The following is a 57,671-nucleotide window of genomic DNA, read 5'->3' as shown; positions in this document are numbered from 1 at the left end:
GGCCGCCCCGCGCACCAGGCTCGGGCCGGCCACAATGTCGGTGCGGACGCGCGGCCGGGCCGCGAGGAAGACGTCGGCGCTCACTCCGCGCCGTCCGGGGATGCGTCGCGCAGGGCGCGGCCGAGGACGTAGGAGAGGAACGCCTCGTCGCGGATGGTCATGCTCAGCCGGTTGTTGGTCATGTGCAGGTACGGCGAGAGCAGCATGGGCAGGGCGTGCGCGGGGTCGGTGGCGTGGATGTCCCGGGTGCCGTCCCAGGAGCGGAACGTCAGTTCACCGGCCCGCGCCAAAGCGGTGGCGCGGTCGCGGAGTTCGGCGCAGTGCGTGGCCCAGCCGCGCAGGAACACCGGAAGCCGGTGCGGCTCGCCCGCGGCCACCGCCTCGCGGATGTGCCGGAACCGCTCGGGCAGCCGGTCGCCCATCGCGTCGTAGGCCCGGTCGTAGCCCTGGTCGGCGGTGAACGTGGTGCCGCTGAACGCCTGGTTCCAGAAGGTGTGGTAGCCGTCCAGGAAGCCCAGCAGGGACTCGTCGTCGGCGAGGAAGGTGCCGGACATGACCATCATCAGCTGGGCGGACAGCCCGAGCAGGACGGTCCGCAGGTGCAGGTTCATCGTGCGGGCGGCCTCGATGACCAGGTCGCTGGAGTGCTGGAAGTGCCACTCGGCCAGGTCGATGCCGGCCGGGCCGCCGTACTTGCCGTACTCGGGTTCGTAGGGGCGCTCCTCGAAGGAGTTGTTGGGGCGCAGCTTCATCCGGCCGTCCTCGCCGAGGAATTGGGCGCGCTGCTCCTCGCTGTACTCCAGGGTGAAGAGGGTCTCGTAGAGGTCGGCGAGGAAACCGGCCTTGACCTCGTACAGGGCAGGGCGCCCGCGCAGGAACTCCTTCAGCGCGGCCGTGGTGCGCTCGCGCACGGGACCGGCGTCCGCGGCCCGCCGCGGCTTGAGCCGCAGCCGCAGGTGCGGTCCCTCCAGCCAGTAGTTGATGAAGAAGTACCCGTCGAGCAGGCCTTCCTCGGTGAGGGCGTCCACCAGCGGCCGCACGCAGGTCAGCAGCAGCGGACGGGGGCTGGCCGCGTAGAAGACGTGGACCGCCAGCCACTCGCCCGGAGCGTCGCTTGCCGTTCCGTGGGCGGGCGCGCCGGAGGCGGGGGAGGGGTGGGGTGCGGTCATCGGGTCGGTTCCTCTTCGGGCGGGCCGGCCGGGCCGGGCAGCATCTCGACGGCGAGTTCGGCGACGTGCCGGCCGTGCGGGGAGGTGACGTACAGCTCGTCCTCGCCGGGGAGCATCTCCTCGAAGACGCACCGGGCACGCCGGCCCGCGAGGAGCCCTTCGAGGGCGATGAGCGACAGCGGGCTGTCGAAGTCGACGTACTGGGGCTTGGAGCCGCCGAACCAGGCGCCGCCGCTCTCCTCGCCGTCCGCCGCCTCCTCGTGGACGGTCACGAAGACCCGGCCGGGCAGGCCGTGCCGGGTGCGCCAGCGGTGCCAGGCGAGGTACCAGTCGCTGTCCGCGGTGCCGGGTGCGCGCTGCGGCAGGCTGCCGTCGGCGGCCGTCCAGGAGCGCCGCTGGAGGACGAGCGCGTGGTGGCGGACCCGGGGCCGCCGGGTGACGCCGTCCTCGGCCGGACCGCCCGGCACCCCGCGCCACACGTCCAGCACGGAGCGGGCGGTCGGGGAGAACAGCAGCAGGGTGCGCGGGATCTCGGGAAGCACCATGGGCACGAGGTAGCCGAGGTAGAGCGGGACCACTTCGCGGTCGATGCGGTCCGAGCGCAGGATCAGCCGGTCGCTGTCGGCGTCGTGCACGGCGTACAGGTCGTCCAGGTGCAGCCGGGACTCCTCGGGCGCCGTGCTGTTCTCGCCGGGGCAGACGATCTCGTAATCGGTCAGGGCGCCGTGCAGGTTGAGGTTGGTGGTGGCCGCACCGGCGGTGATCTCGGCGAAGACCGCGTCGGGCGGGCACAGCCGCCGCAGCTCCTCGCGCAGCGCAGCCGTCAGACCGGGGCCGTCCGTGCCGTCGAAGCAGTGGGTGAACCGCGTGAAGGGGAAGCACAGACCGCCGAAGGAGTCGTTGAGGACGGCCCGCAACTCGCCGTCCCGACGGCCCGGTTGAAGGAAGTGGCTGTACGGCTGGAAGGCGGGCGCGGCCCCGCCGAGCGCCCCCGCGACCGCGTCCACGGTGGCGTCGTCGAGGACGAACTCCTCGGCCGAGGCGGGGAGTCCGGCCCAGCCGGTGCGCATCCGGGCGGTGAGTGCGGCCCTGGCCCGGTCCAGGGCGGTGATCTCCGGCATGCCGAGCCAGTTCTCCTCCGGAGCGTGGCTGCCGTCCGGGAGGAAGTCGTCCTTGGTGGCGGTGAACTGGAGGTACTGCCGGAAGATGTCCTCGTGGAAGTCGTGGACCAGGCGCAGCAGATCGTCGCAGCGTCCGCCGCGGCCGTACCGGGCGAGGAAGAAGCCCTTGAGGGTGAGCCGCTGCGGCAGGGCCACGTCGAAGGCGGGCAGCACGCGGCCGATCGACCGCAGCGGACCGGCCAGCGCGGTCCATTCGGTGAGGTCGGCGGTGGTGGTGCCGGCGGAGACGTCCTCGTAGAGCAGGGTCTGCGGCAACGTGGGCCGTTCGGCGCCCAGTTCGCTCTGGAGCGCCGCCAGGTCGGCGCGCAGCCCGGCGAGAAGGGTCCGGCGGGTGTCCAGGTCCGCGGCCGGGTAGCGGTCGACGACGTCGCCGGGGCCGTCGAGACGGGTGGCGAGCGCGTCGGCCCAGGGACGGTCCAGGGCGCGCAGCGCACGCTGGAAGGCGCGCAGCGGGTCGCCGCTGTGCACGCCCGTGTCGAGGCTGGGCAGCTGGAGCATGCCGAGGTCGCGCAGCGCGGTCAGGTAGTGCTCGGCCTCCTCCGGCCCGGCGCCGGTCGTGACGGTCAGCCAGTGCGCCAGATCGCCGTGGCGCAGGGTGCCTTCGTGGCCGCGCAGCAGGGCGAGCATCCCGTCGAGGGTGCCCTGCCTGCGGAGGAAGAAGAGCCGGTCCTGAGCGGCGTCGAAGCTGACCGTGGCGCTGTCGTCACCGGCGCTAACGGCCCGCTGCACGTAGCGGACGCGGTCCTCGTCCAGTTTCCAGCCGGAGGCCAGGGCCACCGGCAGGTCGGCGCGGCGCTCCGGGTCCGCGGCGACGAGTTCGGCCAGCCGGGTCAGGACGACGACGTTGAGCCTCGGGTGTCCCCGCCAGTCGGCGCCGACCGGCGTGACAGCCCGCGCGCCGGTCCGGTCCGCGCCCTCGAAGCCGCCGAGGGCGACGCCGGTGAGGGTGCTGAACGGGCTGGTCTTGCACGCGGTGCGGTACAGGTAGGACAGCAGCGAGCGCTCCATCTTGCGGGCCCGCTTGCCGGGGAGCGGCGCCGGGTCGGCGGCGAAGGCGTCCAGCCGCTCCTCCAGGGTCGGCGAGGCCAGCAGCAGGCCTCGCCGCAGCCGGTCGTCCCGGGCCAGGCCGCGCAGCTCGGCGCGGGTGCGGGCCAGCGCGTCCGCGAGGACGGGGCCGCCCTCGGCACGCAGCCGCTCCCAGCGGACCCGGGCGTCCAGCCAGGCCGTCAGGTCGGCCGCGGTGCCGGGCGCGAGTCCGGCGGCGAGGGCGCGGGCCGCGTCCGGGTCGCCGGGCAGCCGGTTGTTGAAGACCTGCCGGCGCAGCGCGAGCAGGCGGCGGCGCAGCGCGGCGTCCTCGGTGGCGCCGACCGCGTCGGCGAGCGGGTCGCTGAGGCGGGCGCCGAGCGCGGTGAGCCTGTCTTCCTCGGCGGCGGTGCGGACGGCCCAGTCCGCCGCCTCCGGGGCGCGCAGGGCGAGGACGGTGTCGGCCGGAAGACCCGCGACGCGCAGCATGAAGCGGCTGTGCAGTGCCGCGCGCCCGGTGGCCGGGGCAGGGGTGTCGTGGGCCGGGGTGGTGGCGGTCGGGCTCACGCCCTCCTCCTTTCGGGTGGGGTGTGCCGCCGCGCCCGGGGCCGTCGGATCGTCGTCCGGCGGTCCGGTGCGGGCGGCGGCACGCGGGTCACGGGGCGACGATGTCGTAGCGGTAGTCGGCGGGGCGCGGCCGTTCGTGGCCGATCAGCATGATCAGCAGCGGGATCTCGCCGCGGTCCGCGAGACCGAGTTCCTCCTCGTAGGAGACGCTGTCGAAGCCGAGGGCCACACCGCAGGCGGTGCCGGCCGCGGAGACGGCGGTGTAGACGGCCTGGGCGGTCGCGCCGACGGCCGCGTTGACCAGGCGGTAGCCGCGGTCGCCGACGGCGTCCAGCACCGCGTGGGTCCTGGCCACCGGCACCAGGACGGCGGCGGCCTGTTCCAGGTTGTAGTTGGCGAGGAAGTAGGTGTCCTGGAGGAAACCGGCGTGGTCGCCGGCCTTCATCAGCACCAGGTCGCCGGTGTCCCGGTCGTACTCGTAGAGGCCGGCGGGCACGTCGCGCACGTGGTTGACGAAGACGTACAGCCGGGTCAGCGGGGCGGCGCCGGGCGTCTCGGTGTCGGTGTCGAGGGTGCCTGCGGCGACCGCGGCGCGCAGCGCGACCGACAGCCGGTCGGCGTCCAGCGGGGTGACGGCGCTGAACCGGCCGAAGCTGCTGCGGCGTTCACGCAGCGCCCGGCGTACGGACGTGTCCAGCGGCGCTGGTTCGGGCAGCGGGCAGCGTTCGCCGTCGCCCGCCGCGGCGGCCAGCGCGGCGTCCAGGGCGCCGGGCGCGGGCCGTTCGGCGGCACCCTCCAGGGTGGCCTCGTGGATGCGGCGCAGGGTCGGGAAGGCCAGCACCCGGCGGGACTTCTCGTCGGGCACCCGGCGCACCCGCACCTCGGGCGTCTGCGGCGCGTCCCGCTCCGGGGCCTGCCCCTGCCAGCGCAGCGGGACGACGGCGAACACGCCGTCGTCCTCGGCGTCCAGGCCGAGCAGCCGGCCCAGCCGGGGCTCGTCGAACCACAGGGCGCCGCCCAGGTGCAGGCCGTGCGCGCGGGCCCACATCCTCCAGGTCTGCAGCAGGGCGCCGACGTCCATGGTGACGGCGTGGTAGCAGAAGCTGTTGTACTTGAACGAGTTCTGCCAGAACGTCACGCCGAGCACCAGGAACTGGTCGGTGCCCGCGGCCTCCGGCAGATCGCCCAGCGCGGCCCGCACCTCGCCGGTGACGTCGCCGGACAGCAGCCGGGTGACCCGGTGGCCCGGGGTGTCGTAGTAGTAGACGCCCGGTGCCAGCGGACCGCTCGCACCGCTGATCCAGTGGACGCCGACCGGGTAGAGGCCGCCGCCCGAGGCGGTGCCGCGCGACCAGTTGGCGTGCGCGTGGAACGGCAGGGACCCCAGGTCGGTGTTGGCCTGGACGGCGAGACGGCGGCCGGTCAGTCCGTAGGAGTCGCGCAGCATCGCGCCGAGCAGCGGCAGCGTGAACGCTCCGGTGCCGGGCTGCCCGAACAGGCCCCGGCCGAGGGTGGCGTCGTCCGCGCAGCCGCCGTCGGGCAGCGGGAAGGACGGCGCGCCCGGGAAGAACTTGCCCTTGCGGGGGCGGTCGGACCAGTCGGGGACGAAGTCGGCCGGTTCCATGGGGATCCTGCCCCGCCGCTTCACCGCGGTCGCGTACTCATGGGCGTATCCCATGGTCACTCCCTCTTCTGCTCGTCTTGGTGGGCGCCGACGGCCCGGGAGGCGGGTGCCGGTGTGGGAATGGAGGTCGTCAGGGGAAGGGATGCGGTGCGGGGTTGAGATCGTCGTCGGCCAGGTCGTGCGTCCGCAGCCCCGCCTCGCGCAGCGCGGTGCGGGCGCGGGGCAGGAGCGGGCCGCGCTGGCGGCTCCAGCCGAAGTCGATCGGCAGCAGGCCGGGCACCAGAACCTTGACCGTGCTCAGGCCGTGGGCCCGCTGTTCCGGCGCGGTCTGGTCGACCACCACCACGTCGAACCCGTGCGCCGCGACGGCGGCGACGCATGCCTCCACGTCGTCGCGCAGGTCGTCCGAGACACGCGGCGTACCCGGCCCTGAGGCCAGCGAGGCGAGCGGCACCCGCTGTGCGTCGTCCCGGCCGCGCAGCAGGAAGTCGGTGTAAGGGCCCATCTCGGGCAGCCCGTACAGCAGCGGGTGGTCGTGCAGGACCCGCACCTGGTGGAAGTCGGCGGCCATCCGGCGCAGCCTGCGCTCCTCGCGCGTGGTGCGGCGGCGCAGGTTCACGGAGTCGGTGGCGATCTCGCAGAGCCCGGAGGCGAGCGCGGCCTCCGGGTCGAGGGAGGCGCCCGCGCCGAAGCAGAGCAGCCCCGTTCCGCCGTCGACGCGTTCGGCGACGGCCGTGACCACCGGCACCGGGAACGTGATCCGGGTGTCGAAGAACCGGGCACGGTAGCCGTACATCGCCAGTCGGTCGACCATGGCGCGGGTCTCGGGCCGGGTGCTGCTCGCCGGGTCGATCTCCGGGAGCCGGGCCCGTCCGAACCAGGCCAGCAGGAAGGCGTCGCGTTCGACGGTCTCCATCAGCCCGTGGTAGACGGCCTCCGTCAGACTGCCGCCGGAGGCGCAGCCGTTGGAGCTCTCCTGCACGAAGCGCCGGCCGATGCCGCCGGGCGCGTGGTAGTACGCCACCACTTCGGGGACGAGGACGGGCCGGGCGTCGCGCAGCGACCAGCCCCACACCCACTCCAGCGGACGGTCCGGCGCGAACCGCGGCACATCGGGATCGGCGGCGTGGAAGGCCTGGGAGTACAGACCGGTGGTGCGCGGGTCGACCGCCCCGGCACCCCGTGCGCCGAGTTCGTCGAGCGAGGCGGTGACCGTGGTCCGCTTGGACCGGGCCCGCATCCCCGCGAAGCGTTCCAGGCCCTCCAGCAGTCCGACGCCGACGCTCGTGCCGTACGCGTCGGTGTGGCCGCCCCAGTAGCACTCCCGCAGGTAGCTGCCGGAGCGGGTGGTGAACGCGCCGATCGCCGACGACGTGGAGGCCGAGGTCAGGTCGGGTGCGACGGACGGGCCGAGGACCCCGGTGACCGGATTGGCGAACGCCGTGAGCGTCAAGCCGTAGGCGCCGGGCGGCCGTTGACGGAAGGCGTCCCGGGCGTGCTTGGGCGCGGCCGCCAGGTCGACGCGGGCGCCGTCGGCGGTGTCGTCCACGGGCGTCCCGCAGGAGGGGCACTCGCCGTCGGGCACCAGCGGGAACCGGGATACGCGCAGGGTCTCCAGGTCCAGCAGCCACACCCACGGGTGACGGCCGGCCGCCGGAACGGCGGCCGCCGCCGCGACGAGGGCGGCGAGGGCGTCCGCCACGAAAGCGGCGCGCCACGGCGGGGTTCCGGTGGCGACGGGCTCCCCGCCGACCTCCAGCGCCTCCCGCAGGAAGCCGGCGCGCACCGATTGCCAGCGGCGCGCCAGGCACTGCGGGCAGCCGCGGTCGCCGACGGCGCCGCGCGGACCCACCACGGCGTGGTGCCCGTACAGACCGACGGGCAGGGTGGTGGAGTCGAACTCCCGCGCGGGTTGCGCCAGTTCGTCACGGACGCCGAGCGGGGTCACGAGGGCCCGCGGCGCGTCCGGGTGTCGCGCGAGTACGGCGGTGACCGACGCGGTGAGGTCGGCGCACACCGCCGCCCACGGCCCGGCCGGATCGACGCCCGCGGGCCCGGTCCGGGCCGGCGGCGCCACGGTCTCAGTGGGCACCGTGCTCCTCGCCGGTCAGCAGGACTCGGACGGCGTGGACCCGGCCGGTCGCCAGGTCGGGCGCGGCCACCGGGACGACGAAGGCGTCCCGGCCCGCCGCCGCCAGCGCGTCCAGGACGGCGGCCCAGGTGGTCGCGTCCCGGAGGGCCGAAGTGCTGCCCTCGGTGACGAGGGCGGCGGCGTCCAGGTCGGCCCACAGCGGGTCCCCGGTGTCGGCGGGACCCGCGGCGCGGCGCAACTGCTCGGCGCCGAGCAGGTCGCGCAGCGCCTCCAGCACGGCGTCGTGGTGGCGCAGGCCGCTGCCGGCCGCCCAGCGCACCTCGCCGCTCTGCGGGTCGGTGAGGCGGGCCAGGGCCACCGGCAGCAGACCTCCGCCCGCCGTGGTCAGGTCCAGGACCTCGGTCGCCACGCCCAGGTTCTCCGCCGAGCGGAGCAGGAAGTGGAGTTCGGGGTCGTCCCCGAGGGGTGTCGGGTCCACGGTCGGCAGCGGCGCGGTACGGCGGGCGGCGCCGCGCAGGGCGTCGTGGGCGAGGGCGGTGCGCAGGGCGCGGGCGAGCGCGGCGCGCGGGGTGCCGGCGGCGCCGGTGCCCGCCGAGGTCCGCTCGAAGAGGCCCGAGTCGTTCCAGCCGCCCAGGGTGCGCACCGCGCCCGTGGGCACCAGGACCGTACGCCCGTCCAGCAGCGAGGTGGCCTCGCTCCAGTGCGCGACCCGCTCGGCGGGCACGTCGAGGCCGCTGGAGAGGGTCAGCGCGGCGGGTGCCGTGCGGTCCCACTTGCCGAGCGCGGCCTCCAGGGCGGCGGCCTCCAGCACCCGGGGCGGCACGACGTGTTCGGCGTAGACCTCGGCCGCCCGGAACAGCGCGGTGAGGCGGGCGCCCGCGACGTGGTGGACGTCGGTGGCGGATATCCGGCGCACCCGGCCCGGCGCGGTGCCCAGGCAGACCGTGCTCACCTTGAGCGGGGTCTGCTCCCAGTCGTCGTCCGCGTAGGCGGTGAAGACACCGGCCCGCTCGCGGACCAGGACGTCCCGCTCCTCCAGGGCGGACAGGGCGGCGCGGGCGGTGTCCTCGTCGGCGGCACCGCCGACCGGCAGGACGCCGGGCTCGTCGTCCGTGTGCGGCGCGCGCAGCACCTCGCCCGTGAGACCGGCGCCCTCGGAGGGGCCGGGGTCGGCGGCCGAGCAGAACGGGCAGCGGGGGTGCGGCAGCAGCGGCTCGGACAGCACGTCGAGGGAGTCGAGGTCCTGCACGATCACCTGGTTGCGGGTCTCGGCCGGCAGCGCCTCGGTGACGAGCCGGAAGACCTCGAAGGCCAGCAGGTTGCCGAGCATCCCGGCTAGCGGTCCGGCGAGGACACGCGGGGGAGTGCCGAGCGGCGCGCCGGGTCCGACGGAGGCCCAGAGGTCGGCGCTGTCGGCGGCGTCGGCGCCCGCGCCGAGCCGCAGGGCGGCGCAGCACCAGCAGCCGGGGACGCCCGCGGTCATCACGGGGCCGACGACGGCCCGGTCGCCGAACGTCCAGGCGCCCAGCAGCCGCCGGCCCGCGGGCACGCCCTCGCCGAGCAGCCGGAGCATCTGCCGGTGCCCGGCCGCACCGGTGACCAGTACGGTGTCCCAGCCGTCGAGGTCGTCCCAGCCGTAGGTGCCGTCAGCGGCCCCGGTCAGGCGGGTCAGCCCGGCAGCGCAGCCCGCATCGGTGAGGGACGCCGTCTCGGCCTCCAGCTCGGCCGGCCCCTCCACGCCGTGCAGTTCGCGGCTGAGGACGCCGGGCGCACCCTGGTCGGTGACGGCGACCGCGGCGCAGCCGTTGCGCAGCAGGCCGAGCGCGGCCCAGCGGGCGAGCGCGTCGTCGCCGAGGACCGCGACCGGGGTGGAACGGAAGCGCAGAAACCTTTCGGTAGCGTTGTCCGCGTAGTGGTCGAGATAGTCGATCTGGTGGGCGAAACGCTCGGCGACCTGCGGCGCGAGCACGTCGGCCGCGGGGCGGGGAGCGGCGTCCCGGGCGAAGCCACGCGCGTAGAGAGCGCGCACGAGTTGGACCACCATGTCGCGCTGCTTGTCCCCCAGGCCGGCGCACAGTTCCTCGACCCGCCGCTCACCGTCGAGGTGCGGGACCATCAGCGCGGCGAAGCGGTAGGCGGACTGCGTGACGACGTTGAACCCGCCGTGGGCGTTGTGGAACAGCACGCCGGACGGGGTCCGGGTGAAGAGCACGTCCCTGCGGATGCGCGGCCGTGACCGGGCGATCTCCTCGTAGGACGAGGGGGTGTGGGCCATGTGTGTCGAAACCTCCGGGAAGCGGCGGGGCGGTCAGCCGACGGCCGACGGACGCAGATCGGTCGGGTCGTGCGGGGCGGGGGCCGCCAGGTGGGTGCCGGCCGCTGTGACGAAGAGGCGCAGCAGGTCGTGGACGCGGTAGCGGTCGGGCGGCCCCTCCTGGAGCAGTCCGGCGTCGACGAGCGACCGCAGGACCAGCGCTCCCGAGGCGGTGCCCGGCGATCCGACGCGGTCGGGGGCGGGGGCGCCACCGGACGCGGGCGGCGTGCCCGCCGGGGGGAGCACCGGGGGTCCGCCGGACGGGTCGCCGCGCAGCACGGCGAGCTGCAGGCGTCGCAGCACCGCGCCGGGCTCCACGCCGAGTTCCCCGGCCAGATGGCTGTGGATCCTGCGGTACTCGGCGAGGGCCTCGCCGCGCCGCCCGGAGCGGTACATCGCCTCGATCAGCAGGGCGGAGAGCCCCTCGTGCCCGGGGTGGACCCGGACGGCCTCACGGGCCTCGGCGATCAGCTCGCGGTGCCGTCCCAGGCGCAGTTCGCCGTCGAAGACCCGCTCCACGGCGAGCAGTCGCTCCTCCGCGAGGCGTGGCACCTGGTCGCGGTGCAGCTCGTCGGAGTGGACGTTGCCGAGGAGCGGCTCCTTCCACAGGGCGAGGGCCGCCCGCGCCAGCCGGAGCGCGGCCTCGGGGTCGTCCTCGGCGTACGAGCGGGCGAGCAGCTCGCGGAAGTTCAGCAGGTCGAGCGTGTCGGCGTCGGCGTGCAGCCGGTATCCGCCGGGGACGGCCTCGATGGCGTGGTCGGCCACGCCGTACTTGGCGAACAGCCGCCGCAGCCGCAGTACGCAGGTGTGCAGGGCGGACTTGCCGCCGGCCGGGGGACTGCTGCCCCAGACGACACGCTGGAGGAATCCGGTGGAGACGACGGACCCGGGGTGCAGCAGGAGAGCGGCCAGCAGCGAGGCGGGCCGGGAGGGTGTCAGGACGACCGTCTCACTGCCGTCCGTGATGGCCAGCAGACCGAGCACCAGAAACCGCGGACGGCCGGGCGCCGGTTCGGTGGCGGGCTGCTCGGAAAACATACCGTCGGTTCGCATAACGCTTGTTTCTTCCACAGCCTCTCACATCACAGGGGTGATTGATGCACCAACTGGGTCGGAAAGGGACGCACTTGTCCGCACCCGGATCTCGGGTCGCGAACAAAAGCGTTGCCGGGACGGGAACTTAGAAGCGAATAGGCCGTGAGTCCAGAGGTAGAAGCGAAACGCCGGATGACTTATGGGAAAGCAAGTGGGTGTGGGCTGCAACGAGGTTGGTCCACCGGCACCGAGGGCATACTGTGTGCCTGGGCAGCCGCCGTGCTCCCTCGAAACCAGACTCAGCGGAGGAACACCCATGCCGTGGTGGGGCCTGATCCCGGTCGTCTCGATGATCACCGGGCCTGTCGCTCTTTATGTCATGACTCGGCGGAAACGGGGCGCGCGCGGCACGGACGAGCGTTACGAGGCACTCTCGCGCAAGTACACCGAGCTCCTGGAGGAGTCCACCTCCGGTGAACTGCCCAACGGGCGCGGGCGCTACCCGGACGGCCACTGAACTGCGAGGAGGCCGGCGCGGACCGGCGGGACGGCCGCCTGCACTGGTTTAGACCGTTGAGCGCTGCGGGTGTTCCCGTGTTCGCGCAGGTCGGCGGTGCCGTGGCGGCCGCCTGACCCGGGCGCCGCCGGAAAGGGTCGGCTTGTCCCGCTTGGTGATCTCCGCACGGCGCTGAACTCGCCCCCGCGTGCGGTTGCGTGAGGGTCTGTCCGAGATGCTGCTTTTTTCGCGAAGACGCCGCATGCCCGTCGAATGCCCCCGCTCGTGTGCCCGCGTCATTGCCGCCACGAATGGTGATCGGCGCGCCGATTCCACTGTCTCGCGCGAGACTTCTGTCGCGGCTTTCGAGGTCGGCGAGACGTGAGCGTTGTTCAAATTCCAAAAGCGGAACTCAAGCGTCGATCGTGAGCGGAGCGGAAATCTTCCGCAGGGTTACCGGGGCGGATATCCGTCGCGAGTGAAACGGATTCCTGTATTCCGGCGTCTCGTCGTCCACAGGGGGTGCGGCCGTCCGCCGGTGGCCCGAGCCGACGCCGCCCCGGACGGCCGGTCCGACGTCACCCCCCTCTGGCCCGCCGCCGTCCCCGTGGGATCCGGCGGCGCCGCCCTCCATGGGGTGGCCGTCTCTGCCCCCGCGCGCTTCAGCATTGGTGTAGACCGCTGGCGTCAAGCGAGTCCTGAGGGTCCCGGCGCGACGGCTGTGCACCTCGACCCAAATGCCTGATGTGCCCGGTTCGGTGGCTGCTCATAGGGTCGGAGAACCGACCTGATGCGCATCCGAGGGGCTGGTCGTGGCTCCTGTCAGTGACGCTTTCTACGGGATCCTCCGTCACCACGGCGTGAAGGCGGTGTTCGGCAACCCAGGGTCGAACGAGCTGTCCTTCCTCACAGGTCTCCCGGACGACATCCCGTACTACCTGGTGCTGCAAGAGGGCGCCGTGGCTGCTGGAGACGGACCTGAAGGAGAAGGTCGGAGTGGAGTTCAGCCGCGGCCCGGCCTGGCAGCCGTACATGGTCGAGGACCGCAACCTCGTCACGGGCCAGAACCCGCACTCGGCGGCGAGAGGTCGCTCCCGTGTGGCTGGTCGCCCACGGCGTACCCGTCCCCACTTCCTCGCGGAACGCCGCGCGGTGCTGCCGCAGTTCGTCGCACAGCGGGGCGCGACGGTCCCGAGGTGGCGCCCCGCGGACTCAACTCCGTTCAGGCAGAGTGCCCGTGACGGTGTTCACGCTGCAAGCGTCTCCCTGATAATTTCAGCGGTGGGCGGCGCCGCCATGGCGTCGGGCGTCAAGTCCGCGTCAGAATAGCGACGTTGACAGCCCCTCAGGAGAGCGCTGCCGCAGGGGCGTCGGCGCAGGTGCCGGACGGGTTCGCCACGTCCGGGGCCTGGGGCCGGAGAGATCCGGCCGATCACCTCCGCCGTCGGGTGAACCGGCGGCGGACGGAGGGGCTTGACCGTGGCCCAGCTTGTGGCCTGCGGGCCGTCAGACATACGCGTGAAGGGGAGAACATGAACACCAGGCAGGCCGGCCAGGACCTCGACACGAGCAGGGCGCACTCCGCCCGGATGTACGACTACTTCCTCGGCGGCAAGGACCACTTCGAGATCGACAAGGCAGCCGCCCTGGTGGCCGCCGAGGCCCACCCCGGCATCTACGTGACCGCGCGGGAGAACCGCGCGTTCATGCACCGGGCCACCCGGGTCCTGGCGCGGGAGCACGGAATCCGGCAGTGGCTCGACATCGGCACGGGCATTCCGACCGAGCCCAACCTGCATCAGGTCGCCCAGTCCGTCGCCGTCGACGCCCGCGTGGTGTACGCCGACAACGATCCCCTGGTCCTCAAGTACGCCCAGCGCCTCATGCGAAGCACGACGCAGGGGCGCACGGCATACGTTCAGGCCGACATCAGGGACCCCGAGACGCTGATGAACGCCGTGCAGGACTCCGAGGTCCTGGACTTCGACCAGCCCATCGCCCTGTCCCTGAACGCGCTCATGCACTTCATCACCGATCCGCACGACCCGTACGCCATCATCCAGCAGCTGCTCGCCCCGCTCCCGGCCGGCAGCGCCCTCGCCATGAACCACTGCACGCCCGACTTCGACCCCGTGACCTGGAACAAGGTTGCGGAGGTCTACACCAAGTCCGGTGCTCCCGTGCAGTTCCGCTCGCACGACGCCGTCCGCCGCTTCTTCGACGGACTCGACCTGATCGAGCCCGGCATCGTCTGCTGCCACCGCTGGCGGCCTGAGGCTCCGGCCGACGGGACCGAGCCGACCGACGCTCAGATCAGCCTCTGGGCGGGAGTGGGCATCAAACGCTGAGAACGTCACGAACGATCGCGCGGACGCCGGGACGCGGAGTCACCGCCGAGGGGACGTCCCGGCTTGGACGCCGACGCGTCATCGGTGCGCCCCGGCGGCGAGGTCGTGGAACGCCCGGCGTTCGGCGGTGATCGCGTCGCCGGTCCTGGTGGGGTGCACGCGGTTGGTCAGCAGTACGGCGTAGCGTCCCGCGGCCGGGTCGACCCACACGCTGGTGCCGGTGAACCCCGTGTGCCCGAAGGAGTCCGGGCCGAATTCCTCTCCGGCGGGGGAGCCGACCGGGTCGCGACCCTGCCAGGCGAGCGCGCGGCGCGGCCCCAGGCTGTCGGTGTGCGGTGCCGTCATCAGCGCGAAGGTGTCCGGGCGCAGCAGGCCGCGGCCGCCGGCGGCCAGCGCGGTACCGATGCGTTCCAGGTCCTCCAGAGTGGAGAAGAGACCGGCGTGCGCGGCGGGCGCGCCGAGCACGACCGCGTTCTCGTCGTGGACCTCGCCGACCACCGTCCGCCCGCGCCACGGGCAGTCCTCCGTGGCCACCGCCCGCGCCCGGCGCTCCGCATCCGGCGCGAAGCCGGTGTCCCGCAGGCCGAGCGGCCCGGACACCAGCCGCTCCACCAAGGCGTCCAGCGGTTCCCCGGACGCCGCTTCGGCGATCAGTCCGAGGACGATGAACCCCTGCGAGGAGTACTGCACCCGTGTGCCCGGCCGGGCGGTCAGGGGCAGCAGGCGCACCGCCTCCAGGAGCGCGGCCCGGGTGGGATGTTCGCGGTAGAGCGGGACCCGGCCCGGGATTCCCGAGGTGTGCGTGAGGAGGTGACGTACGGTCAGGTCCGCCTTGTCGCCGCCGCGGTACTCCGGGAGATGAGCGCCCACCGTGTCGTCGAGACCGAGTGTGCCGCGTTCCACGAGGGCCATCACCGCCAATCCGGCGAGCGGCTTCGTCACCGAGGCCAGGTCCCACAGGTCGTGGCCGTCCAGCGGCGGTCCGTCCCAGCTCCGGGTGCCGATCCAGCCCCGGTCCACCGGGCCCGAGGCGTCCCCGACGGACCAGGCGGCACCGGAGTGGACACCCAGCTCCCGTCCTCGTGCGAGCAGGTCGGCCGGCGCGCTCACGAACGCTCTTCCCGGGTTTCGGCCCGCACCAGGCCGAGCATCGGAGCGCGGGCGCCGAGCCCCGCGGACACCGTGCGCGCGGCGGCCCTGACCATCGGCCCGAACACCTCCACGCTGTCCGGGTCCAGGGTGAAGGTCACCCCGGCGACACCGATCGCCCCCACGACCCGGCCCGCGGCGTCCGTCACGGAAGCCGCCACCGATCGCACGTCCAGTTCGTCGTACTCGTCGTCCACGGCGTAGCCGCGCTCGGCCGCCTCGGCGAGCAGCCTGCGCAGGAGTGCCGGGTCGGCCGGGGTGTAGGGGGTGCGGGCCTCCAGGTCCAGCGTGTGGAGCACGCCGTCGCGCTCGTCGGCGGGCAGCGCCGAGAGCATCGCCAGCCCCACTCCGCTGGCGTACAGCGGGGCGCGGTGACCCGGCCGGATGCTGATCCGGTACTCGCGGGCCGGCTCCGACTGCTCCAGGCAGACCGCGTCCCGCGCGTCACGGGCCGCGCAGAACGCCACGTGTCCGGTGTGCCTGCGCAGGTCCGCCAGGGCGGGCCGGGCGAGTTCGAGGAAGCGGCTGTCGTTGAGCGCCGCCGCGGCCAGGCCCAGCAGGCGGGGACCGGGACGGTAGCTGCCGCCCTCGGTGGCCTCCGCGAAGCCGTGTTCCGCCATGGTGCGCAGATGCCGGTGGACGGTCGGCTTGGCCAGCCCCGTACGGCTCGCGATCTCCGCCAATCGATGCGGACTGCCGGGCTGGACGAGTGCTTCGAGCACCTCCATGGCCTTGTCGACCGGGCCCTTGACGAGTTCCTGGTCGACCGACCGGGTGTTGACCGCTTTCACCATGTCGCTTAGCTTAACCCAACCGCATTCCATCTGACGGAACGGAGGTGTTCTTCAATGGAACGATTTCTTCAGGGGTGCACGGCGGACCGCAGCGGTCCCGGCCGGCGCCAGGTCCTGCGGACCGGCGGTCTGCTGCTCGGAGCCCTCGGCGCCCCCGCGCTCCTGACCGCGTGCGGCACGAGCGCCGCGGCCGACCGGGCCGGCAACGTCCTGCGGGTCTCCCAGCCGGGCGACCCCAAGACGCTCGACCCGCAGAAGCAGGGCGACATGGTGTCGATGAACGTGCTGATCAACATGTTCGACACGCTCACCACCCGCGGCCGGGACAACCGGTTGCACCCCGGGCTGGCCCTGTCCTGGAAGGCGACCGACGCGCACACGTGGCGCTTCGTCCTGCGCCCCGGCGTGACCTTCCACAACGGCGAGGCGTGCGACGCCCACGCCGTCGCCTTCAGCATCGAACGACTCCTCGACCCCGCGACCAAGTCGCCCATCGTCGAGCTGCGCTTCGTCAAAGGCGTCACCGTCGTGGACCGGCACACCGTCGACGTGCACACCACCGTGCACGACCCGATCCTGCCCGCGAAACTCTCCCTGTTCGGAGGCGTCGTGGTGCCGCCACGGCACCTTGCCGAGGCCGGCGACGCCGCGTTCGCCGAACACCCCGTCGGCAGCGGCCCCTTCGTCTTCGAGAGCTGGCAGCGCGACCACGAACTGCGCATGCGGGCCTACGACGACCACTGGAACGGCCGCCCCGCCCTCGACGGCGTCGTCTTCAGCCCCGCGCCCAACGCCTCCTCCTCGCTGGCCTCCCTGCAGAGCGGCGGAGTCGACCTGGTCGCCGGACTCACCCCGGACGCCGCCCAGCAGCTCGACGGCTACGGCGGAATCAAGATCGACGGCCACACCGGGATCCGCACCGCCTACCTGTCGCTGAACACCCTGGAACGCGGCCCCCTCCAGGACCGCCGAGTACGTCAGGCGCTCAACCACGCGATCGACGTACCGCTCCTGATCAAGGCCGTACTCGGCGGCAAGGCCACCGAGACCCCCGCCCTCGTCCCACGGGGCGCCTTCGGCTTCGACCCCACGGTCAAGCCCTTCACCCGCTCCCTGTCCACCGCGCGCCACCTGCTCGCCGAAGCCGGCCACCCGCACGGCTTCGCCACCACGCTCACCGCCTCCAACGTCGACGCCAACGTCGCCGAGGCCCTGTCCGGTCTGCTCTCCCGCGTCGGCGTCGACGCCCGCGTCGACCTGCTCGACCCCGGTACCTACTCCGCCCGGCTCACCTCGGACAACCGCGGCGCCCTCGGCCCGGTCTACCTCGCCGCCAGCACCGTGTGGACGCTGGACGGCGCCAGCATCGTCCAGTCCAACGTCCGCAGCGACCGGCGCCAGAGCCGCTGGCACTCCAAGGAGGCGGACCGCCTCGTCGACACCGAGGAACTGTCCGAGGACCCGGCCGAACGCACCCGGGCCCTCTCGGACCTGCAACGGCTGATGCGCGAGGAAGCCCCGTTCGTCTTCCTCTACCAGATCGACAACATCTACGCCCGCAACGACCGGCCCCACTGGACGCCGGGATCCGCCGGCGTCCTCGCCATGGAGAGCGCGGAGGTGACCCGGTGAGCACACCGACCCTCGACCGGCCACCCGCACCGGCGGCCCCTGCCACTCGCCCCGGGCGCAGGACCGGACTCCTGCGCGACGTGGGCAAACGTCTGGCCATCGCCGTGTTCGTCCTCTTCTGCACGGCGACCCTCACCTTCTTCCTGGTACGCCTGTCGGGCGACCCCGTGAAGATCCTGCTGCCACCGGACGCCACCGCCGCGCAGGAACGGGCGCTGCGCCACTCCCTGGGCCTGGACCGGTCCCTGCTCGCCCAGTACCTCGACTACCTCCGGGGACTGCTCCACCTCGACTTCGGCGACTCCCTCGTCTACGGACAGCCCGTGAGCGAGATCCTCGCCGACCGGCTGCCCGCGACCCTCCAACTCGCCGCCGCCGCCCTCGCCGTGACCCTCGTCATCGCGATCCCGGCGGGCATCTTCGCCGCCGTGCGACGCGGCCGGGGCACCGACAGCACCGTGATGACCGGTGTCCTGCTCGGCCAGTCCACCCCGCCGTTCTGGGTCGGCATCCTGCTCATCCTGGTCTTCGCCGTCTGGCTGCGCGTCCTGCCCGCCTCCGGCTACGGCACCTTCGCCCACCTGATCCTGCCCGCCGTCACCCTCGCCGTGTACTCCGTCGCCGTCGTCGCACGGCTGCTGCGCTCCTCGCTCATCGACGTGCTCTCCTCGGACCACATCCGCAGCGCCCGCGCCAAGGGCTTCGGACCGCTTCACGTGGTCCTGCGGCACGGACTGCGCAACGCCTCCCTGCCCGTGGTGACCGTCGTCGGCCTCGAAGTCGGCAACCTGCTCGGCGGCGCGATCCTCACCGAACGGGTCTTCTCCTGGCCAGGAGTCGGACAGCTCACCGTCGAGGCGATCTCCAACCGCGACTTCCCGCTCGTCCAGGCCACCGTCCTGTTCTTCGCCACCACCTTCGTCGTGGTGAACCTGCTCGTCGACCTCTCCTACAGCTTCCTCGACCCGAGGGTGAGGACGTCCCGATGACCGTCACGACCCCCGCCACGACCGACCGGACCGCGGCCCGGACCCCGACCGCCCCCACCGGCTCCGGCAGCGGCTCCCGGTCCGTCGTTCCGCGGGCGCTGCTGCGCAACAGGCTCGCCGTGGCGGCCCTCGCCGTCCTCGCGCTGCTGCTCGTCGCCGCCCTCTTCGCCCCGCTGATCGCCCCCTACGACCCCCACACCCAGAACCTCCTGATACGGCTCCGGCCGCCCGCCTGGCAGCACGGCGGCAGCGGCGCCCACCTCCTGGGCACCGACCAGCTGGGCCGCGACATGCTCTCCCGCGTCGTCTACGGCGCCCGGGTCTCCCTGCTCGTCGGCGCCGGCGCCGCCCTGCTCGCCGGTGCCATGGGCACCGTCGTGGGCCTGTTCGCCGGATACCTCGGCGGCTGGGCCGACCGCGCCCTCATGCGCCTGGCCGACGTGCAACTCGCCTTCCCCGCGCTGCTGCTGGCCCTCGCCGTCGTCGGCTTCCTCGGCTCCGGCCTGTGGACGGTGATCCTGGTCCTCGGCTTCACCGGCTGGGTCTCCTACGCCCGCGTCGTACGCTCCGAGGTGATGTCGCTGCGCAGCCGCGACTTCATCACCGAGGCCCGCGCCATCGGCGTCAGGGACGTCACCATCATGCGCCGGCACCTGCTCCCGAACGTCATGGCACCGCTGGCCACCATCGGCACCCTGCACGTCGCCGCCGCCATCGTCGCCGAGGCCTCCCTGAGCTACCTCGGCCTGGGCGTGCCCAAGGAGACCGTCACCTGGGGCGCGATGCTCTCCGACGGCCAGCTCTACCTCGGCACCTCCTGGTGGGTCGCCGTCTTCCCCGGCATCGCCCTGATGCTGACCTCCCTCTCCATCAACATCACCGGCGACGCCCTGCGGGACGTCGCGGACCCGAAGGCCTACCGCCGATGACCGACGACCGACCCACCCCCGAACCGTCCCGGCGGCCGGGCGACGACCCACCGCTGCTGGAGATCGACGGACTCAGCGTCGAATTCCGGCTCCCCACCTCCGTCGTCCACGCCGTCCAGGACCTCTCCCTGCACGTCCACGCCGGTGAAACCCTCGCCGTGGTGGGGGAGTCCGGCAGCGGGAAGAGCGCCACCGCGCTGTCCGTGCTGCGGCTCAACCCCAGCCCGCCCTGCGTCTACACCGCGGGCGAGATCCGCTTCGACGGGCGCGACCTGCTGAAACTCTCCGAGAAGGAGCTCGGCAAGGTCCGCGGCCGCGACATCGCCATGGTCTTCCAGGACCCCATGACCTGCCTCGACCCGCTCCAGCGCGTCGGCAGCCAGGTCGCCGAGGTCCTGCGCCTGCACACCGGCCTGTCCCGCGCGGACGCCGCACAGGCCGCACTGGCCGCCCTGGACGAGGTCGGCATCCCCGACCCGGCCGCACGCTACCGCCAGTACCCGCACGAACTCTCCGGCGGCCTGCGCCAGCGGGTCATGATCGCCACGGCACTGGTGGCCCGCCCCCGCGTCCTGATCGCCGACGAACCGACCACGGCCCTCGACGTCACCGTGCAGCGCCAGATCCTCGACCTGCTCGTCACCCTCCAGCACCAGCACGACATGGCCGTCGTCCTCATCACCCACGACCTCGCCGTCGTCGCGGAGACCGCCGACCGGGTCGTGGTCATGAACCAGGGCAAGGTCGTCGAGACCGGCGACGTCCTCGACGTCTTCGACCGGCCCGCCGACCCCTACACCCGCACACTGCTGGCGGCCACCCCGCGACTGGAGGCGGCATGAGCACCGACGGCACCACACCCACGTCCACCGCCGGGACGGCGCCCCCTCCCGCTCCGGTCATCCTCGAACTGATCGGCCTGCGCAAGGAATTCGGCACCCGGCACCCCCACGTGGCCGTCGACGGCGTCTCACTCGACGTCCACGAGAACCAAACCCTCGCCCTCGTCGGTGAGTCCGGCTGCGGCAAGACCACGCTGACCCGGCTGCTGCTCGGCCTGCTCGAACCCACCGCCGGCAGCGTGCGCTTCGACGGACAGGACCTCGCCTCCCTCTCCGCCGCCCAACTGCGCGGCATCCGGCGGCAGATGCAGGTCGTCCTCCAGGACCCCTACTCCAGCATGAACCCGCGCATGCGCATCACCGACATCGTCGCCGAACCCCTGGTCACCCACGATCCCGAGGCCCGCGGACGGCGCGCCCGGGCCCGCAACCGGGAACGGGTCGGGGAACTTCTCGAAGCCGTCGGCCTGGACGCCGGCAGCCAGGACCGCTACCCCCACGAGTTCTCCGGCGGCCAGCGCCAGCGCGTCTCCATCGCCCGCGCCCTCGCGCTCCACCCCCGTCTGCTGGTGCTCGACGAACCCACCAGCGCCCTCGACGTCCGCGTGCAGGCGACCGTCCTCGATCTGCTGGCCGAACTCCAGCAACGCCTCGGCCTGACCTATCTGTTCGTCTCCCACAACCTCGCCGTGGTGGCCCAGATCGCCGACCGGGTCGCGGTGATGAGCAAGGGCAGCCTCGTCGAGGTGGGCGACGCGAGGACGGTGCTGCGCCATCCGAGCCATCCCTACACCCGGCGGCTGCTCGACGCCGTGCCCGTCCTCGACCCGCGCCGCGGGCGCCGGGCCGCCGAGCGGGCCAGGGCGTCAGCGGCCGCGGAGAGCCGATGACCAGGACCGCTCCACGAGAGGCGGCACCCGTGCCCCCGGCACAGGCGCCCGCCTCCGCGCCCGCCCTACGCGCGGGACAGGACCAGCCCCGCCCCGCCCAGCAGCGCGACGTCGTCGACGGCCGCCGTACCGACCAGCACCCTCGGCTGCTCGGCCCCCGCGAAAGCGACCGCGTCCCGCAGCCGCTCCTCCACCACGACCCGGAACCGCTCCCCGCCCTCGCGGGCCTCGCCGTGCAGGATGAACAGCCCCGGCGCGAAGAGCTGCTGCACGTTCACCAGCCCGAGCGCCAGGTTGTGCGCATACTCCTCCACCACCCGGCCGGCCACCGGATCCTCGCAGGCGGCCAGCGAGTGCAGCGAGCAGGCCGCACCGAGCCCCGCGGCACTCGCCCGTGCCCGCAGCCAGCCGGTGGTGGCCAGTGTCTTCCAGCACCCCCGGCTGCCGCACGTGCACCGCTCCCCGCTGGCCGACACGGTCATGTGCGCGCCGCTGCGGCCGCCCGGCGGAGCCATCACCTCGCCGTCGTACAGGATGCCCACGCCCAGCACCTCGCCGGTCGAGACCGAGGCGAACGTCCGCCGCCCGCGGCCCGCGCCGAACCAGCGGTCGCCCAGCACCTGCAACCGCGCCCGGTGCTCCACCCGCACCTCGGCCCCGGTCAGCGCGGCCAGCCGGTCGGCCACCGGATACCCGTGCAGCGCGGGCACGTCGTTGACCTCCAGGATCAGTCCCGCGCCGGGGTCCACGAGCCCCGCCGCGGCCACCCCGATCCCCCGCAACCGGTGGTCGGCGAACAGAGGCGCGACCCGGGCCAGCGCACGGTCGATGTCGGCGGGGGCGGCACGCGCCGCGTCGTACGACGACTCGGTGCGGTCCAGGACGCGCCCGGCCGTCGACAGCACGGCCGCCCTGACCCGGCCGGGCACCAGTTCGACGGCACCCAGCCGCGGCGCGGCCGCGGGAGCGGCCGGTTGCTCCGCGGCGTCGGAGACCAGTCGCAACAGGGAACTTTTGTGGACCATGCGCCGACTCTGCCATGGCCCCGTTTCGGAGAGGTAGCACCGTGAGTCGATTGAGGCTGACCGAACTCACCTGGCGCGAGGTACGCCGGGCCGGCGGGGAAGGCATCACCCTGCTCCCCATCGGGTCGCAGGAGCAGCACGCCGAGCATCTGCCGATGGGCACCGACACCCTGCTCGCCGAAGAGGTCGTCGACCGCGCGCTGGACCTCCTGGACCGTGAGCCCGAGGCGCCCCGCGTCCTACGACTGCCCGCCCTGCCCTTCGGGCACAGCCCCCACCACCTGTTCGCGGCGGCCGTCTCGCTGTCCGCGGCCACCCTGGCCGCGGTCCTGGACGACGTCCTCGACTCGCTGGTGACCAGCGGCTGCCGCCGCATCCTGGTCGTCAACGGCCACGGCGGCAACGACGAGATCATGCGGCTCGCCGTCAAACGGCTCGCACTGCGCGCCGAGGTGACGGCCGCCGCCTGCTCCTACTGGACCCTCACCACCGACGACGGCCCGGCAGGCCGGCCCGAGGTCACCCCGGGCCACGCCGGATGGTTCGAGACGTCCCTGATGCTGGCGGCCCACCCCGACCTGGTCCGCACCCCCGTACCGGCCCGTACCCCCGTCGAACCGCCACCTCTGTTCGACAACCCGCCCCACCCCGGCCTGACCGTGGAACGCCACGGCGAGTGGGAACGGGTCGGCGGCTCCACCGACGATCCGTCCGGCGCCGACGCAGACCGGGGCGGCCTGCTCCTGGACGACCGGGCGCGCGCACTGGCGCACGCGATCCGGGCCTTCGACACCGCGAGCCGGTCAGCCCGATGACGCGAGGAGAAGAAATGAAGATCACCGACGTCGACGTGTGGGTCGTCAACCTCCCACTCGTCAATCCCTTCACGAGTTCCTTCGAGACCAAGACCGGCGAGACCCGCACCGTCGTCCGCGTCCGCACCGACACGGGCGTCGAGGGCTGGGGCGAGACGATGTGGGGGCGGCCGGTCGCCGCGATCGTCCGCCGGATGGTCCCCGACCTGATCGGCACCAGCCCCTTCTCGGTCGAGAGCTTCCACCGCAAGCAGCACATGGTCCCCTTCTTCCACGGCTACCTCGGCTACGCGGCGATCGCCGCCGTCGACGTCGCCTGCTGGGACGCCATGGGCAAGGCCGCCGGCCAGTCCGTCACCGACCTGCTCGGCGGCCCCGTGCGCGACGAGGTCCCGATCACCGCGCTGATCACCCGTGCCGACGCGCCCGGTGCGACCGGCACCGACCTGCCCAGGGCCATGGCCGAGCACGCCGTCCGCGTCGTCGCCGAAGGCGGCTTCGAGGCGGTCAAACTCAAGGGCACCCGGGACTCCCGAGGAGACGTCGCCATCCTGCGGGCCGTCCGCGAGGCGCTGCCCGACCTGAACCTGCGCGTGGACCCCAACGCGGCCTGGTCCGTGCCGGATTCGGTACGCGCCGGCATCGCCCTGGAAGAACTCGACCTGGAGTACCTGGAGGACCCCTGCGTCGGTATCGAGGGGATGAGCCAGGTCAAGGCGAAGGTCCGCATCCCGCTGTGCACCAACATGTGCGTCGTCCGCTTCGAGGAGTTCGCCCCGGCCATGCGGCTCAACGCCGTCGACGTCATCCACGGGGACGTCTACAAATGGGGCGGCATCGCCGCGACCAAGGCGCTCGCCGCGCACTGCGAGACCTTCGGCCTGGGCATGAACCTGCACAGCGGCGGCGAACTCGGCATCGCCACCGCGGCCCACCTGGCCGTGGTGGCGAGCACGCCCGTCCTGTCACGGGCCATCGACAGCATGTACTACCTGCACGCGGACGACATCATCGAGCCGCTGCACCTGGAGAGCGGCCGGCTGCGCGTACCGTCCGGGCCCGGCCTGGGCGTGACGGTCGACGAGGAGAAGCTCCGCCACTACGCCACCGTCAACGAGCGGGACGGAGACCTGACCGGATGACCCCATCGGCTGCAGCGCGGCCAGGGAAGGGGAGTTGAAAGAACGCTGATGCCGAAGCGACGGCGCGGCTTCCTCCATCGCGAGGCCGGGCGATGGCCCGCCGACTTTGATCTCGTCTGCGGGCCAACGGAGTTCGGGCCGCCCCGACACAGAAGGTGCGGGGCCGTCACACGGACGGCGAGTACCGGTCGACACCCGACACCGGCACCCGCCGACCGCTTCCTGTTCTCTCAGGGGGTGCCGGCGGTGGTGCAGAGCCGACGCTGCTCGCGGATCTCGTCCGTGTCGGCGTCCGGCAGCAGGATGGCCTGGTCGAAGTCGCCGAGAGCCAGGTCGGGTCGGCCGGCGGCCAGGTGGGCGATGCCGCGGTTGAGCAGGATGTCCGGGTCCTCGCCGACCGCTTCGAGCGCGGCGGACAGGTCCGCGACCGCCATCTCCGGCCTCTCCTGGCGGAAGTGCACCACGGCTCGGTTGATCAGCGCGGCCGGGTAGCGCGGATCCTTCGCGAGCACCTGGTCGAGAGCTCTCAGCGCCTCGTCGAGCCGCTCGCGCTGCAACAGCAGCGTGCCCTGGAGGCAGAGGAGTTGGACCTCCTCCGGGTGAAGACGGAGGCCGGTGCCGATGTCGGACTCCGCCGCTTCGAGATCGCCCGCTTCCAGAAGCAGTTCAGCCCGCGCGACCCGCGTGGCGAGGTCCCCGGGCTCCATCTCCAGGACGAGACCGAAGTCCGCGAGAGCTCCTGTGACGTCTCCGACGTGCACCCGGGCCGTACCGCGGTTGTAGTGCAGCTCGGGGAAGGGCGGGGCCAGGCGGACCGCGCGGTCGTAGTCGGCCAGGGCGGCGTCGAAGTCTCCGCGGTCGCGCGAGATACGGGCCCGCTCGGAGAGGTAGTCGGTGTAGTAGGGGTCCATGTCGACGAGTTGGCTGTAGTCGGCGTGGGCCTCGTCCGGCCGGCCCAGCGCGACCAGCAGCCGGGCCCGGTTGTAGAGCAGTTGGGAGCGGTGCAGCGCCCACTGTCCCTCGTCGAGTTTCTCGTCGAGGCGGCTGATGCACGACTCCACGAGGTCCAGGGCGCGACCGAGGTTGCCCCGGTGCATCTCGACCAGCGCCAGACCGTTGTCGTGGAAGACGCTGTACGTGAGACGTTCGGCCGGATCCGGGAGGATCCCGGCTATGGCCACGGCGTTGTGCTGCCACTGCACGGCGAGTTCGTGGTCGCGGGGCCTGAGGAACCGGGTGTGCAGCATCGCGATCGCGTAGCTGGTCATCATGTGGATCTTGGGGTCCGTGAAGCGGCGGAGCAGACCCTGGTACAGCTCCAGGGACTGTTCCAGGCGCCCGACCGGGATGCATGCCGCGGCCGCTTCCCGGGTGAACTCCCAGTAGTCGTGCTCGTGCAGCTGTGGATCCGTCACCTTGCGTCCACGCAGGCCCAGGTCCACCACGACGGCGGAGAAGCCGGTGGCGACGGCGTGACGTTGAGCCTCCAGCAGGGCGGCACGCCCTGCACCGCCGGGGTCGCTGCCGTGCTCGCGGTGAAGGGCGACGGCCCCCATCCGCACCCCCCACGTGGCCGTCCCGGCCAAGGCGTCAGCGCGCCGGTCGTGCAGCAGGGCACGAGTCGGCGGATCGGTCTGCCGGTAGCCGGCCAGGGCACAGGGGTCGTCGTCGGTGCAGTCGCTGTCCACGTAGACACGGGCCCAGTCGAGGGCGGAGCGGTCCGCGACCGGCGGCCCTTCCGAACGCCCAGCCGCTACGACGTCCACCTCGGCCAGCGCGCCTTCGAGTTCGTCGGAGAGCTTGCCCGCGGCGGCGGAGACCACGACACGCAGCAGGCGCGGATCGGCCCGCCGCAGCAGGAGGGCGATCAGCTCCTGTGTGGTGGCCTCTGCGGCGTGCGCCTCCTCGAAGACGATCTCGAAGGCGTCGGCGTCGTGCGCGCGCCGGACGTGTTCGAGGAGGAAGGTCACGATGCCCTGGCTCATGCACCGGATCCAGCCGGCGCCGAAGAACCTGGTCCGCTCCTCGTACGGGGCGTCGTCGGCCAGAGTCCGCGGCGCCGGTCCGATGAGCCGCGCCAGTTCGGGCATGCCGTACAGAAGCGCCACGCGGTGCTCCTCGACGAGCTCCGGCCAGCGGGAGCCGGCCTCCGGCAGGACGGTGGCGAGTACCGTGTCCACCCCGGTGTAGGGGCCGCGCAACCGCTGGTGACAGCGGACCACGAGCGCCGCCTTGCCGGTGTGGGCCGCGACAGCTTGCAGACGGTCGCCTCTTGTCTTCCCGACGATCCGCAGATGGCCCGTCATGCGAGTTCTACCTCCGGGGACGATGACGTGATGGGGTGGGCGGACTTCCTCGCACGGCGTTTGCGCCGGGACAGGACGACGAGGGCGACGAGCTGCGCGACGTTCATGCACAGGGAGAGCGCGGCGTCCCAGAATCCCGCGTCGACCCCGCCGGATCCGAGGGCGTGTCCCGCGATGCGGACGTACTCGACCGTCACGGGAATGCTGACGAAGACGGTGATCGCGGCGAGCGCGCAGTACCCGAGGACGATGAACGGCCCGTAGAAGCGGCCGATCTGGCGGTCACGGGGGGTCCAGTTCTCCTCGTCCACGACACGCTCCGGACGGTCCAGCAGGCGCCACACGCGGTTCTTCAGCAGGGTCATGCCGGCGTCGTGAAGATCGTGGCAGTTCCATGCGGTGGCGAGCACGTAGTAGAGATCGGTGCGCAGGTAGAGCTGCAACTGCCACAGCATGCGCACGGCCACGGTGAAGCCCAGCCCGAGGCAGAGCCGGCCGGCGAAGGTGAACGAGCCGTCCGGGTCGCGGGTCAGATCGGCGACGAGGCCCAACAGCGCGAAGACGACGCCGTCGCACAGGATGCCGGCGAGGAAGGGAAGGTAGCGTTTCGCCCGGGCCACGCTGAGCAGCCCGTTGATCTGTGTCTCGGCGACGATGTACGTCAGGCGGTTGCTCACGCTCAGACGGGTGGGGAGCCCGAGACGGCGGCCGGCGAGTATGTGGAACCCCTCGTGCACCAGCAGCAGCGGTATCTGCCCGAAGGTGATGACCAGCTGGACCACGAGCAGCGAGTGCGTGAAGAAGATCTGCCCGGGATCCGGTGCCAGATCGGGCCGTACGACGGCCGCCCGGATCCAGAGACCCACCGCGAGCGCGTACAGCAGCCACGCCGGTGGGGAGAAGGCGGCCCGGCCGAGTCCGCGCAGTCGCACGCGAGGCGCGGGAACGGGGGGCCGGGCCTGGGCGTCGTCGGTGACGAAGCCCAGTTCGTGAAGCGTCGTCAGGAAATCCTCGAGGTCGACCTCCTCCCCGAAGGTCGTCTCGTACCACTCCTCGGCGTTCTCCAGGGGCATTCCCTGTCCGAGCCGCCTGAGCAGTTCCGCCCCGTCGGCCGGGAACACCGCGTAGGAACCGGTGTCCAGGCGACCGACCACCACCTCGTCGCCTTCCGGAACGAAACTCAGTTCATGGAAAACGAGGCCGTCACCGGCCACAGACCCTCCAAGTATTCCTGATGAGAAAAAGCCCGGGTGCGCCGACAGGCGGCGCACCCGGTTGTGGCACGACTACGCGGTCAGGCCTGGACGGAGTACGGGCACTGACAGGCGGCCGACGTCAGGCGTACGTCGCCGGTGCGGCGCACCGCGATCTTCTTGGAGCCGGCCTTCTTGCGCATGGCGACAGTCGACTTCATGACGGTCCTTTCTCGAAGCTTCTCGTACCGACCGGCGGCCGGCAGCAATCAAAGTTGTTCCAGCCGGACGAAAGGATCAAGGCTCGATTCACGCCAATCGCCCCGCCCGCCAGGCGCCTCATTCCGAAAAGGGTGAATGGGCAAGCGTTTTCCTGTCGCACGAGGAAGGGCAGGAGGACGGTCGACGACGGATTCCGTCGTGTCAGGGCGACCGACATCGTTGCCGGGGCGGCCCCTCGGAACGTCTCCGCACCTGAAGTGCCCTGAGGTCGCACCGCGGAAAGAGCACCGTTCCGCACGCACCGGGCAAGCGGAATGCGATTCGCCGTATTCCGCTTGACTTCGGCTCCGCATTCCCCGCCCCAAAGCGAAGTAAGGAAAAAGACAAAAGGCAGCGCAAGTCGCTCGTTTGTGCGGCTGTCCCGCGACCAGTCGTGGACGGACGCCGGAAGCCGATTCCGGACGGCCGCCCCGCAAGTGGGAAGTCCCCCTCCGGACATGACCCCCCGCGTCCGTTTCGGGAACGGTGGCCCGCCCCGCGTCCGCCGCACGGCCGACACTCCACCGATCCCACGAGGTGCATGCACACGTCATGCCGCCGACCGCTTTCCGACCCCCTTCCCGAGGGGCGACGCCCCGGGGCGTCTCGACCGGCACCCGCCACGATGCCCGACTACGCCAAGCCGGCGACGCGGACCGCGGTTGAGCCCCCGCACGCTCGCCCGGGTGCGTCTCACGAAACGCGCAGATCGAAAGCCCGGGTGAGAACGGCGAACCGCGCCGCCGTGAGCCCCCGAGGTCCCCCGGGCCCCGATCGGTCGCTCCCGTCATCGATCGAGCCGTCACGGCGGACCACCTCCCGCCCCGGCTGGATCGGATCGCGAAGCAGTGACCGACGGCGGGCGGTCGTCCCGGACGTCGGGTCTTGGCCGGGGCTGCGGTCGGCCATCGCGTGAACGGCGAGGTCGAGAACCGCACTTGGGTGCGGCCGGCGAACGAAACGTCCCGAAGGCGTCAGACGGTGGACATCATTCAGGCTCTGCGGAGGGGCGCAGGGCGAGGTCGATCACGCCGTCGTTCTGGAGCAGTTCCGTGGCGAGCCCGCTGGTATCGGCGTTTCCGTCCAGTTCGAGCAGGACGCGGACGGGATCGGTCTGTCCGGGTTTCTGCTGGACTCTGATCTGGAGTATGCGGAATCCGAGCTGGGTGCAGGTCTGCATCAGCCGGGGCACCACGGCGTTCCCGGTGCGGCAGGTCATGTGCAGTTCGACGGCGGCCGGTGTGGGGCCGGTCCGGACCTTGCGGAGGAGCAGGGGGTAGCCGCGGACGACGAGGAAGTGCAGGACCGTCACCGCCACGGCCAGGACCGGCAGTCCGCCGCCGCAGGCCATGCCCACCGCACAGGTGAGCCACACGGTGGCGGCCGTGGTCAGCCCGCGGACCGCGTCGCGACGTACGAAGATGATGCCGCCGCCTATGAACCCGATTCCGGAAACGATCTGTGACGCCACCCGGGACGGGTCGAAGGAGGCATGGTCCAGGCCCAGTACATTCGAGAAGCCGTGCTGGGAGACCTCCATCATCAGGGCACTCGCGATCCCGACCAGGGTGTGCGTACGCAGGCCGGCGCTCTTTTGCTGCGCGGCTCTTTCCCAGCCGATCAGGCTCGACAGCAACAGGGCGAGTCCCAGCTCTGCCAGCTGCCGCATGCCCTGCCCGTTACCCGGATCCCACAACGGAACCGCCAGACCGCTCATCTCCGCCTCCCGCCCCGTGAACGTATCTGCCTCACGGTCAAGCCACTCGGGTGACTCGAACGGAGGCGTGACAAAAAGGACGGTAACGGGGGCGATGTCCGGGCGCGCAAGGCCGCAGGGCAGGGAGCAGCAGCGCACGGCGGGGAGTGGAGAGGCGCACAGTTCCTGACGCGGCATGCCCTCGACATTCACCAATTCCATATTTAGGAAAGACTTATCCGTATGGCGGAAGTATTTCGGCTTGTGTGTTGTTGGACACGGTGACGCCGTCCAGTGGCGATCAAAAAGTCCACCGGCCGTCGATGAACCGGCCGATGGCGGAGAAGTCGAAACGACAGGCGGGGCGTGATCCCTCCGGCCCGCCTGCCCGCATTGAGTATCCCTCGCGTTCTCGACCAAGGAAATGACCATGGCATTGCAGGTTTACCAGGTCACCGTCCCCGCGCGGCTCGGCGAGGGCCGACAGGGCGTTCATGTGTTCACGGGGCGGGCCGCTTGTTGCGCCGAAGCGGTTCACGCCGCCCACACGGCGTACGACGCGGCAACCGCCGCCCGACGTGCCGGCCTTCAGAGAAGGGCTTGCCGGCCGAACGGCTGGACGGCCACGGGCATCCGCTGCCACTGGCAGCTTGCGTGGCCGGACGCGACGGTCCGCCTGTGGAGGCAGTCTGAACTCGGGGAGTGGTGAAGGCCGCCGGGCCCTTCGCTCCCTCAGCGCGCTGAGGCGTGTCGGCAAAGATGGGCTGGCCGCCTTTGCCGGGCAGCGTCGGATCCGTGGCGGCCGGCACCGCGGATGGTGGGGAGGAGCAGTGCCCTCGGCCTGAGGGAGACGGTCGGTTCGGCGTCGCCGCGTACACGGCCAGGCAGTCCTTCTCCTCCGGCCCGAACCGTTGCGCGCGGACCCGGAAAGGTCCCGCGGATCGGCGGGGCGGACGCTCGGCTTCGGGCGATGAATTCGGTCGCGGGTCGGAGTCTGAGTCAGTACCGGAGCGAACGGACTGGAGTGGAGATGGGCAAGCTGCCAGAGGTGGCCGACGGCGTCCGGGTCCGGCAGAGCGCGTGGGTCTGGAGCAATTCCGTCGTGGTGCGCGGGGAGGAAGGGGGTGATCCTGATCGATCCCGGCATCGACGGCTCGGACCTCAACGCGCTGGCCGACGACATCGACGGGCTCGGCCTTCCCTGGGTCGCCGGACAGCGCTCGAGCGGCTGGACGAAGCTTCCCGGCATGTCGAGGTGGTGGTCCCGGGGCACGGCGCCGTTGCGGAGGGCTCCGAGGTGGCGGCCCGTATCGCCGCCGATCCCGCCTACGTCGACGCCGTCCGACGCGGGGAGGACCCCGCCGACGTACGTCTGGGCTCGCACGCGGACCGGCTCCCCGCTCCCCATCGGGCGAACCTCGAGCAGGCCCGAGGACGACAGGGCCGCTTCGGGGGTGGGCCATGAGGAGCAGATGTTCAGCTGTTCCAAGTTCGTCGCCACCCTGCCCGACACGTCGGTGGACGCGCTGCCCTGCTGGAGGCACTCAGCCCGGTGCGCGACCCGCACCCCATCCTCTGACGGCATCCGTTCCCATCAGCTCGGGACGAACCCGGTGACCGCGGACCGCTCACCGACACCTGTCCACCCAGAACCGCGCGGCACAGCCCGCTCCGACCGACCGGATTGGTGATGACCACCCCTCTGTACGACGCCACGACGAGCCCCGATCCGACGATGCTGGCGAACGTGGTGTTCACGGCGCTGAACACCCGGCACGCGCGGTTCGCGGACGGTGAGGGCAGAGCCGTGCGGTATCAGGACACCGTGACTCCCTTCGCCGCGATTCCGGATGACGCGACCGAACAGGACTGGCGTGACCTCGCCGCATTGGCCCGCCGGACGGGCGGTGTCCTCCTGCACCGGAAGCCGGGACCGCTGCCGGAGTCCTGGGCCGACGACCATCGCATCGACCTCCGCCGGTTGAACGCGGTGCAGTTCTCCGGCACCGGGTTCGCCGCGAGCCCCGAGGACGCCGAGGACCCGGAGGCCCGCGAACTGACCGCCGACGACATCCCGGCCATGACCGACCTGGCCGCGCGCACGAAGCCCGGCCCGTTCCTGTCGCGCACCATCGAGCTGGGCGGCTACCTCGGCATCCATCGCGACGGCGTCCTCGCCGCGATGGCAGGCGAACGCTTCTCGGCGCCCGCGGGTGACGGGCGAGGCTGGACGGAGGTCAGCGCGGTCTGCACCGACCCGGCCTTCCGCGGTCAGGGACTGGCCACCCGGCTGATGCGAGCCGTCGCCGCCCGAGTCCGAGCACGGGGTGACGAGGTGTTCCTCCACGTCATCGACACCAACACGGGTGCCATGGCGCTCTACGAACGGCTCGGCTTCAGCCGATTGACCACCGTCGAGGTCACCAGACTCACGCCTCGCTCCTGACGGTGCGCCGAACCGTACGCGCGACGCCGACCCGTCGTACGTGCCCTCGCGCGTCACGGAAGTCCGTCCTGGTGGGGCAGCCCGAACCGGCTGCGGTAGTCCTGAGGAGAGACGCCCAGTGCCTTGACGAAGGCCCGGCGCATGCGTTCGTCGTCACCGAAACCCGTTCGGCTCGCGACGACTCTCACGGGATCCCGCGTGGTTTCCAGAAGCCGCCTGGCTGCTTCCAGGCGGAGCTTCTCGACGGCCCGAGCCGGGCTCTCTCCGGTCTCCCGCAGGTAGACGCGGGCGAAGTTGCGAGGGCTCATATGGGCGGCGCCGGCGAGCGCCGGGACGGACAGGTCGCCGCGCAGATTCGCCCGGACCCAGTCGTGGAGGTCGTCGAACCGGCCCCGCACGTCCTGTATCTGCTGCCGCAGTTCGACGCTGAACTGCGACTGGCCGCCGGGTCTCTTCAAGAAGAGCACCATCGCGCGCGCGACGTCGAGGGCCGTCTCGCGGCTCAGGTCGCTCTCGATCATCGCGAGCACCATGTCGATGCCCGCGGAGACTCCGGCCGACGTCCAGATCCGGTCCGAGGTGACGAAGATGGCATCGGGGTCCACGCTGACCAGCGGATGCTCACGTTCGAGTTGGCGGCAGAAGGCCCAGTGCGTGGTCGCCCTCCGACCGTCCAGCAGCCCGAGGTCGGCCAGGACGAACGCGCCGGTGCAGATGGACCCGAGACGTCGGGGCTCGTCGACGTGTTCGGCCAGGCGGGTGCGCAACGACGCCGTGGCGGACGGTGGGAGCCTGAAGTCGCCGCCCGACACCAGCAGGGTGTCGACTCCTCGCAGGGTGACGCTGTCCAGCCGGGCGGTCTCCATCCGTACGCCGGTGTCGGTGGTGATCGTCGCGCCGTCCTCGGACGCGAGGATCACGTCGTAGGCCGGACGGCGGGCCAGGGTGTTCGCCTCGCTGAAGGCCTGCAACGGGCCCGCGATATCCATGAGCTTGGCGCCGTCGTAGGCGACGACCACCACTTTCCTGGTGTCGAGGGTGCCGACCGCGGCGGTTTCTGAGGGCATGTCGAATTTCACGCCGGATGCCGATGCCTGGCCGGCGCTACGCCGGCACGTCCCGGGCGATCTCGACCAGCTCCCCGGTGTTGATCTCGTAGAAGAAGCCGAAGAGCCTGGTCTCCTTCGGCACCGCGGGGTGGCTTCGGAGCAGCGCTAGGTCGTGCTTGACGGACTCGTCGAAATGCGCAATGGACAGGCTCTCCCGGGCGAAGGCCTCCGATATGTCCACGCCGTGCTCGTCACGGTAGCGGTCGATGATCTGGTCCGGTCCGAAGGCCGTCGCACCGCAGAACGAGTGGTGCACCACCGCGACGGTCTTGAAGCGGAACAGGTAGTCCATGGTCGCGACCGCCTGCAGCGCGTCGACCGCTCGCCCACCCGCGTTGGTGAGCGGGAACAGGGTGCGGGTGTGGCCGACCCGGTTGCCCTCTTCGTCGAGGACGTTCTCACCCGGGAAGACCTCGTCCTCGAAGTGCTGGGCGACGGCCTCGGGAATCTCCGCCGCGCGCGGGTCGAAGCAGTGAACGACCATGGTCTTCATGGGAATTACTTCATTGAATCCCTGGAAATTCTCCTGGTCGAACCACGGCTGGTTGCGGAACTCGTAGGGGGTGAAGTCCATTTCGTCCTCACTTGGTGTTTCCGATTGCGGTCGGCCGCCCATGGCGCCCTCTTCGTCGAACGGAGCGCGGTCCAGGACGAGGTGGGCGTCGGCGAGTCGCCCCGGAACGGATCGATGGCCCAGCCGGTTCCTCGGCCTGCCGAGCGATGCCGCTTTCCGGTGCGGTGATGTCGGCGATCAAGGTGCCGCCTTGTCCCTTGTCGGGGGCTCCGCTTTCGACGCTAGGGGAGAAAAGGGTTGGCCGCAATGACAGCTATACCTCGAATCCTGCCACCTGCCGAATGGAGCGGACTTCCTGTGCGAAGGGCGTGGGGGAGTGGCCCCGGGAGTGGCCGACCGCGGCCGTCAGCTCGCCCGCGTCAACGGCAGTCCCGCGTAGGCATGGGCCGCCACGCGCTCCAGGGCGTCCGGCTCGAACCCGGCCCTGGCCATCACTTCCATCCCGCGGTTGACGGCCATCAGCAGCCGGCTGATCTCGGCCGCGTCGGCCGCCGGGTCGAGGTCCCCGTGGCGCTGTGCGGCCACGACGCAGTCGGACAGCGACCTTTCGATGGCCGAGAGCGCCTGGCGCACGCGAGCGTCGGCGGCCGTGTTGTCGTCGACGCCTTCGACGACGAACCCGGTGACCAAGCAGCCGAGCCGCTCGGGGTCTTCGTGGACGATGCGCGCCGACCTCATGAGGTACGCGTGGAGCCGCTCCAGCGCCGTCGCGTCGGGCCCGTCGAGTACGGCCGCCCACTCGGCTTCATTGCGGGCGCAGTAGTCCGCGAGGGATTGCGAGTACAGCTTGCCCTTGTCACCGAAGGCGGCGTAGAGGCTTCCGCGGCCCAGTCCTGAGACCTTGGCGATCTCATCCATGCTCGTGCCCGCGTACCCGGTCCGGCGGAACTGCCGGGCCACGAGCTGTATGACCTTGTTCCTGTCGAATCCTGGTGGACGCCCCATGAAGGGCAGCCTACAGGCCGCGCGAGCAGTTGTTGACAAGTCGTTCCAGAAGTCCGTACGGTTCCGTACTGCACGGTCCACAACCCGCGCCCCGACCGGGTGACCCGACGCGGTCACCGATCGGCGGCGGCCGGGCCGCGGCAGGCTCAGGACGGGTTCGGCGGGGCGTGCCCGCGCAGGCCGAGCCCCCGAAGGCAGCCCGCTTCACCGCTCGTCCCAGGCGGCCGTTCCGTCGAAGACGGCACCTCGGACGCCGCGTTCGGGACCGTCCCAAGCCGAAACGCATCCGGTGTCCACCCTCATGAACCGCCCGTCACGGCGCGGCTCATGACGGGGGCGGCCCTGACCTTCTTCCACGTTCTCAGAATGAGGAGACACTTACGTGACGACTTCCGATCGGGTGGATGTTCCGCCCGCCGTGTCGCCGAGGCCCGGCAGAGCCCGATGGCTGAGCCTCCTGGTGGTCTGTCTCGGCGTCATGATGGCCTTCCTGGACGTCACTTCGACGATCTCGGCCCTGGGCGCCATTCAGGCGGACCTGGACATCGGTTCAAGCACCCTGGTGTGGATCACCAGCGCGTACAGCCTCGCTGTCGTGAGCTTCGTGATGTCGGCCGGCACCCTGGGCGACCTCGTCGGGCGCCGCCGCATGTTCAGTCTCGGCGCAACGGTGTTCCTCGCGGGCAGCGTTCTGGCCCTTTTCGCCGGCAGCGCGGAGTTGCTGATCGCGGCACAGGCGATCGCGGGCCTGGGAGGCGCCGCCGTCCTGCCGACGAGCCTGGCCATCGTCAGCAGCACGTTCGACGATCCGCACGAGCGGACCGCGGCGATCGGCATCTGGGCCGCGTGCTCCGGCATCGGGCTGGCCGTGGGGCCGGTGCTCGCGGGGGCCCTCCTGGAGCACTTCGCCTGGCATGCCGTCTACTTCGCCAACATCGTCATCGCCGCCGCGGCCCTGCTCCTCGTCCCGGTCTTCGTCACCGAGTCGAAGCACCCGACGCGCCGGCTCGACGTGCCGGGTCTGGCACTGGGCACCGTGATGACGGCGTCGGCCACCTACGCCATCATCCAGGGCGGTGCCACGGGGTATGCCCGAGTGCCGATCATTCTGGTGTACGTGGTCTTCGCCATCTCCTCCTCCGCGTTCGTACGCGTGGAGTTGCGGAACCCCGATCCGATGCTCGACCTGCGGCTCTTCAAGAACGCCTCCTTCTCGGCGGTCATGGGTGTCGCCACCGTCAGCGTGTTCGGACTGGTCGGAGTCGCCCTGCTGAGCGTCCTCTACATGCAACGGGTCGGCCAGATCAGCCCCCTGGGCGTGGGCGTACGCCTCCTGCCGCTGTTCGTGACCTTCCTCGTCGTCACGGTGATCTCGGCCCGCGTGCTGGTACACAAAGTCGGGTACACGGCCCTGCTGACGGGGGGCCTGGTTCTGATGGCCGCGGGATCCTTCGCGCTGCTGCGTACCGACCCCTCCGGCGGCTACGGGGCGGTATGGCCAGGGCTGTTGGTGGCGGGAGCGGGCGCGGGACTGCTGACGGCCCCTTCGACTGCCGCGGCGGTGAACAGCGTGCCGCCCGCGCAGGAAGGCATGGCCGCGTCGGCGGTCAACATGGCACGGCAGTTGGGTACGGTGCTGGGGCCCAGTGTCCTCGGCACCATGGTCACCGGTCGTTTCCCGGGAAACCTCCGCAGGCGTCTCCTTGACGCGGGAGTCCCGTCCGCGCAGTCGGACAAGATCGTGCACGGCGTCTCGCACGGCGCCGGCGGGGCAGGGGCTCCGGCGCCGCTGGCGGAGATCATCACCAGGTCCGCGCACACGGCGTTCACCGACGCCGTCCACCTGGGACACGTCGTCGGAGGAGCCGTGCTCCTCGTCATGGCGGTGCCCACAGCGCTGTTCGTACGCCACAAGGCGAACCACGATTCCCCCGTGGGGACTTAGCCGTTCGCCCGTACAGGCGTACAGGCGTACGGGCGTACAGGCGTACAGGCGTACGGGCGCCGGCGTGCGTGCCGACCGCAGCCCGCCCCCGCTCCCGCCGCTCAGCCGGGGCGGCCAGGGCCCGGTGCAGGAGCATGGCGCGATACTCCCGCGGCGACGTGCCCAGGTGCCGATGGAAGGTGCCGCGAACCGAAGCTGGAGCGCCGAGGCCGGTCAGGCGACCTGTCCGCTCCACCGGAGTGGCCGTCGCCTCCAGCAGTTGTCGTGCCCTGTCGATCCTGGCATCGACCAGCCAGGCCATGGGTGACGAGCCGGTCTCCTCCCGGAACCGCCGCAGCGTCGTCCACCGCGACATGCGGGCAGGTCTCGCGAGGTTGTCGCCACGGCTTCCGGCCGTAGCCGTTCGATGAACTGCGTCTGACAGCTGACTCGTTGGGGCGGGGCGACCAGTGCCCGCGCGCGGGTGTCGGCCGCTGCCGCGCCTTTGTCCCGACGGATGACCGCTTCGAGGTGGCGCGCGCCGTCGCCGCCGGGCCGTGGGGCGAGTAGCCACGTCATGCGGCCTGGGCACGGCTCGCTGCGGCCAGGGCTCGTCCCGGTGGACGGAACCACCGCCGAAGGGGGCACGCGAGTGGGGGATTGGCACCTCTCCCGCTCCCGGAACCGCCCTCTAGGCTGACTCGACGTCGACGATCCGCTGCGCCTGCACCTGGCCCCCAGCACCCTTTCACGTCGCTCGATCCGCGCCTCGTCCATGGAGCGGAGCCAAGACCCGCCGACAGAAAGCGAAGACCCATGCCCGATCCGTCCAGGCCTCCGCTCGTCACCAAAGCCGTCCGTGGCATCGGCACCGCCGGCGCCGAGTGCCTCGACCGGCTGGGGCACGTCGGCGACGCAACCGCCCACGCGACCGGCCGGGCCCCGCACCTCGGCGGCGGCACGCGGTGCTGAAGACCCCAGGTGCAGGCGAGGCCATGGAGGGTCTGATGCAGCCCCGGCCGCTCACGGTCGCACACGTCCTGGAACGTGCCGAACGGCTCTTCGCGCACAAGCACGTCACGACGGCGGGAGCCGAGCGGGTCACGTACGGCGATGTGGCGGACAACGCGCGCCGCCTCGCGACCGTCCTGGACGCCCTGGGCGTCCCGGCCGGCGCCCGCGTCGGCACGTTCGCGAGCAACAACCGCCGCCACCTGGAGGTCTATCTCGCCGTGCCCGCCACCAAGCGGGTGCTCCACACGATCAACATCCGGCTCTCGTCGGAGCACCTCGAGTACATCGTCAACCACGCCGAGGACGACGTGATGTTCGTCGACCGTGGACTGCTCCCGCGGATCTGGCCGAACGTCGAGCGGCTGGCGCGGGTGCGGCACTGGGTGGTGCTGCCCGACGGCAGCGACACGGCGGTCCCCGCGGACCCCCGCGTCCTGGACTACGACGACCTCGTCTCCGATGCCGCTCCCTTCGAGGGCTCGTTCGAGGACACGTTCACGCTGCCGGACGAGAACCTGGCCTCCGGGCTGTGCTACACGTCCGGTACGACCGGAGCGCCGAAGGGCGTCCTCTACAGCCATCGTTCGACGGTCCTGCACTGCATGGGCACGCTCGCGGCCGGTCTCATCGGCCTCAGCGAGAGCGATGTCGTGATGCCGATCGTGCCGTTCTTCCACGCGAACGCCTGGGGCCTTCCCTACGGCGCGATGATGGCCGGCGCCTCGCTGGTCCTGCCCGGTGCCTCCGCCGCTCCTGACCATCTGCTGCCGCTGATGGCGAGGGAGCGGGTGACCGTCGCGGGGGCCGTTCCCACGGTGTGGACGAGCCTCGTACCCGAGTTGCCGGCGCACGACCTGAGCGCCGTACGGTTCCTGCTCGGCGGCGGTTCGGCCGTCCATCCGTCGCTGTCCGAGGCGTACCGCGCCGTCCTCGGGGTGCCCATCACCCACTCGTGGGGGATGACGGAGGTGAGCCCCGTCGGCGCCGTCGGCGGGACGCGTACCCAGCACCGGGCGGCGGCCGTGGAGGAGCAGGTGGCCGTGCGGGCCGCCCAGGGTCAGCCGCTGCCGCTCGTGAACGTCCGGATCGTCGACGTGGACACGGGCCGGGAGCTGCCGCGCGACGGCCAGGCCGTCGGCGAACTGCAGGTCGCGGGACCCTGGGTGGCCGGCGGCTACTTCCGGGTGGACGGAGGCGACAGCTTCACCGAGGACGGGTGGCTGCGCACCGGCGACCTGGCCACCGTCGACCCCGCCGGCTACCTCCGGCTCGTGGACCGGGTGAAGGACCTGATCAAGTCCGGCGGCGAGTGGATCTCCTCGGTGGAGCTGGAGGCCGTCATCGCCTCCCACCCCGAGGTCGTCGAGGTGGCCGTGATCGGCCGTCCTGACCCCCGCTGGGAGGAGCGCCCGGTCGCGTACGTCGTCCTGCGGGACGGCAGCGCCTGCACGGCCGAGGAGCTGCTGCGGCACATCACACCGATGGTCGCCAAGTGGTGGCTGCCCGACGAGTTCGTCTTCATGGCCTCGCTGCCCAGGACGGGCACGGGCAAGCTCTCGAAGAGTACGCTGCGCGACACCGAGTTCACCGTGTGAGCGGTGACGCGCCTGCCGTAACCACTGACGAGCAGTCACTGACAAATGGGCTGACCGGTGTTCGGATCGAGAAGGTCCGGTGTCTCACGCGGAGGCCGACGCGTTCGCCCTCAGCTGGTGCAGTCGCAGGCCGAGTTGCAGTTCCAGGTTGTTCTCGCGGCGCCAGTCGAGGCCGAGGACGCTGCTGGCGCGATCCAGACGCTTGAGCAGCGTGTTGACGTGGACGTACAACGCTCGCGCGGTCGCCGCCACGTTGGCGTGATGGTCGTAGTAGGCGCTGAGGGTGTCGACGAGTTCGGTGCCGCGCCGCCGGTCGTGGTCGAGGAGCGGCCCTATCGCGTCGGAGATGAAGCGGTCGAGTTCATGGACCCGCTCCGTGTCGAAGATCAGGGCGTAGAGGGCGTACCGGCTCGTGGTGGCCCCGACGTCGGTGTGCCCGATGGCACGCATGACCGCACCGCAGCGACTGGCCAGGGAGAAGGCGCGCGACCAGTCGTGACGGGCCACCCGCTGTCCGGTGACGACGACGGGACCGCCCACCGTGCGCCGCAGGCGTCGGTGGACCTCCTCGACGGTCCGGTCGTCGTCGCTGCTGTGCAGGATCATCGTGGCCCTGCCCAGGTGTTCGCCGGCGAGTCCGCCGTGTTCGTGGGCGATGTCGTGCAGGTGGCGCGAGAGATCGGACGGCGCCTGTTTCGAGGAGTCGGCGACGAGGACCAGATTCAGGCGGTCGGCATCGATGTTGCGGGCCTGGGTGCGCGCGCGTTGGGCAGGGCTGATGCCGGGGCTTCCGACCATCAGCTCGGTCAGGAGTTCTCCGCTCAACCGCTCGCCGGCGTCGGCGACGGCCCGCTCCTTGAGGATGAGCATTCCCAGGATGTGGGTGGCCCGCTCCAGGGTGCGCAAGTCCGTCTCGTCGAGGGCGCCTTGGCCGGGTGAGGCCTGCCGGCTCCAGGCCAGTGCGCCGAGGCAGTTGTCGCCTGCCTGGATCGACGCGACGCTGAGGGCGATTCCCGCGGGGTCGACCGACGTCGAGCAGCGGCCCGCGCGGCGGGCGGACTCCAGGGCGTCGGCGAAGTCGACACCCGAGGGCAGGTCGCAGGGCCGCGATGCCGCGTCCCGGTGAAGGAGGAGGGCGCCGGTCCGGTCGAGAAGCGAGACGCATCCGTCGAGCCGGTCGGCGAGCAGTTGGGCGACGTCGCCTGGTGTGCCGCCCGCGAGTACGACTTCGCTCAGCGCCTCGTGGATCGCCTGCGCGCGCTGCACGACGGTCATGTGTTCCTCGATCTTCCCGTACGCGACCCGCAGTTCGTGCAGGGCGGCCCGACTCGCCTCGTAGAGACGGGCGTTGTCGAGTGCGACGGCGGCGTGATCGGCAAACGCGCTCAGCAGCGCGATCTCGTCGGCGTGGAAGGACCGCTCGGCGCGGTCTCCCGCGAACAGGGCGCCCACCACTTGACCTCGTATGACCAGCGGTACGCCGAGGAGTGCGACGAGTTCTTCGGTGGAGACCAGTCGGTCGAAGCCCGGATCGTGGTCGATCTCGGTCGTCGCGGCGTAGTTGCGCACCCAGTGCGGGCTCCGGGAGGCCAGCACCTTGCCGCCGAGCCCCACACCGGCCGGTATGCAGGCCGCGAGGAACGAGGCGGAGATCGTGCCCTCCGACGCCCTGGCGGACAGCCTGCCGTCCGCACCGACCAGGGAGAGGTAGGTGAAGTCCGTGTTGATCAGCTCATGGGCGTGGTGGACGATCGACCGCAGCACCTCGTCGAGTTCGCCCAGTGCGGTGAGGGACTTCGCCGTCGTGTACAACGACGCCAGCTCGCGCTGTCGGCGCATCAGCGGGCACGACGCCGCCTGGCCGCACGATGTCGCCTCGTCGCCGAGGTTGCTGACCACGTGCCCACTCTCCTCGGCATCGGGTGGGAGAAAGTCCCACCGTCTCCGGTCGAGGTGTGGGTGATGTACACCTCAACCCCAGCGTAGCGGCGCCTTAATGTCACCGTCATCATCTTCCCGCGCGATCGACGAAGGCGGCATGTATGGCAACTCCGCTCGCCCAACCCGAAGGCCGGTCCGAGCGCCTTGGTGCCGAATCGGCCCCGGTCCGGCCCCGCGCCTCCCGCAAACTGCTGGCCGCGGGACTCGTCGCAAGCTCGATCGAGTGGTACGACTTCTTCCTCTACGGCACCGCGGCAGCGCTCGTGTTCCCCCACGTGTTCTTCCCGCACTCCTCCGCGCTGATGGGGACCCTGCTGTCGTTCAGCACGTTCTGGGCGGGCTTCGTGGCCCGGCCGATCGGCGGTGTGCTCGCCGGACATCTGGGCGACAGGTACGGGCGCAAGCCGGTCGTCGTCACCTGCCTGGCGCTCATGGGGGCCGCGACCTTCCTGATCGGCTGTCTTCCCGGCGCGGCGACCGCGGGCGCGCTGGCTCCGACGCTGCTGGTCGCACTGCGCTTCGTGCAGGGCCTCGCGGCCGGCGGCCAGTGGGGCGGCATCGTCCTCCTCCTCACCGAGTCCGTCGGCCCCAAACGACGTGGGTTCGCCGGGACCTTCGGCCAGACCAGTGTCCCGGTGGCCGTGATCATCTCGAACCTGGTCTTCGTGGCCGCGAGCGGCCTGATGCCCAACGACGCGTTCCTCCAATGGGGTTGGCGCGTACCGTTCCTGGTCAGCGTCGTGATGTTCGTGGTCGTCCTCTACATCCAGACGAAGGTGGAGGACACACCGGAGTTCCGCGAACTGCAGCGGGAGGCCACGGCGGCGGACACCGGCGCGGTCCGGGCCCCGCTGGTGCGGGTCCTGCGCGGGAAGTGGGCGACCGTCCTCCTCGGCTGCGGTCTCCTCTCGGCCACCAACAGCCTCTTCTACGTGAGCATCTCCGGGCTGTTGAGCTACGGCACCGGCTCCCTGGGGCTGGAGCGCAACCCCCTGCTGGCGGTGGTGCTGGCCAGTTCGGTCGCGATGCTCGTGGTCCTTCCCTGGTCCGGCCACCTCTCGGACAGGGTGGGACGTCGCCCGCTGATCCTGGTCGGCGGTCTGGGCGTCGCCGTCTGGGCCTTCCCCTACTTCGGTCTCGTCGGCACGGCGTCGCTGCCGCTGATCTTCGTCGCGGTCGTGGTGGGCTTCGTGTTCCAGTGCCTCACCTACGGTCCGATCGCGAGCTTCCTCGGCGAACTCTTCGCACCCGGCGTCCGCTACTCGGGCGCCTCGCTGGCCTACCAGCTCTCCGCGATCATCGTCAGCGGCGGCACGCCCTTCCTCATGACGGCGCTTATAGCAAAGACCGGAAGCACCCTCCCGGTCGCCGCGTACATCATGGCCATGGGGCTGATCACATTCGCCAGCGCCTGGTTCCTGCCGGAGACGAACCCGGCCGAGGTCCGCGCCGACCCGCAGGCCGTTCCCGGTGCACACCTCTACCGCTGACGTGGTCCAAGGCCGCACGGAATCGGCGCGACTGCGCGCCAGGGACTCGGAGAAGGGACAAGCGTGAGCAGACAAACGGCAAGAGGCGCACGGACCCGCCGGCTTTCCGTCCTGGCGGCCCTGGTACTGCTGGCGGGCGGCACCCGGCTTCTCGTGGCCGCACCCGCCGACGCCACCGTCCCGGCCGGCGGTCCGGCGGCCGTCCCGCAGTGTTCAGCGCTCGACCAGGTGGAGATACCCGCATCGGCCATGAGCCTGCCGACTCACGGCGGACGCGTGACCGGGACCTCGGTCGTGAACCGCGTCCTCAGCGGCCGAGCGGTCGAGTTCTGCCAGGTCGACGCCGACATCCTGCCGGTCGACCCGTCGGCACCGCGCATCAGGCTGCGTGTCGACCTGCCCTACGACTGGAACCGCAAGGCGATGATGTTCGGCGGAGGCGGTTACAACGGCACCGTCCCCGACCTGGCCGCCAACGTACCCTTCGGCCCCACGGACCAACCGGTGCCGCTGGCCCGGGGATACGCGATGTTCGCCGGAGACTCCGGCCACCAGCAGAGCCCGACGGCGCCGGCGTCGCTGGACGGATCGTTCGGCGCCAACGACGAGGCCCTGAACAACTTCGCGGCCGGAGACGCCCTCAAGAAGACGCGTGACGCGAGTCTCTACCTCGTCCGGCACGCCTACGGGACCCTCCCCGCCGAGTCCTACTTCGCGGGAGGCTCGACCGGCGGCCGCGAGGCGCTGGTGGTCGCCCAGCGATGGCCGAAGGCGTTCGACGGCGTGATAGCCGCCTATCCGGCCTGGAACAACCTCAGCGAGATACTGGCTCTGGGCCACCTGGCGCACGTCCTGTCCCGGCCCGGCGCCTTCCTCGGCCCGGAGAAGCAGACCCTTCTCCACGACCACGTCATCACAGCGTGTGACGGACTGGACGGAGCCGAGGACGGTGTGATCTCCCACCCGGGCGCGTGTCACGTCGATCCCCGCGCGCTGCGCTGCGCGGGCGGTGCCGACACCGGTCCGGCCTGCCTGTCGGACGCTCAGATCCGTTCGGTGAACGCCATGTCCTCGCCGTTTAGATGGCCTTACCGGATCGCCAGCGGGGAGACCGGATATCCGGGCTTCCCCTTCCTGTCCGGCGCGGACATGAGCACCCCGTTCCTCGGGTTCGGCACGACCGCACCGGCCGATCCCATGCCGGTGACGAGCGGCTACGGGATGCAGTACTGGAGCCAATGGGTCAAGTACTTCCTGACCCGGGACCCCGACCACAGATCCCTCGACGTGGATCCCGCGCATCCCGGGAAGTGGCTCGACCGGATCAGTTTCCTGTCCACGATCGAGGATCGCAACGACGTGGATCTGCGCCCCTTCGCCCGCGCCGGCGGCAAACTGATCCTGCTCCACGGAGCCGCGGACGAACTGGTCTCCGAGCGCTCGACCAGTGACTACTACCGGCGCGTGCAAACCGCCGTGGCTCCCCTGTCGACCCGCTCGTTCATGCGTTACTACGTCGTCCCCGGTGCCAACCACGCGAACTTCGGCACCCCGGCGTTCGCCGCTGCCTGGGACTCGCTGTCGGCGCTCGAACGCTGGGTCGAGGGCGGGCGCGCCCCCTCGAACCCGATCGTGGTCGACACGGCCCACACCCGCACACGTCCACTGTGCGACTATCCGGACTGGCCGAGGTATCGAGCCGGCGATCCGGACCGCGCGTCGAGCTTCGACTGCACGCCCTGACCCCGGCCGCCGACAGCTGCCTCCCACGGCCCGGTGCCGTGGGAGGCAGCTGTCCGCGGCCCAGGTCCGCGCGTGTCCCGAGCGGCCGGTGACCGTATGCCGTGGAGGGTACGGACCCCGGCCGCTCGGGAGGGTCACCTGAGGCCGAAGGCCCGGTCGACCGTCTGCCGGACGCCGCCGCCGTTGCGCTGCTCGGCCGTGACACGGATGGACACGTAGCTCGCCCGGGCAGGGGCGTGGAGCCGGGTCCGCCACGAGCCGTGGTCGTCCTTCAGGGCCTGCCGATGCCAGGTGGCGCCGTCGTCGTAGGACACCTCCAGTGCGACCGACGTGACGGCGTCCTTCGCGGCGGCGCTTGCGACGACGGCGGGGGAGACCGAGAAGTCCGAGGTGCGCGCCGCACGCCCCGTACCGTCCAGGTCCGTTCCGTAGTCGAGTTGGGCCAGGGGGATGGCCTGATCGTCGGCGCTGCCGGAGACGAACGTCCACTCCGTGTGGGTGGCCGAGGAGTAGGGGGTGAGGTCGGTGTTCCCCTGCGTGTCGGCGACGAGCCGGTACGGCAGCTTCCGGGGGTCGAGGTCGCCGACGCCGAAGTCGGGCCGCGGTCCGTTCCGGATCAGGAGCCTGTCGCCCTGGTAGAGCGCGAAGCTCCGGGACATCAGCCCCGTGTCACCGCTGTGGGCGGATCCTCCGTCGCCGAATCCCGCCAGGGTGCCGCCCATGGCGTTTCCGACGCGGTGCGGGACCTCGAAGCTGAGCATCCGCGGCCGGACGACCGGGCCGAACCAGCGCTCGACGTGGACGCTGCGCGGTCGGTAGCTCGTGATGTCGGTGAAGGTCGACCAGCCGTCGATGGACGCGTACTGCTGCCATCTGACGCCGTCTCCGGCGGAGACCCAGTCGGTGCGGTGCCCGGCGGCCACCGGTTTCCGCGGGAACGGAGGGACGCGCGTTCCTCCGTACACGGAGTAGGGGTAGGCGGCGGGCCAGTACTCGTAGGACGGGCTGTCCTCCCGGCTTTCGAGGATCTGCAGGCCGGCGGGTGCGGAGAAGGTGTTGTCGATGCGGGCGAGGCTGCCGGGGTGTGTGTCCGGCGAGGGGTCCCGCGGTATGCCGCCTCGATGGTAGTCGGCCAGGTCGTACAGGTACGCCGGTGCGGGATGGGCCTCGACCACCAGGCCGGTGCTCTTCGTCCCCGCGGCCGTGAGGGCGCGGATCAGGCGTTCTCCGTCGTCCTGGGCGACCGAGGCGACCGGGAGGGGCCCGGTCGTCGTCTGGTCCGGATCGCCGTACCAGTCGTATCCGCGGCCGTCGCCTTCGTTGACGACGAGGAGCATGGCCGCCGACGCCGCGTGCGCCGCGGCCGCCTGCTCTGCCGGAGTCACCTCGTCCGTGCGGCGGACGACGACGGCTTTGCCGCGGGCGTGCAGGCCGGCGTAGTCGGCGCTCGCGCCGTTGCCGGCGAAGACCGCGTCGACGTGCGCGGAACCGGCGCGGAAGGACGCGGATCCCGGCTGGACCAGCAGGGCCTCATCCAGACGGCGCCCGCCGTAGGTGATGTTCAGCGGCGTCTGCTCGGCACGGATCCGGGTGGTGAAGACGAAGCTGCCCTGCTTCACCTTGTCCTTGCTGGGAAGCGCCCAGAGGCTGTCGTAGGCGGGCGAGGGCATGAGGATCTCGTGCAGCGCATGGTCGTCGGAGGGCGTCGGCACGCTGGAGGTGAAGGAACGGAACAGGTCGATCCTGGCGGCGGTGACCGAAGTCGGCTTGGGTGTCGCCACCTTGATCCGGCGCAGACGCGACGCGTCCAGGTCGACGTTCCTGTCGGACGTCAGCTTCAGCTCGGGAGCGGCCAGCACGGCGTATCCCAGCGAGTGCGGTCCGCCGCGGCCCGGCACGTCCAGGGTGGAGACGACGGTGTAGGAGCCGGGGGCCCAGCGGCTGGTGAGGGTGCCGTCCGGGACCCACATGATCGTGGTCTTCCCGTCGGTTCCCGTGATCTCGACCTCGCCGCTGACGGGCCGCCCCGCCCGGTCCTTGAGGTGGACCGTCAGATCGTACTTCTCGGACTCGACGGACAGGCCCGCCGCGGTGTGCACGGTGCCGGTCGCGGAATCGGCCGTGACCTGGGCGGCGTACTGTCCCGGCCGCAGCCCACGGGGATCCGCCACGAGGGTCACCGCCGAGCTGCCGCGCGCCGGCACCGTGACCCGGTCGGTCGTGAGGGTGAACACTCCGGCGGGCGAGGCTCCGCGGTCCACGTGGAGGCGCAGGGTGACCGGCTGTCCGGTCGTGTTGGTGTAGGTGATCCGCCGCCGCACCGGCTTCGGCTTCCGGTCCTTCGACCAGGGGACGAGCCCGGCGTCGACAGATCCGCTCGCGACGATCCGGCCCTGAAGGTAGGCGGCGCCCACGTCGACTCTGCCGGTGCCGGCCTGGTACGGGCTGTAGCCCGGGGTCAGGACGCTGGTGCTCATCAGGGCGTCCTTGATCCGCTGCCCGGTCCAGGTCGGATGCTTCTGGGCCAGGAGCACCGCTGCCCCGGCGACGTGCGGCGCGGCCATCGAAGTACCGCTGTCCGTACGGTAGTAGCCCTCACCCGAGCTCATCTGCTGCGACCGGGCGGCCAGTACGTCCACGCCCGGGGCGGTGATGTCGGGCTTGAGGGCGTCGTCGTTCATGCGCGGTCCCGCGCTGGAGAAGTCCGCGAGGTGGTCCTCGGCGTCCACCGCGCCGACGGTGAGGGCCGCGTCCGCCGTTCCCGGCGCGCTGACGCTGTACGGGCTGTTCCCGGAATTGCCCGCGGCGATGACGAAGAGGGCGCCCGTCTCCGCACTGAGCCGGTCGACCGCCTGGCTGAGCGGATCGTCCTGGGTGTGCCACGCAGGCGTGCCCAGGCTCATGTTGACGACCTTGGCGTGCTCGGTCCGCGTCGCCCACTCCATGCCGGCGATGATCCCGGATATGGGGCCTGAGCCGTTGTCGTCCAGGACCTTGCCGACGATCAGGTCCGCGCCGGGAGCTACCCCGCGTTCCTTCCCGCCGGAGGCCGCCCCCGTTCCGGCCACGGTGGACGCGGTGTGGGTCCCGTGCCCGTTGCGGTCGGCGACGTCGTCGCCCCCGACGAAACTACGGGCTCCCACGATGCGGCCGGCCAGGTCCGGGTGGGTGGCGTCCACTCCCGAGTCCAGTACGGCCACCCGGACGCCCGCGCCGGTCGCCCCCGCCCTCCACGCCGTGGGGGCGCCTATCTGCGCGGTGGTGTCCGCGAGATCCGCCCGTGCCCGTCCGTCCAGCCACACCTTGTCGACACCCGCCGCGAAGGACGGCTCCGTCGCCTCGCCGGAACCCGTGTCGCTCCGCATCTCCGACCGACGGTCGGCCTGGCCGTCCTTGCCGGTCAGAGCGTCCCAGAAGACAGGTGCCTTCGAACGCGGAGCCTCGACCGCCTCACCGTGAACGGACGGGAGGGCCAATGTCGTTCGGGCACCCGGCAGCGCGCCGTCGGACCGCAGCCGCGCGTCGGGAGCGCCGCTCCCGGACGGAGCGTGCGTGACGATCAACGGGAGGGCGCTCATGTGGGCGTCGTCGTACTTTTGGGCGACCAACCGCGTGATGTCGAAGAGCTGCTTGTCGAGCCGCCCGGCCGCGATGTAGGGCATGGCGCTGTCGGGATAGACGAACGTGTCCCCGCCCTCGACCATGACGCGTACCGATCCGTTCGTGCCCGTCCCACCCGAGACGTCGGCCACCGACACCGATCCGTCGGGTTCCCGAACGGCCTTCACCCGGTCGCCGGTGATCAGCGTCACCGTGACCGGCAGGCCCCGCGCTCCGTGGGACCCGCCGAAGGTTTGCGGGACCGGACGAGGCGTCGCGCCGTGGGCCGTTCCGGGGACGGTCAGGGCGGCGGCGAGAACTGCCGCCGCCAGAGCGGCAGATCTTCGCGCGGACAGAGAACGCACATGCACTCCTGGATCGTTGAGGGCCGACTCCGATCGTCGGCACAAGGAAAGAGCAGGTAATGGAAATCTGGACCACTCGCCTGTTACGGCGGTGGACACGCGCGGATCCGAGGCACGGACGGCGGGCCGGGGCAGGGCCTGCCCCGGCCCCGGCGCGTCCGGGAATCGGCGTCTCTCGCGCGAAGGACGAGAGCCCGTCGAGGACTTCGAGACTCGCCCTCGGTCTCGACGTCAGTAGGCGAACCGCTCCAGCCCGGTGCCCCAGCCGTTCACGACCCACCCCGTGCGGGTGCGCGGATCGAGGAAGAGTCCCTGGCGGCCGGTGAAGTCGAAGTTGGAGCCGGCGACGGTGGAGTCCACGAGATTGGCCACCGCATGGCGGGCCAGTACCTGGCCGGTCGTCGGGTCGAGCACGGTGATCTCGCTCATGGCGTTGTTGTCGGTCTCGATCCCGCTCTCGTACAGGCTGGCCTCCACGGCGACCCGGTGGGTGCTGTCCAGCGTCGGCCAGACCGGACCTCGGGTGCCGGTGTCGACCGTGGTGGACGGCGTCAGGGTCTTCTGGTCGGCGGTCAGCCAGGCGCTGGTGGGGAACTCCCCGCCCTCGGGGTTGGGCTGAGCGGCTCCGACCGCGGCGTAGACCTTGTCGCCCCTGCCGTCCGGCAGCAGTGCCGAGACGCACAGCGGCAGCGAACGGACGGGGGTGACGGTGCCGGTGCCGAAGTCGGCGCCGACCGCTCCGTAGGGGACGCGGCCGCCCAGGCACGGGCCCATCGTCCCGGCCGTGGCGACGAAGACCTCGCCGGTGGAGGCGTCCACCGAGACGCTGTTGTAGGAGCGGTACAGGTTGTCCGGGTTGAGGGCCAGCGACGTGCCGACGCGTCCGGTCTTCATGTCGACCGGCCAGACGCGGCTGAGACCGCTGTCGGGCTCGTAGGTGGTGACCAGCCCGCGGTGGCGGACGGTGTCCACGGTGCCGCCTTCGAGGTAGGCGTTGCCGTCGATCAGGTCGGAGAGCGCGGTCACCTTCACCGGCGTGCCGGACGCCGGGTTCGCCACGTCGATCCGGGCGGTCGAGCCGGCGAACGGGGTGTGGATGATCAGGGCGTGGCCACTGGCCGGGTCGGTGCCGAGCACCTCCTGCATCGTCTGCCCGTCGGTGGACACGGCGAAGGAGCCACCGACGGTTCCGGAGGCCAGGTCATAGCCGGTGGTGGCGGAACGGTCCAGGTGGTAGACCTCGTCACCGCCCGTCGCGGTGAAGGTGTCGGTGGAGATCAGTGCCTTCCCGCCGGAGACGGAGAAGCTCTCCACGGTGCCGGTGACCTGGCCGCCGTCGCGGTACTGCAGGAAGGACGTCGGCGACGCCTGCCCGGCCGGAGAGCCGTGCCGGGTGGCGAGCACCCGCACCGGGTACTGCAGCCCGGTCGGCAGCTTGAGCGCCGACAGGTCCACTGCGGAGCGGCCCTTCACCGCGGGTAGTTTGACGACGAGCGTGGACGCGTGGTTGAAGCCGTCGTCGTCGCGGTGACTGCCGTTCTGGTTGGTGGCGGTGTTCAGCGAGCCGTACAGCGTGGGGCCGGGCGACATCACCTCCAACTCGGCGCCGTCCGCGCCGGGTACGACACTCACGTCCCAGTCCACGGTCAGCCTCGGCGCGCTGCGAGCGGTGTCGGCGGCGTGCGCGCGGGTGTAGCCGTGCGTGGTCAGCAGCGGGGCGTCGGGCCGTTCCGCGGCGCCCGGTCCGACACGCAGGGCACGGAAGTCGCCGTAGACGGGAAGCACTCCGGAGAGATCGGCCTGCTCGATGCCGACGCCGTAGAGCCCGGCGCCGCCCGCGGCGAAGGCGGAGGCGGGGATCGTCACGGTGCCCCTGGTCCGGGTGAGCGGCTTGGACCACTGGACGTTGAAGTCGTCCACACCCGCGTTGGGGGAGTAGTGGCCGACGGAGGACAGCACCAGGCGCGGGCCGTCCGCGCCGCGGAGGCCGGTGAGGTCGTAGGAGACGGCGACGGACCGGCCGAGCGGGACGGAACCGGGCGCGGCGGGCGCGAGCGCCTGGGCGTAGGTGCCGTCGTCGGCGAGGAAGGTAAGACGCCGCGAGAGTCCGCCGACCACCTTGCCGCCCCGCAGCGCCTGGAACGTGACCGGCACGCTACGGGTGGTCCGGGAGGCGAGCGGCAGCCCGGCGGCGCCCAGCAGCTGGGCGGGCATGAGGCGCAGGCTCGGCGTCCTGGTGGTGAACACACCCTGGTCGCCGACCTTGACGCGGTAGGTCAGGCCGCTGAGGTCGCCGGTCATGTCCAGGCCGAGCGTGATCGGCGAGACGGCGTTCTGGCCGGTGGGCGTCCCGTTGCCGTCGGCGGGTCCTGCCAGGTCGATCGCCGTGGGGTCGGTGGACTCGGTGAAGGCGGTGCCGTACTGCGTGGGCAGCAGCTGCCGCTGGGCGACCGAGAGCCGCACGGGCCGGGGTGCGATGTGATGGGTTCTGGCGAGGACCTTCTCCACGGCGCGGGTCACGTCGAGCTGGGTGCCCATCCGGAGCGGCTGATCGGCCTGCGGCGGCTGCGCGATGGAGGTGCCCGTGGAGACGAGCAGGTCGCGGACCTGGCGCGGGGTCAACGTCTGGTGGGTGGCCTCGGCGGCCTGGAGCACATCGGCCACGGCGGCGGCGATCTCGGGCGCCGACGCGGAGGTACCGCCGTTCAGGACGACTTCGACGTCCTGCGCCGCGCAGGGGCTCGAGGTGCATACGTGCATCAGGGACGGCAGGTCGTCACCGGGCGCGGCGAGGTCGACGCGGGTGCCGAAACCCGAGGAGTAGGCGGCCGAGCCGTTGTAGCGGGTCGTCGGGAACACGCCCTGCCGGGTGTCGGCGGAGCTCAGCGTGTCGTCGGTGGTGGTGGCACCGGCCGCGATGACACCGCTGTCGACCACCTTCGACGGTGTGCTGCTGGGCTCCACGTCGTCGATGTCGGTCTGGGCGCCGGCCTTGGTGGTGGTGTCGGTGGGAGTGCTGCCGCCGTCGGGGCCGACCGCGACGGGCAGGGCGAGCCGGGTGCCGTCGTTGGAGGAGACGACCACGGCGATGCCGGACTTCACGATGGAGGTCAGCGTGGCCCGGATCGCCGGGTCGTCCTCCAGGTAGCGGCCGGGGAAGCCGATCTGTTCGTCCGTGCCGAAGCCGAGGCTGGCGGTGATGACGTCCGGCCGGGGCCGCTGGCTCGCGGCGGCCTTCAGCGCGGCGGCGATGCCCTCGTAGCTGGCCTCCCGTGGCACGACGAGCCGGTACTGGGCGCCCGGGGCGATGCCGAGCAGGTCGGTGGCGCCGCTGCCGGTCGCGCCGGGCCGCTGGCGGTCGTGCGGGAGCGGGGCCATCATCGAGAAGTCGAGGAGGACCTCGCCGAGGTTCGGATCCTGGCCCTCGGTCGAGCCGAGGGGATCCAGTCTGCCATCGTTGTCAGCCGTGTAGGTGGGGATGAGCGGCATCGACGGCTCGTCGAGGTAGCGGCGGCCGTTCTTGACGACGGTGGTGGGACCGTACGCCCGAACGTAGTCGTCACCGGCGTCGGCCATCGACTGGTCGGTGAGGTCGCCGATGGAGACGTTGGTGACGATCTGTCCGGTGCCGGGCAGGGCGTGCAGATAGGCGGCCGCGTCCGCGAAGGTCCCGGCGGCGTCCACACCTTGGGCGTTGAGGTAGGACTGGAAGGACGTGCTGAGGCCGTCGTTGGCGGGCAGGCCGGTGCCGGCGCCGGGCTGGGGAGCCTTGCGGGCGTCCTGCCGCGGCGCCGCCTTCGCGGCGGCGGGCAGCTTCACCGGGCCGGTGTTCATCGGCTGTACGGGTGCTTGTTGCGCGGCGGCGCCCCGCTTCGTACCGAGGGTGTAGGAGGCTCCGCGTGCGGCCTCGGCGCGGGCGGTGATCGCGGTGGCGGACGGGGTGATCGTGGCCCCGAGCCCGGTGCGGCCGGCCGAGCGCGGCACCGGGAAGGCGCGGTTGCGGCCCTGCGGGTCGGTGAGGGTGCCGGTGCCGTCGTCGGCCCAGACCACCTTCGAGCCGTCCGCGAGCGTCAGGCTGTGAGGTGCGGGCGCGGCCGGTGCGGGGCCGCCGGCGGGCGCGGCCACGGCTGGGCCGGCCGCCAACAGGGGGATCAGAAGGGTCAGCGCGGCGGCTGCCTGTCTGACGTGTCGGTGCATCAACGTGCTCCTTGCGCGCGGTGACTTCGGGGGCGGCGCGGGTGCGGGTCTGCCTGGCGGGGCAGCTCCTGCCGGTCCCCGCCGCCGCGAAACGCCCGGCCGACCGGGTCGGTGTGGCGGTGGACCGGGAGCGCGGCAGAAGGTTGCTGATCACCTTGGGACGGGTCTGCCTGTGAGGACAAGGAAATACCGGTGCGGCTGAGCGCAGTTGCGCTTTGGCGCGACGCAGGAGCGCCCTGCCGGGCGGCGGTTGGCCCCGGGAAGGTGTGATTGGGGCGGCTTTACGGACCCGGTCACGACGACGTGGGAACGCTCCCGCGCCGGTCCGGAGCACGCCGTACGGGGTTAAGATCACTCCACTTCCACCGGTGAACGACAGCAGGGGCCGCCCTATGGCCGCGGAGCCGCAGATCCCGCAGGTCCCCTGGAGCGGTCTGGGGCTCCCGCCGTTGGCGGGCCGGATTCTCGACTACCTGGTCGGGCACCCGGAGACGGCCACCGCGGAGGCGGCCGCGGCGCTGGACGCGTCGACTTCGGCCGCCGCACGGGCCCTTCGGCTCCTGGAGTCCGAACTGCTGGCCGTCCGCGTCAGCGGACACGCGGACCGGTGGAGCGCCAGCCCGCCGCGCCCGGCGCTCGGCAGCCTCCTGGCCCGCCGCCGCGAGGAGCTGGCGAGTCTGGAGACCCACGCCGAGCTGCTGCACGCGATGTACATCTCGGCGACCGACCACCGGTTCGCTTCCGACCAGTTCGAGATCCTCGACACCGAGGAACGCGTCACCGCTCGCTACGCCCATCAACTGCGGGCGGCCCGGCACGAGGTGCTGCACCTGGTGATGCCACCGTACGTGGCGGCGGTCGACGGGGTGCCGGACAGGCTGGCCGTCCAGGCCGCGGCGATCCGCGCGGGGGTCCGCTTCCGGTCGGTGTACGACAGCGACACCCTCACCGACGAGATATCGCTGGAGACGGTGCGGCGCGGCGTCGAGATCGGTGGCGAGGTGCGACTGTCCAGCGACCTGCCGATGAAGCTGGTGCTCTTCGACGGCTCCACCGCGATCATGCCCCTGCGCCGGGACGACGCGGCGGCCGGCTCGCTGCTGGTGCACTCCCCGACGCTGCTGCACGTACTGACCGCGCTGTTCGAGAGCCTGTGGGCGCACGGGGTGCCCTGGGGACAGGAGGACCGCCCGGTGCCTCCGGCGCCCGCCTCCGACACGCCCAACCCGCGGGCACGCGAGGTCCTGCGGCTGCTGTCGCTCGGCATGAAGCAGGAGTCGATCGCCCGCACGCTGGGGGTGAGCCGGCGCACCGTGCAGAAGGACATCAGCGACATCGGCACGGCGTTGGGCGCGCGCAACCACTTCCAGATCGCACTGCTCGCCCAGGAACGCGGCTGGCTGACGCCGGTCCGGTGACCCCACGCGGCGGGGCGCGGAGTACGGCGTGCGGACAGGACCTGTCTCCGTCGACCTGGCCGCGGTGCGCGAGCGCAAGCGGGCCGTGGTCGTCGGAGCCCGGGAGAACTACGCGGGCAGGCTGACCCAGGAGGGACTTCACCTGATCGAAGGAGAGGCCCGCTTCACCGGACCCAAGACGGTGGAAGTCGCCCTGAGGGACGGTGACACCCGGAGCCTCACCGCGCCGGTGATCGTCATCGACACCGGCGCCAGGCCCAAGCCGCTCGCTGTGAACGGCTCGGACGGGGTGCGCGTTCTGGACTCCACGTCCGCGGACCCGATGGTGAGAAGCAGATCGAGGGTTCGCACCTGCTGTCAGCCATCGGACGGGTCCCCAACACGGAGGCGCTCGCGCCGGCCGCGGCCGGCATCCGCCTGCAACCGACAGGCTTCGTCGCCGTGGACGAATACCTGGAGACCTCCGTGCCCGGTGTGTACGCGATGGGCGACGTCAAGGGGGGCCCGGCGTTCACCCACCTCTCCTTCGACGACTACCGGGTTCTGCACGCCAACCTGGTCGGGGGCCAGAAGGTCAGCACACGGGACAGGATCGTGCCCTATGCCGTGTTCATCGACCCCCAGCTGGGCCGTGTGGGGATGACCGAACGGCAGGCCAGGGAAGAGAACCGCGACGTGATCATCGCGAGGCTTCCGATGGCCGCCGTCGTCAGAGCCATCGAGACGGGCGAGACACGTGGCTTCATGAAGGCCGTCATCGATGCCCGCACCCGACAGATCCCCGGGGCCTGCGTGCTCGGATCGGAGGGCGGAGAGATCATGTCGATCATCCAGGTCGCCATGCTCGGCAAGCTCCCCCACACCGCCCTGGCCGATGCGATCTTCACGCATCCTCTGCTGGCGGAAGGACTCAACGGCTCGTTCGCGACCGTCGATTCCGCCGACGCACAGCGCTTCGACGACAGCGGTGTCGTGCCGGCCGTCCCGGGCGACGGGGGACGCCCGCACTCACTCGGCCGCAGCCGGCACCGCTGAACTCCGTTCGAGCCAGCCCTGCTCCGTGGCCAGCAGCGCGATCTGGAACCGTGTCTTCGCTCCCAGGGCGGTACCCGCCTCACTGACGTGCTTCTGGACGGTGCGGCGGCTGACGCCCAACACCCGCGCTATGGTGTCGTCCTTCATCCCGGCCGCCATCAGCCGCAACACCTCTCGCGTTCGCGGGTCGACCGATGCCGACCTGGAGCGACGCTCGAACGCCGGTGTCTCCAGGCGGGTTTCCAGCGAAGCCGGCACCGCCTGCTCCCACACCATCTCGAAGAGCGAGACCAGGGCTGCCACCAGTGCGGATGACCGGACGAGCAGCGAACCCGCCGACGGGCGGTCGACGCGAGCCGGCAGCAGGGCCTCCCTCCGGTCGACCACCACCAGCTTGGTCGGGAGGTGGGACGCGAGGCGCAGTTCACCGCCGTCGGCCGTCCCCCGCAACGCCGTCTCCAGCGACAACGCGTCGCTGAATCCGCCCGTCTCGTACACCGAGCGGAGGCGCACCCCGTCGGCGACGGTGGGTTCGCCCCCGCCACCGCCATGAGCTGTGACGTACGGCGGCTTGGCCAGGTGAAGGACCTCGTGAACGCTGCTCTGCAGCAGGCCGGCATAGCGGGCCGACACCTCGGACTCGTGCTCGAGGAGCTCTATCAGCCGGGTCGACCGAGGGCCCGAGGCCGCCTCGTACGCCGCGTGCAGCTGTTCCGTCAGGTTCTCGGCGCGGGCCAGTTGGGTGCGTCGGCGTGCGAGCAGCGTTCCGATCGACGCACGCGGCGGGCTTGCGATCCAGCGTGCCGGCCGGTCAGCCGTGCGGGTCGCCAGAGCGTGTTTCTCCAGGCGGCGCAGTGACTGTTCGGCCTGCGGCAGGGACATCCCGGCGGCCTCGGACAGCGCGCGCGCGTTCGCGGCCGGCAGGCGTACCAGCTGTTCCAGCACTCTCCCTTCGAGCGCTCCCAGCCCGATGTCTTCCCAGGAGCCGTCCGATATCAGTTCCATACTGTGCGACTTTCTGCGTGCCGGGTCGGAGCCCGAGGGTGAACCGGCACGATGGTAGATCGTTCAGGTGGGGGGTGCGGCGGCGCGCGGCCGTCCGGCCTCGCGCCGCCGCTGTTCGGACGGGGCTAACGTCGTCGTACCAGCCGGAAGTCCTGCCGGCTGACCTTGTCGCCGTGGACCACCGCGGTGCGGGTCCGCGTCACATGGCCGGACGCGGCCGCGCTCAGGGTGTGCTTGCCCGTCCGCGCGACGAACAGGGTGTACAGGCCGTCACCGACGGCCGGGTCCTCCGGTGTCGCGACGGTGACCGCGCCGCTGTCGTGAGCCGAGGTGTCGGCGACCGTGGCGCCGACCAGTCCGGTCCCGGAGCCCGCTTCACGGACGGTGCCGGCCACCAGTCCGCCGGGAACCGCCTTCATCAGCCGGGTCTGCACGTCGACGTCGTCGATCGCCCAGTAGTACCCCCAGTCCGCCACGAAGTGGAAACGCAGCCGGACGGACCGACTGCCGGCGAACTGCCGCAGCGGAACGTGGACGGTCTCATGGTCGGCCGAGCCGCTGACCTTGGGTCCGGCCCAGACATTGGCCCAAGTGGCGCCACCGTCCGTGCTGGCGTCCACCGTCATGTGCTGCTGGGTGAGGTTGACCAGGTACGCAGTCTTGAAGCTGAGTTCGGCCGACTGCGCCTTCGACAGGTCGTAGGCGGGTGTGACGAGTTCGCTGTTCTGGTGCGGTCCGAACGGACCCTGGTCGCTCTCCACGACCGCGAAGGAGCCGCTGCCGCCGGTGGCGTTTCCCCGCCCGATCGGATCGTCGAACTGCCAGCCGTTCGTGGTGCCGGACGCGTTGGCCACGGACCATCCGGCCGAAGGAGCGGTGGTGGAGGAGAACGCCTCGGTGTGGTCGGCGCGTTGGGGGGTGTAGCCGATGGCGGTGGCGAGGTCCGGGTCGGCCGACATCGCCAGGTCGGCAGTGGTGTTCCGGTGGCCCACCGTGACCGCCCGGGTCACCGGCTCGTAGCCGGGCAGGGCGGCGGTGACGTCGAGCTTGTAGTCGGCCCCCTCGGGCAGCGCGACGGTGTACGCACCGGTGACCGGGTCCGTCCACACCGGCGTCTCGGGCGAGCCCTCGACCGCGAGCCTGGCGTACAGCGGCCAGCCGTGACCCGAGTCGTCCCGCACGGTCCCGCGGACCTTGACGCGCGGGATCGGCCGGAGGGAGTAGCGGCGGTTCAGGGTCTGGTTGTCGGTGATGTCGAGCGCGGGGGGCGTGGTGGTCCGGTAGCCGAACCGCGTCACCGTCAGGCCGTCGATGTGCCCGGCGGGCAGGTTCAGCGTGTACGAGCCGTCGGCGAGGGTCGTGGTGACGTCGAGACCCGCACCCACGGTCGCTCCGGCCACCGGCTTTCCGGTCTTCGAGTCCGTCACGACCCCGGCGAGGGTACCGCTCGGTCCGCTGCGGAATGCGGCCAGGCCGCTGGGGGTGCCCAGCCCGGTGGGGCCGTCGTAGCCGGGGCCCGCCGCACAGAGATAGGCGACGTCGCAGGTGCCGTTGGACCCGGCGGTGACGTCGTTGAGACCCACGCCGCCTGCCGCGTAGGGGTAGGCGTTGGGCTGGGTGCCGGGGCGCGGCGGTCCCGCCAGGGCGTAGACACCCGCGATCACCGGGGTGGCGACACTGGTTCCGCCGTAGCGCTGCCAGCCCACTCCCTTGGAACCGAACGTCGAGTAGACGGCAGCGTTGTCAGCGACCGCCGAG

General features: G+C 71.6%; 40 protein-coding genes (2 of these 40 cut by a window edge). 18 read left to right on the top strand and 22 right to left on the bottom strand.

Translation table 11 applies throughout. The features are described from left to right. The 7 genes from ACIRQ9_RS08180 to ACIRQ9_RS08150 all read right to left on the bottom strand — a co-directional run. Window positions 1-84, bottom strand: partial view of an ATP-binding cassette domain-containing protein gene (locus ACIRQ9_RS08180; protein ID WP_404168395.1) — the beginning only. 2,268 nt of this gene lie to the left of the window's left edge; only the first 84 of its 2,352 coding nucleotides appear in the window; it begins with the start codon at window positions 82-84; the stop codon falls past the left edge of the window. Continuing rightward, window positions 81-1,169, bottom strand: coding sequence for a lantibiotic dehydratase C-terminal domain-containing protein (locus ACIRQ9_RS08175; protein WP_404168393.1), 1,089 nt, complete (start codon window positions 1,167-1,169; stop codon window positions 81-83). Before ACIRQ9_RS08175 ends, ACIRQ9_RS08180 begins: the two co-directional genes overlap by 4 nt. After that, window positions 1,166-3,940, bottom strand: a complete 2,775-nt coding sequence (locus tag ACIRQ9_RS08170) for a lantibiotic dehydratase (protein WP_404168391.1) — start codon at window positions 3,938-3,940, stop codon at window positions 1,166-1,168. The genes ACIRQ9_RS08175 and ACIRQ9_RS08170 overlap by 4 nt, the downstream gene beginning before the upstream one ends. A gap of 88 nt (window positions 3,941-4,028) precedes the next feature. Next, the gene (locus ACIRQ9_RS08165) at window positions 4,029-5,618 is read right to left on the bottom strand and encodes a nitroreductase family protein (protein ID WP_404168389.1); all 1,590 of its coding nucleotides are present in this window, start codon (window positions 5,616-5,618) and stop codon (window positions 4,029-4,031) included. Window positions 5,619-5,694: 76 nt separating this feature from the next. Continuing rightward, window positions 5,695-7,656, bottom strand: a complete 1,962-nt coding sequence (locus tag ACIRQ9_RS08160; protein ID WP_404168387.1) for a TOMM precursor leader peptide-binding protein — start codon at window positions 7,654-7,656, stop codon at window positions 5,695-5,697. Then, entirely contained in the window at window positions 7,646-9,931 is a 2,286-nt protein-coding gene (locus tag ACIRQ9_RS08155) for a TOMM precursor leader peptide-binding protein (RefSeq protein WP_404168385.1), read from the bottom strand. The genes ACIRQ9_RS08160 and ACIRQ9_RS08155 overlap by 11 nt, the downstream gene beginning before the upstream one ends. 33 nt (window positions 9,932-9,964) lie before the next feature. Further along, window positions 9,965-11,023 carry a BTAD domain-containing putative transcriptional regulator gene (locus ACIRQ9_RS08150; protein WP_404168383.1) on the bottom strand — a complete coding sequence of 353 codons (1,059 nt, stop codon included), beginning with the start codon at window positions 11,021-11,023 and terminating at the stop codon, window positions 9,965-9,967. Window positions 11,024-11,384: 361 nt separating this feature from the next. Here ACIRQ9_RS08150 and ACIRQ9_RS08145 point away from each other — a divergent pair, with 361 nt between their 5' ends. The 3 genes from ACIRQ9_RS08145 to ACIRQ9_RS08135 all read left to right on the top strand — a co-directional run bounded on the left by ACIRQ9_RS08145 (window position 11,385) and on the right by ACIRQ9_RS08135 (window position 13,849). Next, a complete protein-coding gene (locus ACIRQ9_RS08145) occupies window positions 11,385-11,522 on the top strand; it encodes a hypothetical protein (protein ID WP_351327861.1) in 138 nt (45 codons plus the stop codon). A gap of 791 nt (window positions 11,523-12,313) precedes the next feature. Continuing rightward, window positions 12,314-12,742 carry a thiamine pyrophosphate-binding protein gene (locus ACIRQ9_RS08140; RefSeq protein WP_404168381.1) on the top strand — a complete coding sequence of 143 codons (429 nt, stop codon included), beginning with the start codon at window positions 12,314-12,316 and terminating at the stop codon, window positions 12,740-12,742. A gap of 291 nt (window positions 12,743-13,033) precedes the next feature. Beyond that, on the top strand, window positions 13,034-13,849 hold the full coding sequence (locus tag ACIRQ9_RS08135) for an SAM-dependent methyltransferase (RefSeq protein WP_404168379.1): 816 nt from the start codon (window positions 13,034-13,036) through the stop codon (window positions 13,847-13,849). Window positions 13,850-13,927: 78 nt separating this feature from the next. Here the strand turns inward: ACIRQ9_RS08135 and ACIRQ9_RS08130 are convergent, their stop codons facing one another. Then, a complete protein-coding gene (locus tag ACIRQ9_RS08130) occupies window positions 13,928-14,959 on the bottom strand; it encodes a serine hydrolase domain-containing protein (RefSeq protein ID WP_404168377.1) in 1,032 nt (343 codons plus the stop codon). Next, window positions 14,956-15,792, bottom strand: coding sequence for an IclR family transcriptional regulator (locus ACIRQ9_RS08125; RefSeq protein WP_404168375.1), 837 nt, complete (start codon window positions 15,790-15,792; stop codon window positions 14,956-14,958). Before ACIRQ9_RS08125 ends, ACIRQ9_RS08130 begins: the two co-directional genes overlap by 4 nt. A gap of 54 nt (window positions 15,793-15,846) precedes the next feature. On the opposite strand from ACIRQ9_RS08125, the gene ACIRQ9_RS08120 reads away from it, so the two are divergent. From ACIRQ9_RS08120 to ACIRQ9_RS08100, 5 genes are read left to right on the top strand one after another with little or no spacing between them, the layout of a single operon-like run. Beyond that, window positions 15,847-17,424: an ABC transporter substrate-binding protein gene (locus tag ACIRQ9_RS08120; RefSeq protein ID WP_404168373.1), complete on the top strand. Its 1,578-nt coding sequence runs from the start codon at window positions 15,847-15,849 to the stop codon at window positions 17,422-17,424. Next, complete coding sequence (locus tag ACIRQ9_RS08115; RefSeq protein ID WP_404168371.1) at window positions 17,421-18,413, top strand: ABC transporter permease; 993 nt, start codon at window positions 17,421-17,423, stop codon at window positions 18,411-18,413. Before ACIRQ9_RS08120 ends, ACIRQ9_RS08115 begins: the two co-directional genes overlap by 4 nt. Continuing rightward, a complete protein-coding gene (locus tag ACIRQ9_RS08110; protein ID WP_404168369.1) occupies window positions 18,410-19,342 on the top strand; it encodes an ABC transporter permease in 933 nt (310 codons plus the stop codon). The genes ACIRQ9_RS08115 and ACIRQ9_RS08110 overlap by 4 nt, the downstream gene beginning before the upstream one ends. Further along, window positions 19,339-20,184, top strand: a complete 846-nt coding sequence (locus tag ACIRQ9_RS08105) for an ATP-binding cassette domain-containing protein (RefSeq protein WP_404168367.1) — start codon at window positions 19,339-19,341, stop codon at window positions 20,182-20,184. The genes ACIRQ9_RS08110 and ACIRQ9_RS08105 overlap by 4 nt, the downstream gene beginning before the upstream one ends. Next, window positions 20,181-21,074, top strand: a complete 894-nt coding sequence (locus tag ACIRQ9_RS08100; protein WP_404168365.1) for an ATP-binding cassette domain-containing protein — start codon at window positions 20,181-20,183, stop codon at window positions 21,072-21,074. The genes ACIRQ9_RS08105 and ACIRQ9_RS08100 overlap by 4 nt, the downstream gene beginning before the upstream one ends. Window positions 21,075-21,139: 65 nt before the next feature. On the opposite strand, the gene ACIRQ9_RS08095 is transcribed toward ACIRQ9_RS08100, so the two are convergent. Further along, the gene (locus tag ACIRQ9_RS08095; RefSeq protein WP_404168979.1) at window positions 21,140-22,078 is read right to left on the bottom strand and encodes an ROK family protein; all 939 of its coding nucleotides are present in this window, start codon (window positions 22,076-22,078) and stop codon (window positions 21,140-21,142) included. A 62-nt stretch (window positions 22,079-22,140) separates the two neighbouring features. Between ACIRQ9_RS08095 and ACIRQ9_RS08090 the strand changes: the two genes are divergently transcribed. Then, window positions 22,141-22,914, top strand: coding sequence for a creatininase family protein (locus ACIRQ9_RS08090; RefSeq protein WP_404168363.1), 774 nt, complete (start codon window positions 22,141-22,143; stop codon window positions 22,912-22,914). A gap of 14 nt (window positions 22,915-22,928) precedes the next feature. Further along, window positions 22,929-24,056, top strand: coding sequence for a mandelate racemase/muconate lactonizing enzyme family protein (locus ACIRQ9_RS08085; protein WP_404168361.1), 1,128 nt, complete (start codon window positions 22,929-22,931; stop codon window positions 24,054-24,056). Window positions 24,057-24,286: 230 nt separating this feature from the next. Here ACIRQ9_RS08085 and ACIRQ9_RS08080 read toward each other — a convergent pair whose 3' ends face one another. The 3 genes from ACIRQ9_RS08080 to ACIRQ9_RS08070 all read right to left on the bottom strand — a co-directional run bounded on the left by ACIRQ9_RS08080 (window position 24,287) and on the right by ACIRQ9_RS08070 (window position 29,533). Further along, window positions 24,287-26,362 (bottom strand): tetratricopeptide repeat protein, encoded by a 2,076-nt coding sequence (locus ACIRQ9_RS08080; RefSeq protein WP_404168359.1) that lies wholly within the window; start codon window positions 26,360-26,362, stop codon window positions 24,287-24,289. Then, window positions 26,359-27,519, bottom strand: a complete 1,161-nt coding sequence (locus ACIRQ9_RS08075; protein WP_404168357.1) for a hypothetical protein — start codon at window positions 27,517-27,519, stop codon at window positions 26,359-26,361. Before ACIRQ9_RS08075 ends, ACIRQ9_RS08080 begins: the two co-directional genes overlap by 4 nt. A 1,285-nt stretch (window positions 27,520-28,804) precedes the next feature. Further along, window positions 28,805-29,533, bottom strand: coding sequence for an MgtC/SapB family protein (locus tag ACIRQ9_RS08070; RefSeq protein WP_404168355.1), 729 nt, complete (start codon window positions 29,531-29,533; stop codon window positions 28,805-28,807). Window positions 29,534-31,202: 1,669 nt separating this feature from the next. Here ACIRQ9_RS08070 and ACIRQ9_RS08065 point away from each other — a divergent pair. After that, window positions 31,203-31,958 (top strand): GNAT family N-acetyltransferase, encoded by a 756-nt coding sequence (locus ACIRQ9_RS08065; RefSeq protein ID WP_404168353.1) that lies wholly within the window; start codon window positions 31,203-31,205, stop codon window positions 31,956-31,958. Window positions 31,959-32,011: 53 nt separating this feature from the next. Here the strand turns inward: ACIRQ9_RS08065 and ACIRQ9_RS08060 are convergent, their stop codons facing one another. From ACIRQ9_RS08060 to ACIRQ9_RS08050, 3 genes are all read right to left on the bottom strand, one after another. After that, window positions 32,012-33,025, bottom strand: a complete 1,014-nt coding sequence (locus tag ACIRQ9_RS08060) for a GlxA family transcriptional regulator (RefSeq protein WP_404168351.1) — start codon at window positions 33,023-33,025, stop codon at window positions 32,012-32,014. A gap of 37 nt (window positions 33,026-33,062) precedes the next feature. Continuing rightward, window positions 33,063-33,641 carry a carbonic anhydrase gene (locus ACIRQ9_RS08055; protein ID WP_404168349.1) on the bottom strand — a complete coding sequence of 193 codons (579 nt, stop codon included), beginning with the start codon at window positions 33,639-33,641 and terminating at the stop codon, window positions 33,063-33,065. A gap of 345 nt (window positions 33,642-33,986) precedes the next feature. After that, on the bottom strand, window positions 33,987-34,586 hold the full coding sequence (locus ACIRQ9_RS08050; protein ID WP_404168347.1) for a TetR/AcrR family transcriptional regulator: 600 nt from the start codon (window positions 34,584-34,586) through the stop codon (window positions 33,987-33,989). Between the two features lie 382 nt (window positions 34,587-34,968). On the opposite strand from ACIRQ9_RS08050, the gene ACIRQ9_RS08045 reads away from it, so the two are divergent. Further along, window positions 34,969-36,531, top strand: a complete 1,563-nt coding sequence (locus tag ACIRQ9_RS08045) for an MFS transporter (RefSeq protein WP_404168345.1) — start codon at window positions 34,969-34,971, stop codon at window positions 36,529-36,531. Here ACIRQ9_RS08045 and ACIRQ9_RS08040 read toward each other — a convergent pair. Then, window positions 36,464-36,886 (bottom strand): helix-turn-helix domain-containing protein, encoded by a 423-nt coding sequence (locus tag ACIRQ9_RS08040; protein WP_404168343.1) that lies wholly within the window; start codon window positions 36,884-36,886, stop codon window positions 36,464-36,466. The genes ACIRQ9_RS08045 and ACIRQ9_RS08040 overlap by 68 nt on opposite strands. A 440-nt stretch (window positions 36,887-37,326) precedes the next feature. Between ACIRQ9_RS08040 and ACIRQ9_RS08035 the strand changes: the two genes are divergently transcribed. Both ACIRQ9_RS08035 and ACIRQ9_RS08030 read left to right on the top strand, forming a co-directional pair. Continuing rightward, window positions 37,327-37,482, top strand: a complete 156-nt coding sequence (locus tag ACIRQ9_RS08035) for a hypothetical protein (RefSeq protein ID WP_404168341.1) — start codon at window positions 37,327-37,329, stop codon at window positions 37,480-37,482. Window positions 37,483-37,517: 35 nt separating this feature from the next. Further along, complete coding sequence (locus ACIRQ9_RS08030; protein WP_404168339.1) at window positions 37,518-39,119, top strand: long-chain fatty acid--CoA ligase; 1,602 nt, start codon at window positions 37,518-37,520, stop codon at window positions 39,117-39,119. A gap of 84 nt (window positions 39,120-39,203) precedes the next feature. On the opposite strand, the gene ACIRQ9_RS08025 is transcribed toward ACIRQ9_RS08030, so the two are convergent. Beyond that, window positions 39,204-41,018, bottom strand: a complete 1,815-nt coding sequence (locus tag ACIRQ9_RS08025) for a helix-turn-helix domain-containing protein (protein WP_404168337.1) — start codon at window positions 41,016-41,018, stop codon at window positions 39,204-39,206. A gap of 143 nt (window positions 41,019-41,161) precedes the next feature. Between ACIRQ9_RS08025 and ACIRQ9_RS08020 the strand changes: the two genes are divergently transcribed. Together ACIRQ9_RS08020 and ACIRQ9_RS08015 are read left to right on the top strand one after the other, a co-directional pair. Then, window positions 41,162-42,550, top strand: coding sequence for an MFS transporter (locus ACIRQ9_RS08020; protein WP_404168335.1), 1,389 nt, complete (start codon window positions 41,162-41,164; stop codon window positions 42,548-42,550). Window positions 42,551-42,613: 63 nt separating this feature from the next. Then, window positions 42,614-44,293, top strand: a complete 1,680-nt coding sequence (locus tag ACIRQ9_RS08015; protein ID WP_404168333.1) for a tannase/feruloyl esterase family alpha/beta hydrolase — start codon at window positions 42,614-42,616, stop codon at window positions 44,291-44,293. Window positions 44,294-44,427: 134 nt separating this feature from the next. Here ACIRQ9_RS08015 and ACIRQ9_RS08010 read toward each other — a convergent pair whose 3' ends face one another. Further along, entirely contained in the window at window positions 44,428-48,258 is a 3,831-nt protein-coding gene (locus ACIRQ9_RS08010; protein WP_404168331.1) for a S8 family serine peptidase, read from the bottom strand. A 231-nt stretch (window positions 48,259-48,489) separates the two neighbouring features. Then, the gene (locus ACIRQ9_RS08005) at window positions 48,490-52,455 is read right to left on the bottom strand and encodes a S8 family serine peptidase (RefSeq protein ID WP_404168329.1); all 3,966 of its coding nucleotides are present in this window, start codon (window positions 52,453-52,455) and stop codon (window positions 48,490-48,492) included. Between the two features lie 368 nt (window positions 52,456-52,823). Here ACIRQ9_RS08005 and ACIRQ9_RS08000 point away from each other — a divergent pair, with 368 nt between their 5' ends. Together ACIRQ9_RS08000 and ACIRQ9_RS07995 are read left to right on the top strand one after the other, a co-directional pair. Then, window positions 52,824-53,873, top strand: a complete 1,050-nt coding sequence (locus ACIRQ9_RS08000) for a LuxR C-terminal-related transcriptional regulator (RefSeq protein WP_404168327.1) — start codon at window positions 52,824-52,826, stop codon at window positions 53,871-53,873. Window positions 53,874-54,209: 336 nt separating this feature from the next. Continuing rightward, a complete protein-coding gene (locus ACIRQ9_RS07995; protein WP_404168976.1) occupies window positions 54,210-54,908 on the top strand; it encodes an FAD-dependent oxidoreductase in 699 nt (232 codons plus the stop codon). Here the strand turns inward: ACIRQ9_RS07995 and ACIRQ9_RS07990 are convergent. Both ACIRQ9_RS07990 and ACIRQ9_RS07985 read right to left on the bottom strand, forming a co-directional pair. Next, window positions 54,882-55,913 (bottom strand): LuxR C-terminal-related transcriptional regulator, encoded by a 1,032-nt coding sequence (locus ACIRQ9_RS07990; RefSeq protein WP_404168325.1) that lies wholly within the window; start codon window positions 55,911-55,913, stop codon window positions 54,882-54,884. The genes ACIRQ9_RS07995 and ACIRQ9_RS07990 overlap by 27 nt on opposite strands. A gap of 125 nt (window positions 55,914-56,038) precedes the next feature. After that, on the bottom strand, window positions 56,039-57,671 hold the 3' portion of the coding sequence (locus ACIRQ9_RS07985) for a carboxypeptidase regulatory-like domain-containing protein (RefSeq protein WP_404168323.1). Its footprint extends 1,010 nt past the window's final position; the window shows 1,633 of its 2,643 coding nt (coding positions 1,011-2,643); its start codon lies off the right edge, out of view; the stop codon is at window positions 56,039-56,041.

Source organism: Streptomyces sp. NPDC101237, from assembly GCF_044767465.1.
Taxonomy (GTDB): domain Bacteria; phylum Actinomycetota; class Actinomycetes; order Streptomycetales; family Streptomycetaceae; genus Streptomyces; species Streptomyces gramineus.
Note: the sequence above shows the minus strand (reverse complement) of the source record. Positions and strands in the feature narration are given on the sequence as shown.

Excerpts from the sequence above, each read along its gene's own strand:
- ACIRQ9_RS08065 (WP_404168353.1), top strand. The coding sequence starts at position 31,203 with ATGACCACCCCTCTGTACGACGCCACGACGAGCCCCGATCCGACGATG.
- ACIRQ9_RS08030 (WP_404168339.1), top strand. The coding sequence starts at position 37,518 with ATGCAGCCCCGGCCGCTCACGGTCGCACACGTCCTGGAACGTGCCGAA.
- ACIRQ9_RS08105 (WP_404168367.1), top strand. The coding sequence starts at position 19,339 with ATGACCGACGACCGACCCACCCCCGAACCGTCCCGGCGGCCGGGCGAC.
- ACIRQ9_RS08050 (WP_404168347.1), bottom strand. The coding sequence starts at position 34,586 with ATGGGGCGTCCACCAGGATTCGACAGGAACAAGGTCATACAGCTCGTG.
- ACIRQ9_RS08110 (WP_404168369.1), top strand. The coding sequence starts at position 18,410 with ATGACCGTCACGACCCCCGCCACGACCGACCGGACCGCGGCCCGGACC.
- ACIRQ9_RS08055 (WP_404168349.1), bottom strand. The coding sequence starts at position 33,641 with ATGGACTTCACCCCCTACGAGTTCCGCAACCAGCCGTGGTTCGACCAG.
- ACIRQ9_RS07990 (WP_404168325.1), bottom strand. The coding sequence starts at position 55,913 with ATGGAACTGATATCGGACGGCTCCTGGGAAGACATCGGGCTGGGAGCG.
- ACIRQ9_RS08085 (WP_404168361.1), top strand. The coding sequence starts at position 22,929 with ATGAAGATCACCGACGTCGACGTGTGGGTCGTCAACCTCCCACTCGTC.
- ACIRQ9_RS08020 (WP_404168335.1), top strand. The coding sequence starts at position 41,162 with ATGGCAACTCCGCTCGCCCAACCCGAAGGCCGGTCCGAGCGCCTTGGT.
- ACIRQ9_RS08175 (WP_404168393.1), bottom strand. The coding sequence starts at position 1,169 with ATGACCGCACCCCACCCCTCCCCCGCCTCCGGCGCGCCCGCCCACGGA.
- ACIRQ9_RS08035 (WP_404168341.1), top strand. The coding sequence starts at position 37,327 with ATGCCCGATCCGTCCAGGCCTCCGCTCGTCACCAAAGCCGTCCGTGGC.
- ACIRQ9_RS08040 (WP_404168343.1), bottom strand. The coding sequence starts at position 36,886 with ATGTCGCGGTGGACGACGCTGCGGCGGTTCCGGGAGGAGACCGGCTCG.
- ACIRQ9_RS08100 (WP_404168365.1), top strand. The coding sequence starts at position 20,181 with ATGAGCACCGACGGCACCACACCCACGTCCACCGCCGGGACGGCGCCC.
- ACIRQ9_RS08120 (WP_404168373.1), top strand. The coding sequence starts at position 15,847 with ATGGAACGATTTCTTCAGGGGTGCACGGCGGACCGCAGCGGTCCCGGC.
- ACIRQ9_RS08080 (WP_404168359.1), bottom strand. The coding sequence starts at position 26,362 with ATGACGGGCCATCTGCGGATCGTCGGGAAGACAAGAGGCGACCGTCTG.
- ACIRQ9_RS08070 (WP_404168355.1), bottom strand. The coding sequence starts at position 29,533 with ATGAGCGGTCTGGCGGTTCCGTTGTGGGATCCGGGTAACGGGCAGGGC.
- ACIRQ9_RS08005 (WP_404168329.1), bottom strand. The coding sequence starts at position 52,455 with ATGCACCGACACGTCAGACAGGCAGCCGCCGCGCTGACCCTTCTGATC.
- ACIRQ9_RS08060 (WP_404168351.1), bottom strand. The coding sequence starts at position 33,025 with ATGCCCTCAGAAACCGCCGCGGTCGGCACCCTCGACACCAGGAAAGTG.
- ACIRQ9_RS08155 (WP_404168385.1), bottom strand. The coding sequence starts at position 9,931 with ATGGCCCACACCCCCTCGTCCTACGAGGAGATCGCCCGGTCACGGCCG.
- ACIRQ9_RS08125 (WP_404168375.1), bottom strand. The coding sequence starts at position 15,792 with ATGGTGAAAGCGGTCAACACCCGGTCGGTCGACCAGGAACTCGTCAAG.
- ACIRQ9_RS08165 (WP_404168389.1), bottom strand. The coding sequence starts at position 5,618 with ATGGGATACGCCCATGAGTACGCGACCGCGGTGAAGCGGCGGGGCAGG.
- ACIRQ9_RS08135 (WP_404168379.1), top strand. The coding sequence starts at position 13,034 with ATGAACACCAGGCAGGCCGGCCAGGACCTCGACACGAGCAGGGCGCAC.
- ACIRQ9_RS08145 (WP_351327861.1), top strand. The coding sequence starts at position 11,385 with ATGACTCGGCGGAAACGGGGCGCGCGCGGCACGGACGAGCGTTACGAG.
- ACIRQ9_RS08150 (WP_404168383.1), bottom strand. The coding sequence starts at position 11,023 with ATGCGAACCGACGGTATGTTTTCCGAGCAGCCCGCCACCGAACCGGCG.